Origin of the sequence: Caballeronia sp. INML2, from assembly GCF_023631365.1 — a bacterium.
Lineage (GTDB): Bacteria > Pseudomonadota > Gammaproteobacteria > Burkholderiales > Burkholderiaceae > Caballeronia > Caballeronia turbans.
The window spans coordinates 1-55,195 of sequence record NZ_JALQDH010000027.1 but is presented as its reverse complement, the minus strand read 5'-3'; the positions used below and the strand labels follow the sequence as shown (position 1 = coordinate 55,195).

Here is a 55,195-nt window from a genome sequence, read left to right as displayed (position 1 = left end):
CCTTCATGATCGCGTTGGCCATCTTGTCGCGATAGGCGTCGTCGTTCAGGCGCGTTTCCTCGTCCGGGTTGCTGATGAACGCGGTCTCGACCAGGATCGACGGAATGTCCGGCGCCTTCAGCACGGCGAAACCGGCCTGTTCGACCGAGCCCTTGTGCAACTTGTTGATGCCGCCGATCTCATTCAGCACGAAGCTGCCATAGCGCATCGAGTCGCGGATCTGCGCGGTCGTCGACATGTCGAAGAGCGCGCGGTTGACGCTCGCGTCCTGCGACTTCACGTTGATGCCGCCGACCTGATCCGACGAGTTCTCCTTGGCCGCCATCCAGCGCGCGGCCGCGCTCGACGCGCCATGCTCCGACAACGCGAACACGGACGAGCCGCGGGCGTCCGGTGAGGTGAACGCATCCGCGTGAATCGACACGAACAGGTCGGCAGAGACGCGCTGCGCCTTCTGCACGCGCACGTTGAGCGGCACGAAGAAGTCGGCGTCGCGGGTCATCATCGCGCGCATGTTGGGCTGGGCGTCGATCTTCGCGCGCAGCTTCTTCGCGATGTCGAGCGCAATGTGCTTCTCGTACGTGCCCTGGCCGCCGATCGCGCCGGGGTCCTCGCCGCCGTGACCCGGATCGATCGCGACCGTGAGCAGGCGCGTCGTGCCGGTGCCCTGCTTGGGCGCCGAGAAAGTGTATTGATCGTTGTCGTCGTCCTTCTGGGCTACGACCGGCGGCGACGGAACGCGCGGCTTGGCGGCGGGCTTCGGCGCGGGCGGCGCGAGCGGCGCGGACGGTGCGGTTCCTGCCGGCGCATCGTTCTGCGCGTACTTCTGGAAGAACTCGTCGGTGGAATCGGGCGTCGTCGGTTTCTGCGGCGTGGCCGGGCCGGAGAGCGTGGCGGGCGGCGGCGCGGACGGATTGGGATTCGCGCGGTCGAGCGCCTCCTGCTTGCGCTCGGTCTGGGCGAGCAGTTCCATCAATGGATCGGGCGCGACGGCAGGATACAGGTCGAACACGAGCCGGTATTTATAGCTGCCGATGGGACCCAGGGTGAACACCTGCGGCTTCACCGATCCTTTCAGGTCGAACACCATGCGCACGACATGCGGCTGATACTGCCCGATGCGCACTGCCTGAATCTGCGGATCGTTCGGCGTGATCTTCGAGACGAGATCCCGCAGCGACTGATCGAGGTCGATGCCGGAGAGATCGACGACGAGCCGGTCCGGTCCCTGCAAGAGCTGGTTGGCGTTCTGGAGCGGCTGGTCCGATTCGATCGTCACACGGGTGTAATCGCGCGCGGGCCATACACGCACGCCGAGCACGCTGCTCGCGTGCGCGAGCTTCGGTCCGACGAGCGCGAGCGCGAGCGTCGAGGCGCCTGCGCGCAGCACCTGGCGGCGGCGCCAGTTGTGCGGCGCGTGGGCCGCAGCTTCGATCGAATGAAATGGCTTGATCAACATCTTTCGAGACATGACTTTCCTGTTTCGCTGAACGCCCGCGCGGTCAGCACGCGGCCTTCTTCTTCGTTCGAATTGCACGGCGAGCCGTGCTCGCCCGGCAGCGATAGCTGGAACACGAGGTCCGGCACACCGAGCAGGCCGCCCGCCTGTTGCGGCCACTCGACGAGGCACAGCGCGCCCGCATCGAAATATTCGCGGAAGCCGGCATCGGCCCATTCGGCCGGATCGGCGAAGCGATAGAGATCGAAGTGATAAACGTCGAGCGGGCCGCTTTCGATGACGAGCGAGTACGGTTCGACGAGCGTATAGGTCGGGCTCTTCACGCGGCCGGCGTGGCCGAGCGCGCGCAGTGTGGCGCGCACGAGCGTGGTCTTGCCCGCGCCCAGGTCCCCGATCAACTGGACCTGCAGACCGTGGAATCGTTCAGACGAAGTCCGCGATGCAAAGAGGCGCGTGGTGTCGATGGCGTGCGCGAAGCGTTCTCCGAAAGCGAGCGTCGCGGCTTCGTCGCGCAGGTCGAAGCGGCGTTCGAGAAGCGCGGGAGGAAGGTCTTGCGTCGTTCGTGCGGGGCTTTCGGGCATTGCTCGTAAAATGTCGTGATGAACCGATTGCCGGAACATTCCGTTGAAGTCACGACCGCGTCCTGCGACGCTGCCGCTGAATCTGTTTCAGAGCCTCGCGTTTTCGATATCGATGAAAACGCGCTGGCGGAACTCGCGCAACGCATCAAGGTGTGGGGGCGCGAGCTGGGGTTCGGTGCGGTCGGCATCAGCGATATCGACCTGGCGGATGCCGAGAAAGGCCTCACTGATTGGCTCGAAGCAGGCTATCACGGCGAAATGAATTATATGGCCATACATGGGATGAAACGCGCAAGACCGGCCGAGCTTGTGGCCGGAACGCGACGCGTCATCACCGTGCGCATGGCCTATCTGCCGGCGCAAACGCTCGCGAAAACCGGCGATGAAAGTGTCGCGACAGCCGATGGTCAGAAGAACGACTGGCGCGCGATCGAATGGTCGAGGCTCGCGAAGCCATCGCAAGCGATGGTCTCCATCTATGCGCGCGGCCGCGACTATCACAAGGTCATGCGCAATCGCCTTCAGCAACTGGCCGAGCGCATCGAGAAGGAAATCGGGCCGTTCGGGCATCGTGCGTTCACGGATTCCGCGCCGGTGCTGGAAGTCGCGCTCGCGCAGAAGGCGGGCAACGGCTGGCGCGGCAAGCATACGCTGCTGCTCGATCGCGATGCCGGCTCGCTCTTCTTTCTCGGCGAGATCTTCGTCGATGTCCCGTTGCCCGTCGATCCGCATCCCGAGCGCGAGGGCGCGCATTGCGGGCAGTGCACGCGCTGCATCGGCGCATGTCCGACGGGCGCGATCGTCGCGCCGTATCGCGTGGATGCGCGGCGCTGCATCTCGTATCTGACGATCGAACTGCACGGCAGCATCCCCGAAGACATGCGTCCGCTGATCGGCAATCGCGTCTATGGCTGCGACGACTGCCAGCTCGTGTGTCCGTGGAACAAGTTTGCGCAGGCCGCGCCCGTCGCGGATTTCGACGTCCGGCACGGGCTCGATCGCGCGACGCTCGTCGAACTGTTTGCATGGAGCGCCGCGGATTTCGACACGCGCATGCAGGGCAGCGCGATCCGGCGCATCGGGCATGAGCGCTGGCTGCGCAACATCGCGGTCGCGATGGGCAATGCGTTGCGCGCGTCCGGGCTGGATGCGGGCGAACGCCAGGCAATCGTCGACGCATTGGAGGCGCGTGAGGACGATCCGTCCGAACTCGTCCGCGAACACGTTCGGTGGGCACTGGAGCAATCATGACGAGCATTTCGTTCGATGCCGTGATCGACGCGCCGTTCGGCAAAGTGGGCATTCGCGCCGATGCGCAGTCGGTGCGCGAGATCGTGTATCTGCCCGGCGATGTCGACATCATCGAGCCGCGAACGCCGCTCGCCCAGGAAGCCGCCGCGCAGATCCGCCGCTACTTCGACACGCCGTCGATGCATTTCGACCTGCCGCTCGCGATCCGCGGCACCGTGTTTCAGCAGCGTGTATGGCAGGGCATCGGCGCCATCCCGGCCGGGCATGTCTGGACCTACGGCCAGCTCGCGCGCGAGATCGGCAGCGTGCCTCGCGCGGTAGGGCAGGCGTGCGGCTCCAATCCCCTGCCGATCGTGATACCGTGCCACCGGGTAGTGGCATCGGGCGGGATCGGCGGCTTCGCGCATCATCCCGGCGACGGTTTTTATCGCAACGTGAAGCGCTGGCTGCTGGCGCATGAAGGTGTACGGATCGCATGACGAGCGCAACGACCGAGGCAATACAAAAACCGGAACTGACCGCGAGTCAGGGCGCGATCGATCTCTTTTGCGATGCGCTCTGGCTCGAACACGGGCTCGCGAAAAACTCGCTCGAAGCGTACCGGCGCGATCTCAAGCTGTTCGCCGAATGGCTCGGCACGACGCGCGGCGCATCGATCGATGCCGTCACCGAAGCCGACATGAACGGCTACATGGCCGCGCGCCGCGGCGACAAGGCGACGTCCGCGAACCGGCGCCTGTCCGTCTTTCGACGCTACTACGCGTGGGCGCTGCGCGAGCACCGCGTGTCCTCCGATCCAACGCTGAAGCTCCGTTCGGCCAAGCAGCCTCCGCGCTTTCCTTCGACGCTCAACGAGGCGCAAGTCGAAGCGCTGCTCGGCGCGCCCGACGTCGAGACTCCGCTCGGCCTGCGCGATCGCACGATGCTCGAGCTGATGTACGCGAGCGGTCTGCGCGTGACCGAGCTCGTGACGCTGAAAACGGTCGAGGTCGGCTTGAACGAAGGTGTCGTGCGCGTGATGGGCAAAGGCTCGAAGGAGCGCCTGATCCCGTTCGGCGAGACGGCGCACGCCTGGCTCGAACGCTATCTGCGCGAAGCGCGTGCGGCGCTGCTCGGCGCGCGTTCCGCCGATGCGCTTTTCGTGACCGCGCGCGGCGAAGGCATGACGCGTCAGCAGTTCTGGAACATCATCAAGCGCCATGCGTTGAAGGGCGGTGTGCATGCGCCGCTCTCGCCGCACACGCTGCGTCACGCGTTCGCGACGCATCTGCTCAATCACGGCGCGGATTTGCGCGTCGTGCAATTGCTGCTCGGCCACTCGGACATCTCGACGACGCAGATCTACACGCACGTCGCGCGCGAGCGTTTGCAGAAGCTGCATCGCGAGCATCATCCGCGCGGATAAATCGCTTCATTGTCGAACGATCGTGCCACGGTGGCACGCCGCTAAACACTCGGCCGAATGGCCAATGGTGAGGCGGGAAACACGCCGCTACAATGCGTCCATGTCGAAAGCCAAACATGTGTCCGAAACGCCTGCGACCCAATTTCTGCGCCGTCACAAGGTCGAGTTCGGCGAGCATCCCTACGATTACGTCGAGCACGGCGGCACGGAGGAATCCGCGCGGCAACTGGGCGTGGACGAGCATCGCGTCGTCAAGACGCTCGTGATGGAGGACGAGCACGCGAAGCCGCTCATCGTCCTCATGCACGGCGACCGCACCGTGTCCACGAAGAACCTCGCGCGGCAAACGGGCGCGAAGCGCATCGAGCCGTGCAAGCCGGAAGTGGCGAATCGGCATTCGGGTTTTCTCGTGGGCGGCACGTCGCCGTTCGGCACGAAGAAAGCGATGCCGGTGTACGTCGAATCGAGCATTCTGGAGCTCGACCGGATCTACCTGAACGGCGGGCGGCGCGGCTATCTCGTGAGCCTGAAGCCGTCCGTTCTGACTGAATTGCTCGACGCAAAGCCCGTGCAGTGCGCGAGCGTCGATTAGAATGCGTTCCGCTCTCGCCACAACTGAAAAGACACCATGATTTTTCTGATCGTCGCCGTCGTGTCCTATTTGATCGGCTCGATTTCATTCGCCGTCGTCGTGAGTCACGCGATGGGACTGGCCGATCCTCGCTCGTACGGCTCGGGCAATCCCGGCGCGACCAATGTGCTGCGCACCGGCAACAAGAAGGCCGCGATCCTCACGTTGATCGGCGACGCGTTCAAGGGCTGGCTGCCCGTGTGGATCGTCGCGAACTTCGGCGCGAGCTTCGGCTGGGACAGCGCCGGCATCAACACGGCCACGGCGCTCGCGGCCATTGCGGTCTTCCTCGGGCATCTGTACCCGGTTTTCTTCCGATTTCAGGGCGGCAAGGGCGTCGCGACGGCGGCCGGCGTGCTGCTCGCGATCCATCCGGCGCTCGGTATCGCGACGCTGCTCACCTGGCTGATCATCGCGTTCTTCTTCCGCTATTCGTCGCTGGCGGCGCTCGTCGCGGCCGTGTTCGCGCCGTTCTTTCAGGTATTCCTGTTCGGACCGAGCCGCATCTCGCTCGCCGTCCTCGCAATGAGCCTGCTGCTCATCTGGCGGCATCGCGCCAATATCTCGAAGTTGCTGGCGGGGAAGGAAAGCCGCATCGGCGAAAAGAAGGAAGCGGCGCAAGCGCCCGAATAAAGCAAAAAAGCCGTTCCGGCGCGAACCGGAACGGCTTTTTCACTTCTGAAGCGGCAACGAATCAGTCGCGGAAGTTGTTGAAGTCGAGCGGCGTGTCCGTGACTTCCTTCTTCAGCAGCGCGATGGCGCTTTGCAGGTCGTCGCGCTTCGTGCCTTGCACGCGCACGGCATCGCCCTGAATGCTCGCCTGAACCTTGATCTTGCTGTCCTTCACGATCTTGACGATTTTTTTCGCCAGATCGCCCGACACGCCTTTCTTTACCGTGACGACTTGCTTCAGCTTGTCGCCGCCGATCTTCTCCTGCTTGCCGTAGTCGAGAAAACGCACGTCGACGCCGCGCTTGGCGAGCTTGTTCAGCAGAACGTCCTTCACCTGGCCGAGCTTGAAATCGTCGTCGGCGTAGAGCGTGAGTTCGCGCTCCTTTTGCTCGACGCGTGAATCCGAGCCTTTAAAGTCGAAGCGCGTCGAGATTTCCTTGTTCGACTGCTCGATCGCGTTCTTTACTTCGATCATGTTTGCTTCGCTGACGACGTCAAACGATGGCATCTGTCTTTCTCCTTCATTGAGGCGAGCGCGCTGCGGAAGCGCGGCTCGCGCAATCGCTATAATCACGGACCTGTCGTCATTCTACCGACGCGCCTCGCTCATGTCGCTCCAGCTTCTCTCCGATTTCTCTCTGCTCGCCCACAACACGTTCGGCTTCGATGCGCGCGCGCGTCATGCGATGCACATCGATTCCGTCGACGCGGCCGTCGCGCTCGCCACCGATCCTCGCATCGCGAACATGCCGCAACTCGTGCTCGGCGGCGGCAGCAATATCGTGCTGACGGGCGATTTCGACGGCGTCGCGCTGATCGTCGGCATCACCGGGAAACGCTTGATCGGCGAAGACGACGATGCGTGGCTCGTCGAAGCCGGCGCGGGCGAGAACTGGCATGGGTTCGTCGCCTGGACGCTGGCACACGGCATGCCGGGCCTCGAAAACCTCGCGTTGATTCCGGGCACGGTCGGCGCGGCGCCGATTCAGAACATCGGCGCTTACGGGCTCGAAATGGGCGAGCGCTTCGAGCGGCTCAGCGCGGTCGAACTCGCGACCGGCGAACGTGCGGACTTCGATCGCGCCGCGTGCGCCTTCGGTTATCGCGACAGCTTCTTCAAGCGGGCAGGGCGCGGGCGCTTCATGATCACGTCGGTGGTATTCAGGTTGCCGAAAGCGTGGACGCCGCGCGCCGACTATGCCGATGTCGCTCGCGCGCTCGAAGCCGCGGCGAAACCGGATGCACAGGCTATTTTCGATGCGGTCGTCGCCGTGCGCCGCGCCAAGCTGCCCGATTGGACCGTGCTCGGCAATGCGGGTAGCTTCTTTAAGAATCCCGTCGTGAGCGCGACGGCATTCGAGACGCTGAAACAGCGCGAACCCGGCGTCGTTTCATACAGCCAGGCGGACGGACAAGTGAAACTCGCGGCGGGCTGGCTGATCGACCAATGCGGCTGGAAAGGGCGCGGCATCGGCGGGGCTGCGGTGCATGACCGTCAGGCGCTCGTTCTCGTGAATCGCGGCGGCGCGACGGGCGCGCAAGTGCTGGAACTCGCCGAAGCCATCAAGCGCGATGTGCTCGCGCGCTTCGGCGTCGATCTGGAGATGGAACCGGTCTGCCTTTGATTCCCGATGCGCAGACAAAACCGCCGGACGAAAGTGCGGCGGTTTTTTCACATTCAGCGACCGGCGAATTACGCGCTGCGCTTGTGGCGTGCGCGTTTTCCGCGATGCGCATGTGCAGGGTGTTCAGCTTGATGAAGCCGCCGGCGTCGGCGTCGCGCGCGATTCGAAGGGAAACGCTGTTCGACAAGACCGACCGACACGCTGCGCTTGTAGAGCTTCGAGCGCACCCAGCCGTTGACCTTTTCCTGCGTGTGATCGAAGTGAGCGGAAAAAACGCTCTTTTTTACAGCAAAAACGCCGCGCTTCCGTGATTTTGGGAGTCGCGGCTCATCATCGATGGCGCCAATTTCGCCCGGTATCCGCTCAGTGATTGAGCTTGCCGAGCAGGAGATACTCCATCAGCGCCTTCTGGACGTGAAGACGGTTCTCCGCCTCGTCCCAGACCACGCTCTGCGGGCCGTCGATCACTTCCGCGCTCACTTCCTCGCCGCGATGCGCGGGCAGGCAGTGCATGAAGAGCGCGTCGGGATTGGCTCGCGCCATCATTTCCGCATCGACGCAATAGTCGGCGAACGCCTTCATGCGCGCGTCGTTCTCGGCTTCGAAGCCCATGCTCGTCCAGACGTCCGTCGTGACGAGATCGGCGCCCGCACACGCTTCGTTCGGATCGTCGAACTCTTCGTAGAACGGCTTGCTTTCCTCGGAGACGAGCGCGGGATCGAGCTTGTAGCCCAGTGGCGTCGCGAGGCGCAACTTGAAGCCGAGGATGTGCGCGGCCTCAATCCATGTGTAGAGCATGTTGTTCGCGTCGCCGACCCACGCGACAGTCTTGCCGTGAATCGGACCGCGATGCTCGTAAAACGTGAAGATGTCAGCGAGCACCTGACACGGGTGATATTCGTTCGTCAGCCCGTTGATGACCGGCACCCGCGAGCTTTCGGCGAAGCGCTGGATGATGTCCTGGCCGAACGTGCGGATCATGATGATGTCGACCATGCGCGAGATGACCTGCGCCGAATCCTCGATCGGCTCGCCGCGGCCGAGTTGCGTGTCGCGCGTGTTCATGAAGACAGCGTGGCCGCCGAGCTGGAAAATGCCCGCTTCGAAGGAGAGACGCGTGCGCGTCGAACTCTTCTCGAAGATCATCGCGAGCGTGCGGTCGTGCAGGGGATGATAGGTCTCGTAGTTCTTGAACTTGCGCTTCAGGATGCGCGCGCGTTCGAGCACGTACTCGTAGTCGTCGAGCGAAAAATCCTTGAACTGAAGATAGTGGCGAATTTTCTTGGCGGTCATGAAACGCAAGCGGCGGCTTCGAACCGGCCGCTTCGCTAACAGGCGTCAGGGCCGGACGGCGCCGCCGTCGTGAGTGGTATCGCATTTGAGCATAAAGGATTTTGCGATGTTTGACGAGGCTGGCCAAAAGGACGATGGCGAGCGCGCAAGCCGTACCCGTGACTTCGTAGTGCCCCTAATGGACGCGCCCGATGTCTGTGTGCGCTGCGGAAAAGAGGTCGCTGCTGTATAATTGCGCTCGCTCGTTTCAACAGTTCTGCAACATTCAGCACCGTTTCACGCGCATCTGCGGCGAAGGGTTCCAAGAATCCGGTCGGCGTAACCTTGCGCGTTTCGATTTCGCGGTGGATGGCCCAGTGCTGTCGAGTCCGCCATTCCTGCCGCGGGCGCGGACGGTTCCAACGGAATCGACTCGCGCGAAACCGCCCGGCGTGCTTCCTGCGCCTGCCATTGCGGTTCCCTGCGTCAGGCATGTGCGTCCCGGTGCGCGTCACCGGCCGTCAAAAGGTATTTCTACATGGCTGAAACATCTCCTACCGAATACTTCATACAGGGCATCACCAAGAACGGGAGGAAGTTTCGGCCGAGCGACTGGTCCGAGCGCCTGTGCGGTGTGATGTCGGGATTCGGCCCCAAGGCGAAAGGGCCCAACGCCCGTCTGCAATATTCCATCTACGTGCGTCCGACGATGATCGGCGACATCAAGGTCGTGATCGTCGATTCGCGCCTGCGCGACATCGAGCCGATGGCCTTCGACTTCGTGCTGAACTTCGCAAAGGACAATGACCTGCTCGTGACCGAGGCGTGCGAGCTGCCGCCGCATCACGGCACGCAGACCCAGCAGCAACAGCCCTGAAACATCGAAGAATGAGCAGACGCAAAAAAGCCCGCCGAAGCGGGCTTTTTCGTTACTGCGCAGCGGAAACAGGAAGCTGCTTCGGCGAACGCTCCGTCAACGAAAACGCATGATGACCGGAGAGCGCCCGCCAGAAGCGAGCCGGAATTACTGGGCAGCGGGGGCCTGCAGGCCCTTGATGGCTGCAGCCAGGCGGCTCTTGTGGCGAGCGGCCTTGTTCTTGTGGACGATCTTCTTGTCCGCGATGATGTCCATCGTCTTGACCGACGACTTGAACACTTCGGCGGCCTTGGCCTGATCACCGGCATCGATAGCCTTGCGAACTGCCTTGATGGCCGTGCGGAACTTCGAGCGCAGCGCCGAGTTGTGCGAGTTTGCTTTGGCGGCCTGACGGGCGCGCTTGCGAGCTTGAGCGGAATTTGCCATGACGGTTTCCTTGTCCTGTTTCTGCTGTTACTTGTCCGGCGCGCGCGGCCGACGAAGGCCTTGAAAAGCCCTGACGCGGGCACTCGAGCGCGCTGCCTTTTGATCTGAAATCCCGGGAACGATTGCCCGAGAACCTCTAAAACATCGCCGGCCAGAGCCGGAAAAGACGCGAAGCTACGCAATCCAATAGACTTTTGGAGCCTCGAAACCGGAAATTATAGCAAGGTAATATGAGACGTGACAAGCGCGGCGTGGATTGCGCCGCCGCCGGGCGATTTGATGCAATTGGTCAATCCTTCGCCATTGGACGCCAGCAGCAAGCGCAGTCTGATGGGCGCGCCGCACGTGGCCCGTATAATAAGCGCCCCATGAATCTATTCCGAGCCCTCCTGACGGTCAGCGGCTTCACGCTGCTGTCGCGCGTGACCGGCCTGATCCGCGAAACGCTGATCGCCCGAGCTTTCGGCGCCAGTCTCTATACCGACGCGTTCTATGTCGCGTTCCGCATTCCCAACTTGCTGAGGCGCCTCTCCGCGGAAGGTGCGTTCGCGCAGGCGTTCGTCCCGATCCTTGCCGAGTTCAAGAACAGCAAGGGCCACGATCCGACCAAGGCGCTCGTCGACGCGATGTCGACCGTGCTCACGTGGTTTCTCGTCGTGCTGTCGCTGGCCGGCATGGCGGGCGCGAGCTGGGTCGTCTATGCGGTTGCGTCCGGGCTCCGGCACGAAGGCATCGGATACACGCTTGCCGTCGAGATGACGCGCATCATGTTTCCGTACATCGTCCTCATTTCGATGACGACGCTCGCCTCCGGCGTGCTCAACACGTACAAGCAGTTTTCGCTACCCGCGTTCGCCCCCGTGCTCTTGAACGTCGCGTTTATTTTCGCGGCAGTGTTCGTGGCGCCGCATCTGAAGGTGCCGGTCTACGCGCTCGCCTACGCGGTGATCGTCGGCGGCGTTCTGCAATTGCTCGTGCAACTGCCCGGCCTGAAGAAGATCGACATGACGCCGCGCGTCGGGTTGAACTTCAGGCGCGCGCTCGCGCATCCGGGCGTCAAGCGGGTGCTGCTGAAGATGGTCCCGGCCATGTTCGCGGTGTCGGTCGGGCAGTTGAGCCTCATCATCAACACGAATATCGCGTCGAACATCGGGGCGGGCGCCGTGTCGTGGATCAACTACGCCGACCGCCTGATGGAATTTCCCACCGCGCTGCTGGGCGCGGCGCTGGGCACGATCCTGCTGCCGAGCCTCTCGAAAGCGCACGTCGACGCCGACAACGACGAATACTCCGCGCTGCTCGACTGGGGCCTGCGCATCACGTTCCTGCTGGCCGCGCCGAGCGCGATCGCGCTCTTCTTCTTCGCCGAGCCGCTCACCGCGACGCTCTTTCACTATGGCAAGTTCGACAGCCATTCCGTCGTGATGGTCGGCCGCGCGCTGGCGGCGTACGGGATCGGGCTGATCGGGCTCATCCTCATCAAGATTCTCGCGCCGGGTTTCTATGCGAAGCAGGACATCAAGACGCCGGTGAAGATCGCGGTCTTCGTGCTGATCATGACGCAGGTGAGCAACTACATCTTCGTGCCGATTTTTTCGCATGCGGGTCTGACGCTCTCGATCGGCCTCGGCGCGCTCGCCAACGCGCTCCTGTTGTTCGCGGGCCTGCGCCGCCGCAAGATCTACCAGCCGTCGCCGGGCTGGCTGCGCTTTTTCGTGCAACTGATTGGCGCGTGCCTGATTCTTGCGGGCGCGATGCATTGGGTGACGATCAATTTCGACTGGATCGGCATGCGCGCGACGCCGTTCCTGCGCATCGCGCTGCTCGGCGCGAGTCTCGTCGTGTTCGCCGCGCTATATTTCGGTATTCTGTCCGCGATGGGCTTCAAGTACGCCTATTTCAAGAGACGCACGCTTTGATGACGACAACGCGTATCCTCGACTACTTCTCTTCGCTGATGGCAGATGACGACAGCCTTCCGCTCACGGAAGCGGCTTTGTCGCTCGCGCAGGACGCGTATCCCGATCTCGACATGCAGGCCGCGCTCGCGGAGATCGACGAACTGGTCGTGCGCGCCCGCCGCCGCATGCCCGAGGACGCAAGCGTCAAGCAGAAAGTCGATGCGCTCAATCGATACTTCTTTCGCGAACTGGGTTTTTCCAGCAATCTCAACGATTACTACGATCCCGACAACAGCCATCTGAACGTGGTGCTGCGCCGGCGTCGCGGCATTCCGATTTCGCTCGCGGTGGTCTATCTGGAAATGGCCGAGCAACTCGGATTGCCGGTGCGCGGCGTGTCGTTTCCGGGGCATTTCCTGCTGCGCGTCGCCACGCCGGGCCACGATCTGATGCTCGATCCGACGACCGGTCAGACGCTTTCCGAAGCGCAGATGGTCGAGATGCTGGAGCCGTATGTGCAGCGCGTGGGCGAATCGATCGGCAGCGCGCTGCGCGTGCTGTTGCAACCCGCGACGCGGCGCGAGATCGTCGCGCGCATGCTGCGGAATCTGAAGGGCGTCTACTTGCAGACGGAACGCTGGCAGCGTCTGCTCGCGGTTCAGCAGCGGCTCGTGATCGCATTGCCGAACAGCATCGAGGAAGTACGCGATCGTGGCTTCGCGTATGCGCGTCTGGATTATCTGCGGCCGGCGCTCGAAGATTTGCAGCGTTACATCGAGATGCGCCCGGATGCCGAGGACGCGACGGTCGTCGAAACCGAGCTGCATGAGCTGCGGCAGCGCACGCAGCACAACGGCGACTGAACGCGGACGGCGGACTTCGAAAGAAGCCCGCCGTTTTCACATCCGAAGCGTCATTTCGGCTGCATGCGGATCGCGCCGTCGAGACGGATCACTTCGCCATTGAGCATCGGGTTATCGAAGATCTGCTTGACGAGCATGGCGTATTCGTCCGGCTTTCCGAGACGCGGCGGGAACGGCACCATCGCCCCGAGCGCGTCCTGCACTTCCTTCGGCATGCCGAGCAGCATCGGCGTTTCGAACAGCCCCGGCGCGATCGTCATCACGCGGATGCCGCTCTTGCTCAGATCACGCGCGATCGGCAGCGTCATGCCTGCCACGCCGCTCTTGGACGCCGCATAGGCCGCCTGGCCGATCTGCCCGTCATATGCCGCGACCGACGCCGTGTTCACGATCACGCCGCGCTCGCCCGTATCGTTGGTTTCGTTCTTCGACATCACGGCGGCCGCGAGCCGGATCATGTTGAAGGTGCCGATGAGGTTGACTGCAACGACTTTCGAGAACAGGTCGAGCGCATGCGGACCGTCGCGACCGACCGTCTTCGCCGCCGGCGCGATGCCCGCGCAGTTCACGAGGCCGCGCAACGTGCCGAGGCTCGACGCGGTATCGACGGCGCGCTGACCATCGCTTTCCTGGCTCACGTCGCATTTGACGAACGCGCCGGACAGCTCTTTAGCGAGCGCTTTGCCCGCCGCTTCGTTCATGTCGGCGAGCACGACCTTGCCGCCTTGCGCCGCGATGACCCGCGCCGTTGCCGCGCCGAGTCCCGACGCGCCGCCGGTAATCAGAAAGACATTGCCTTGCATCTCCATGATTCTTCTCCTTTATGTGATTCGTGCGTGCGAGGGCCGGGGTACAGGCCGCTCGCGCCGATGTCGTCCTCGTGGGAAACGCGTCGATTGTAGCGAAGCCGCACGCTGCAAATTCGCACGATGGTCATGCGAATTCATACGCGAGGGCGTAAAAAAACCCGCTCGTCGAGAGCGGGTTTTTCCTGGCGTGATGCCTCGCGCGCTTTACTTTAGCGCCTCGAACACACGCGTGCGGATTTCATCGACGGTGCCGAGACCCGAGATCTTGCGATACGCCGGCGCCTTCAGGCCGTTCGGCGCTTCGCCGGTCTTCGCCCAGTCGTTGTAGTACGCGATCAGCGGCTTGGTCTGCGCGACGTACACCTCGAGACGCTTCTTCACGGTTTCTTCCTTGTCGTCGTCGCGCTGGATCAGTGGCTCGCCGGTGACGTCGTCGGTCATGTCGACTTTCGGCGGATTGAACTTGACGTGATACGTGCGTCCCGATGCCGCATGCACGCGGCGGCCGCTCATGCGGGTGATGATCTCGTCGAAGGGAACATCGATCTCGAGGACGTAGTCGATCGCCACGCCGGCATCCTTCATGGCTTCGGCTTGCGGCAGCGTGCGCGGGAAGCCGTCGAACAGATAGCCGTTCTTGCAGTCGTCCGCCTGCAGGCGTTCCTTCACGAGATTGATGATGAGCGAATCCGGCACCAGTTCGCCCGCGTCCATGTAGCGCTTCGCCTCGACGCCGAGCGGCGAGCCTGCCTTGACGGCTGCGCGCAGCATGTCGCCGGTCGAAATCTGCGGAATGCCAAATTTCTCCTTGATGAAGTTTGCCTGGGTGCCCTTGCCCGCACCGGGTGCGCCCAACAGGATCAAACGCATGGTGATCTCTCCGAATCGTCTATAAACCGCTTCAAGCCGCGAGGCTGATTTGACATCCGGTGCTTGGCTCGTGCGGCGTCGACGACAGGGCGCGCGCCCGAAAGGGAGACGGCGGGCACCTGCGGACAGCGGCGCAACGTTGAGCGTGGCGCTGACCGGAAGGCTCGCGCAATCGCTTGATTATGCCACGGCTCTTTACGATCGCGACCGTAATAACGCGGATAGAAAACGCCACAAACCCCGCCAATTGGGCGTCGGCGGGGTTTACACGGGTTGTGCGGCGGCGCTCAGTCGGCTCTGGAGAAGAGCGCCTGTACGCGCTCGAGATCGGCCGGTGTATCGACGCCGGGCGGCGGCGCGTCTTGCGTCACGCGCACCGCGATGCGCTCGCCGTGCCACAGCGCGCGCAGTTGCTCGAGCGCTTCGGCGGCTTCGATCGGCGCTTGCGCAAGCGTCGGGAAGTCGCGGAGAAATTTCGCGCGATACGCGTAAAGCCCGATGTGGCGCAGCACGTTCTCCGGCACGGAAGGCAGCTTTGCCAGCGCGGCGACATCCGGCCAGTGCGGCTGCCAGACATCGCGCGTCCACGGAATCGGCGCGCGCGAGAAGTAGAGCGCGACGCTCTTCGCATCGAGCACGACCTTCACCACGTTCGGATTGAATACGTCTGCGGGATCGTGGATCGGATGCGCGGCCGTCGCGATCGCACACTCGGGATGCGCCGACAGGTGCGCGGCGACATCGCGCACGAGTTGCGGATCGATGAGCGGCTCGTCGCCCTGCACGTTGACGACGATCGCGTCATCGTCCCAGCCGAGACGCGTCGCCACTTCGGCGAGACGGTCCGTGCCGGTGGGATGATCCGAGCGCGTCATCATCACTTCGATACCGTGATCGCGCACGGCTTCGACCACGCGATCGGAATCGGTGGCGACGAGCACCTGGCTCGCGCCGGATTCGCGCGCGCGCTCGGCGACGCGCACGACCATCGGCTTGCCGCCGATATCGGCGAGCGGTTTGTTCGGCAGGCGGGTGGAAGCAAGACGCGCCGGAATGACCGCGATGAACGGAACGGACATGTCAGCGCACTCAGGCGTCGCCGTTCGGCTTGATCGGCTCGACGGGCGTGCCCTCGACAGTCTGGCGCGCTTCGTCGACGAGCATCACGGGAATGCCGTCGCGGATCGGATAGGCGAGCTTGTCGGCGCTGCAGACGAGTTCCTGCGCCGCGCGATCGTAACTGAGCGGGCCTTTGCAGATCGGGCAAACGAGGATTTCAAGCAGACGTGCGTCCACGGAGTTTCTCCACAACAAGAGCGATGAGGCGCGGTCTCAGCACGGCTTGCACCGGAACGACCCAGATGCGTGCGTCGCGCCAGGCCCCAAATTTTACTGCATCCTTTTCGGTGATCAGGATCGCATCGGCTTCGACGCCCGCGAACGGATTCTCGCGATACGAATAGTGATCGGGGAACGCGCGCGTCGCGGGCGCGATGCCCGCCGCGCGCAACGTCGCGAAGAATCGCTCCGGCGAACCGATGCCCGCCGCGGCGACCACTTTCTCGCCCGCGAATTGATGGAGCGGGCGGCGCTGATGCGGATCGTCGAGCAGCCACGCGTCGCCGGATTCGAGTTCGAGCGCGAACGTGTCCGGCCACGGCGGCAGCGTGCGTTCGTACGGGCTGTTGATGAGCGTGGCGTCCCGGCGGCGCGACATCGGTTCGCGCAGCGGACCCGCGGGCAGCAGAAAGCCGTTGCCGCCGAGACGCGCATCGAACACGACGAGCTCGAACGCGCGAGCGAGGCGGTAGTGCTGCAGGCCGTCGTCGGAGACGAGGACATCGACGTTCGGATGCGCCTCTAGCAGCGCTCGCGCAGCGGCGACGCGATCGGGGCAGACGAACACCGGCGCGTGCGTGCGTCGCGCGATCAGGAGCGGCTCGTCGCCGACCTGGGCGGCGGCGGAGGCCGGCGTGACGCCCGTGGGCTTCGCGACCTTCGCGCCATAGCCGCGCGAGACCACGCCCGGCTGAAACCCTGCGGCGCGCAATGCCTCGACGAGCGCGATGACAGTCGGCGTCTTGCCCGTTCCGCCGACGGTCACGTTGCCCACGACGACCACCGGCACGCCGACATCGACGCGCTTTATCCAGCCGAGTTCGTAGCAGGCGCGCCGCGCGGCTGCGATCGCACCGAAGATGCAGGCGAAGGGCGTCAGCGCCCAGGCGACCGGACCGCGGCGGCGCCATTCGCGGGCGAGGAAGTTCTCGATCGGCGGCTTGAAATCAGACATGGACCGCCTTCGCGCGAAACGCTGGCGGGCGGCAGGTCGGGTACGGCATGGCGTGCAACGGCAGCTCCTCGAATACGGTCGGCGTTGGACGATGCCCGGCGAGTCGCGGCTCGGGACGAATGAGACCCGGCCGCGCCAGCCGGTGCTGGAACCCGGCACTCTAGCGCGCGTGAGCCGTGGGCGCCAGTCGCGCGCACGTATGAGAATTCGGCTCGGCTCGCTCCAGGCGCCTGTGGATAAGTCTGTGAAGAACTTGCGACGCGGCGAGCGCGAAACCGCGTAAGGAAAGAGTTGCTCCGGGAATGAGAGTGTTCACGAAAACAAATCGCTATAAAAACAGATACTTGGTATGCAGTGACGGGCTTTCGGCGACACCGCGGCGCGGCTGGCGGTAAGTATTTCTGTGTGGACACTTGTTACACTTGCGTACCTCGACTGGCGCCGTTTGTCCAACGGACACAGCAGCTGCGGCCCAAGGCATTTTTCTCATCCAGACATGACTCCCGATTCCCTGTCGTCGCAAAGCGGCGATGCCGTCATCCCCGTTTCCGTGCTCAATCGCGCGATCAGCTCGATGCTCGAACGGTCGTTTCCGCTCGTCTGGGTGTCGGGCGAGGTGTCGAACTTCACGCGTGCGGCAAGCGGCCACTGGTACTTTTCGATCAAGGACGCGAACGCGCAGATGCGCTGCGTGATGTTCCGCAGCCGCGCGCAATACGCCGAATTCATGCCGCGCGAGGGTGACAAGATCGAGGTGCGCGCGCTCGTCACGATGTACGAGCCGCGCGGCGAGCTGCAACTCAACGTGGAAGCGGTGCGGCGCACGGGGCAGGGCCGGCTTTATGAGGCGTTCCTGCGGCTGAAGGCGCAACTCGAAAGCGAGGGACTCTTTGCGGCCGAACGCAAGCGGGCGCTGCCCGCGCATCCGCGTGGTATCGGCATCGTGACGTCGTTGCAGGCAGCCGCCTTGCGCGACGTGCTCACGACGCTCGCGCGTCGAGCGCCGCATGTGCCGATCGTCGTCTATCCCGCGCCGGTGCAAGGCGCGGGCGTCGGCGTGAAGCTCGCGGCGATGGTCGAGGCCGCGAACGCGCGTCGCGAAGTCGATGTGCTGATTGTGTGTCGCGGCGGCGGCTCGATCGAGGATCTGTGGGCGTTCAACGAAGAAGTACTCGCCCGCGCGATCGCGGCGAGCGAATTGCCGGTGGTGAGCGGCGTCGGCCATGAAACGGATTTCACCATCGCCGATTTCGCCGCCGATGTGCGCGCCCCGACGCCGACCGCGGCCGCCGAACTCGTCAGCCCGCAGCGCGTGCTGTTGTTGCGCGAGCTGGATCATCGCCATGCGGCGCTCGCGCGCAGCTTCGGCCGGACGATGGAGCGGCGCGCGCAGCAACTCGACTGGCTCGCGCGCAGGCTCGTCAGTCCCGCGGAGCGGCTCGCGCGGCAGCGGGCGCATCTGCGGCAACTGGCGAGCCGTCTCGCAGCGGCAGGCGCGCGACCCGTGCGCGACGCGCGCGCGCATTTCGCGCTGGTGCATTACCGCTGGCAGCGCAAGCGTCCGGACGTATCGACTGAACGCGAGCATCTGCTGCGACTTGCGCAGCGGATCGGCGGCGCACATCAGCGACGCGCGGAGCGGGAGAAAGCGTGCGTCTCGGAACTGGCGGCGCGCTTGCAGGTGCTCAGTCCGCAGCGCACACTGGAACGCGGCTATGCCGCATTGATCGATGCTCAATCCGGGCGCGCCGTGCGTGCGCCCAACGCGTTGAAACCGAGGCGGCCGCTCACGGTGCATCTCGCGCAAGGGTCCGCGGACGTCTTGCTCGCCGACGTTCAGCCGCGTCTGTCGGACGAATTCTGAGCACGACGCGAGACGCAAAATCGGCGTACATTTGACGTGCCTGGAGAGGCTCGTCAGAGCACTTTTTACGCCGCCTGAGGCATATAGAAAGCAATCTTGCTCATAAAGGGCACACGGTTTGCTGGGTTATCCCAACTCGCCTACAATCCATTGCTCCACTGCCTCATCCTCACATTCCCACAATCCACATAGAAAGGAAGCTCGCATCATGGAACATACGCTCCCGCCGCTGCCGTTCGACAAGAACGCGCTCGCTCCGCACATGTCGGAAGAAACGCTCGAGTATCACTATGGCAAGCACCACCAGACCTATGTGACGAACCTGAACAAGCTGATCCCCGGCACCGAATTCGAGAACCTGCCGCTGGAAGAAATCGTGAAGAAGTCGTCGGGCGGCATCTTCAACAACTCGGCGCAGGTGTGGAATCACACGTTCTTTTGGAACAGCCTGTCGCCGAAGGGCGGCGGTGCGCCGACCGGCGCGCTGGCCGATGCGATCAACGCAAAGTACGGTTCCTACGACAAGTTCAAGGAAGAATTCGCGAAGGTCGCGACCGGCACGTTCGGCTCGGGCTGGACCTGGCTCGTGAAGAAGACCGACGGCACGGTGGATATCGTGTCGACGAGCAACGCCGCCACGCCGCTCACGACCGACGCGAAGCCGCTCGTGACCATCGACGTGTGGGAGCATGCTTACTACATCGACTATCGCAATGCCCGTCCGAAGTTCATCGAGGCTTACTGGAACATCGTGAACTGGGATTTCGCCGCCAAGAATTTCGGTGCGTAATCACGCATGGATCCGGTTGCGGCGCTCTTCAATGAATTTTGAAGGCCGCAAGACAAATAAAGCCCTCGCAAGAGGGCTTTTTCATTGGCACCCAAAGCGCGTGCGGACGAACGCCGAGGCGCATTCAGCCGTGCCGTCGCTGCGCGGGTGGGGACACGAGCCTAAAATGGCGGCTTGTCACAATGTTCCGAATCGCATCGCCATCATGAAACGCTTCGCAGGCCTGTGCCTCGCGGCCTGGTCGGCGGCCGCGCTGCTGTATTTCGGCCGCCATTCCGCCGCGCTCATCGTGCTCTCCGGCGTGCTCGTACTCGCCGGCTTCGATCTGCTTCGCCCCGATTCCGGAAACGGCGCGTAGACCTATCGCTGCTTCGCGCCTTCCCAGTTGATGTCCACGCACAGCACCTGCAGTCCGTAAGGCGTCTGCGCGGCGATCGACGCCGTCACGCAAAGATGTGCATCGTTGATGGAGAGATACGGCGCCGTCAGATGCACACGCCCCGGCGCGCGCAGCGCCTCGATGAAATACGGCCGGCGTTCCCAGCTGGCGCCCTCCGAATGCAGCAGCGGGCTGAAGCGCTTCGCGCGCTGCGACGTGCGCACGACCGGCACGACGTTGTCGCCGATCTGACGTCCGGCCTGATCGAGCAGGAAGCAGCGCGCGGTGTCGGCGAGTTGCAGCAACTCGCTCGTCGCGGTGATAAGCGATTCGCCTTCCGTGAGTTTGACGGACGCGCGCTCGAGCCCGCTCACGTAAGGTCCGAGACGCGCAACCTGCGCCCGCTCGCGCGCTGCGACGCGTTCGCGCGACGCCGCCGACAGCGCATCCATGACACCCGCCGCGACTTCGCTGTGCACCGCATCGACGCTCGGTTGCGCGAAATACGCGCCCTGCACGAAGTCCACGTTGCATTCGAGCGCGATCAACGCGTCGCGCTCGGTCGCGAGGCCGCCCATCAACACGAGCTGGCCGGATTCATGGAGCAGCGACACGAGACGCGGCAGCACGCGCTCGATATGCGAATGCTCGGTCGCCTGCTGCAGGATGCAGCGGTCGAGCGTCACGATATCGGGCCGCAGATGCCACACGCGATCGATATTCGAATGCTTCACGCCGAAGCCGTCCAGCGCGATCAGAAAGCCCGACTTGCGCAGCGAATCGACGATTTCGGCAAATCGCGTCGTCTCGCCGCCCGCCTGCTCGGGAACTTCGAGCACGACGCGCTGCGGCGGCAGGCCGACATCCTTCAGCGATGCGAGCAGGGCATCGCCGTAGCTCGTGTCCATCAGCGCAGCGGGATGCAGGCTCAGGAAAAGCCATTCGTCGTGGCTATCGAAGGCGCTGAAGTTGCCCAGATGCAGCGATTCCGCGAGCCGGCCGAGTTCCAGCAGATCGCCGCGACGCGCCGCTTGTGTGAACACCTCGTGAGACGGAATGTGACGATGCGCGTCGTCGCGGGCGCGCAGGGACGCGTGATAGCCGATCGCGCGCCGGTGCGACACGGAAAACACGGGCTGGAACACGCTGAAGACGGTGTACTCGCCGTACAGCACGGTGCGACGCGATCCATCGTCGCCGGCGACGGGCCGAGGCGGCTGGAAGCGGGGAGGGTCGAGATCAACCATGCTCATGGGGTCTGGGCGCAAGGCGGGTGATTTATATCGAGATAGTTTACCGGATCGGCATCTCAGCGTTCGAGCAAAAAGCGTGCGAATCCAATACCCAGGCGGGTCGCAGCGATTACTGGGTGCACCGCGCGGCCTATTCGTGTGCGGATTGGACGCCCGTGCAACAGAGCCGGGAGCGCGCGCCGCGCGATCGTGCGTCCGGGCACCGGGGCGGTGCGCGTTCATGCGCCGTCTCAGTTCGACTCGGAAGGATCGGGCTTGCGGCGTGCCGCGCGCACTTCCGGCGCGAGTTGACCGAAGATCCATGCCGTCGCCGCAGTGATGATCCCGACGCACAGGAACGTCGCGTGGAACGCCGGCAGCGAGTTCGATTCGGTCACTTGCGGCAGAAGCCCCGTGAACGTCGACAGAATCGCGCCCGCCACGGTCACGCCGAGACTCATCGACAGCATCTGCACGAGCGAGAACAGGCTATTGCCGCTGCTCGCGCCGCCCGTGCCGAGATCCTTCAGCGTGAGCGTGTTCATCGCGGTGAACTGCATCGAATTGACGGCGCCGAAGATCGCCAGTTGCACGAGCCGCAGCCATAGCGGCTGATGCGCGCTCGCGAGTCCGAAGCTCGCCATCATCAACCCGACCAGAACCGTGTTCACGACCAGTACGCGCCGATAGCCGTGCTTTTCGATGAGACGCGTGACGACGCGCTTCGACGCCATGCCCGCGGCGGCGACGGGCAGCATCATCATGCCGGCCTGGAACGCCGTGTAGCCGAGGCTCACCTGCAGGAGCAGCGGAATCAGATACGGCATCGCGCCGCTGCCGATGCGCGCGAACAGATTGCCGAGCAGCCCGACACTGAAGGTGTGGATCTTGAAGAGATCGAGCGAAAAGATCGGCTGGGCAGCGCGCGTCGCATGCAGGCCGTAGGCGACGAAGCAGCCGAACGAGAGCACGAGCAGCACGATGACGATCGCATGCTGCAGGCCGAGATCGGCGAGGCCGTCGAGCGAAATCGTCAGCGCGACCATGCCTACGGCGAGCAGCAGATAGCCGGCGAGATCGAAGGGCGCGGTCGCGGGATTGCGGCTGTCGGGCATGTACAGATTCGTCGCGATGCAGCCGATCACGCCCACCGGCACGTTGATGAGAAAGATCCAGTGCCACGACGCGATCTGCACGAGCCAGCCGCCGAGCGTCGGACCGATGAGCGGGCCGATCAGCCCCGGAATCGCGACGAACGCGAGCGCCGAGAGATACCGTTCCGCCGGGAACACGCGCAACACGGCGAGACGCCCGACCGGCAAGAGCATCGCGCCGCCCACGCCCTGCACGACGCGATACGCGACGAGCGCCTGCAACGACTGCGCTTTCGCGCACAACAGCGAGCCGATCGTGAACACGAGGATCGCGCTGAAGAACACGCGCTTCGTGCCGAGCTTGTCGGCGAGCCAGCCGGAGACGGGAATCATCATCGCCATCGTGAGCGAGTAGGCGATCACGACGCCCTGCATGCGCAATGGCGCTTCGCCGAGGCTCTTCGCCATCGCGGGAAGCGCGGTGTTGACGATCGTCGAATCGAGCGTCTGCATGAAGAAGCCCGTGGCGACGAGCCACAGCATGATGGAGAGCGATCGGTCGGACGGCTGGGCTGTGGCAGTGTCGGTCATCGGGCTGGGCTTATTTTCGCAACTCCGCGACGAAATCGTAGTAATCGTTGCGGCAGTAGGTATCGGTGAGTTCGATCGCGCGCTGATCGGCCGTGTAGCCGACGCGTGTGATGAGCAGCAGCGCGTCGTGCGGCGCGATGCCCATTTGCCGCGCGATCTCCTCGCTCGCGTTCACTGCGCGGAAATGCTGAAGCGCGCGCACGATGGAAAGTCCGCGCGCATCGAGATAGCTGTAGAGCGAATCGCCGATGGTCTGCGGATCGGGAATGCACGACGCGGGGAACGTGGAGTTTTCGACGGCCATCACGATGTCATCGGCGAGACGCAGGCGTTTCAGGCGCGTGACGGTGGCGGCGGGCGAGAGGCCGAGCTGAATGACTTCATCGCGATTGGCGGGCTCGATGGTGCGCGAGAGCCACCTGGAGCTCGGCGTGAAGCCGCGCCGCCGCAGCATCTCGGAGAAGCTCGACAGACGCGAGAGCGGATCTTCATAACGCGGCGTGATGAAGCTGCCCGCGCCTTGCTCACGGCGAATCAGCCCTTGTTCGACGAGCAGCGCGATCGCCTTTCTCGATGTGATCCGCGAGACGCCGAGCGCATCGGACAGCACGCGCTCGGAGGGCAGCGCTTCGCCTGCGTTCCAGCGATTGTCGTGGATGGCGTTGGCGAGCTTGCGAGCGAGTTGGAGATAGAGCGGTGTGTCGCTGTCCGGGTCCGGGCGCAAGTCGCGCCAGCGGTCTTCCGAGGTCGGGTTCATAAAGCGGACGCTAATGGGCCAAGCGGGGATTTTAAGACAAACATTGAAGACGAAGGGGCGTCCCGTCTCTTATCTTGACGAGGTGCCCTGCGCTTCAAGCCGCCCGTATCGCATTCTGCAGCTTCGTATCGACCATGGGCCCGAAGCGCGTCTCAAACCGTAGCCGGCCCACCCACTCCGCGCCCTGCGCGCATATAAAGCGCAAACGACAACGCCACCGCCGCAGCCGCCGCCAGCGCGGCGAACAAGAATACCGACCCATACCCGAACTCGCCCGCGACATAGCCCGCGAGCGGTCCGGTCAGCCCAAGCGACAAATCCAGAAACACCGAATAAGCCGACAGCGCCGCGCCCCGGCTCGCCGGCGGCACGAGCCCGACCGCCTCGACACCCAGCGCCGGAAACACCAGCGCGAAGCCGAAGCCGGTCAGCGCGGCGCCCGCGAGCGCGAACGTCGGCTCGGCTGCGAGCCACAGCATCAGCAACCCGGCGCACTCGAACGCAAACGACACGATCGCCACGCGGAACCCGCCGTACGCCTTGATGGTATTGGCGAACAGCAGCCGCGCCCCGATGAACATCGTGCCGAACACCGTGAGCGAAAGCGCCGCGTTCGGCCAGCTGTGCGCGGCGTAATAGAGCGTGATGAACGTCGCGATGGAGCCGAAGCCCGCCGAGCCGAGCGCGAGTCCTAGCCCGTGCGGCAACACGCGGAAGAACACGCTCCGATACGACATGCGCTCGCCATGCACGATCGGCACGCTCGCCATGCGGGTCGCGAGCCAGTAGCCGAAGCCGGCAAGCGCAATCACGATCACCCCGAGCGATGCGAACCCGAGCGAATGATCGATCGCGACGCCGAGCGGCGCGCCGATCGCGAGCGCACCGTATGTCGCGATGCCGTTCCACGAAATCACCTTCGCGTTGTTCGTCACCCCGACGCGCCCGATGCCCCACGTGATCGACCCCGTGCCGACCCAGCTTTCGCCGAAGCCGAGCACGAGCCGCGCAATCACCAGCAGCACGAGGCTCACCGCATGCCATTGCGCCGCGAGCGCCGACGCAAGCAGCAGCACGCCGCTCGCCGCGCACGCCGCGAGGCCGTACAGCACGGTTTTCTTGGGGCCGAGCGTGTCGGCGGTGCGGCCCGCGAGCGGCCTCGACATCAGCGTCGCGAAGTACTGGACGCTGATCGCCGCGCCCGCCATGACCGAGCCGTAGCCCAGATCCGTATGCACGTAACCCGGCAGCACCGCGAGCGGAATACCGATCGTCAGGTAGCAAAGGAATGTGTACAGGACGACGGGCAGAATCCGCAGCGTGACTGCGAAGTCGCCCTGCGGCGCGATGCGAGGCTCGGAGGACATAGGGAAAGTGCGGGGTTGAATTCGGCGCGAAGGCATGATTCTCCCATATGTTGCGGCGCAACGTCGCACGTGTTTTGTAACCAGGTGGGACAAATCGACGGGCAGAACGATCGGACGGCAACTCCGAAAGGCTTGCTGCATAAGGTTAAGGGCACATATCGGACGAAGAATATGTCGTTCATGCAATGCCGCCTATGGGTTGTGGTTTTTGGTGGTGATAGCTTTCGAATCATCGAAGCGACAGGACCCGTCCGAGAAAGTCCCGCGAAGTCGCACATGCCACCGGCTGCGCATCCCGCGCAACCAGCAGAAAAAGCATCGAAGAGCCCCGAGACATCACATGACCCAGCCGATCCGCTTCTATCACCGCAACGCGATCCAGGAAGTGAGCGGCGCGTCGACGACGCGCACTGTCCTGCAATACCTTCGCGAGGACGCGCGCTGCACCGGCACCAAGGAAGGCTGCGCGGAAGGCGACTGCGGCGCGTGCACGGTCGTCATCGGCGAGCCGGACTGCGCGGGCGGCGTCGCATTCAAGGCCGTGAACGCGTGCGTGCAGTTCCTGCCGACGCTCGATGGCCGCGCGCTCTTCACCGTCGAAGACCTGCGCCAGCCGGACGGCACGCTGCATCCGGTGCAGCAGGCGCTGGTCGATTGCCACGGCTCGCAATGCGGTTTCTGCACGCCGGGTTTTGCAATGTCGATGTTCGCGCTCTACGAAAAGCACGGCCATGCGACGACCGGCTGCCCGGGCGCATGCGAGAAGACGAAGCCTTCGCGCCAGGAAATCAGCGACGCGCTGACGGGCAATCTGTGCCGCTGCACGGGTTATCGGCCGATCATCGACGCGGCGGAGCAGATGTTCGATCACGCGCCGCTCGCGCCCCTCGACGTTCCGGCGCTCGCGCGCACGCTCGAAAGCATCCAACGCGACGACACGTTCCACTACGAGCACGCCGGCCGCCGGTTCGAGGCGCCGCGCACCGCCGAGGCGCTCGCTGCGATCAAGGACAAAAATCCGAACGTGCGCATTCTCGCGGGCAGCACCGATGTCGGTTTGTGGGTCACCAAGCAACTGCGCGATCTGGGCGACATCGTCTATATCGGGCAGATCGAATCGTTCAAGCACGTCGAGACGACGCACGACTGGATCGAGATCGGCGCGGGCGTGTCGGTCGAACGCGCGTATGCCGAACTCGTGAAGATCTATCCCGAACTCGGGGAAACGTGCCAGCGCTTCGCGTCGCTGCCCATCCGCAATGCGGGCACGCTCGGCGGCAACGTCGCGAACGGCTCGCCGATCGGCGATTCGATGCCCGGCCTCATCGCGTTGAATGCGCGCGTCGTGCTGCAAAGCGTGGACGGCACGCGCGAGATGCCGCTCGAAGACCTGTACATCGCGTACCAGAAGAAGGACATGCGCGAGAACGAGTTCGTCGCCGCCATTCGCCTGCCGACGCGCGCAGGCAAGCGCGCGACGCTGCAGTTCCGCGCTTACAAGCTGTCGAAGCGCTTCGACTCCGATATTTCCGCCGTGTACGCCGCGTATTCGTTCATCGCCGATGGCGACACGATCCGCGAGCCACGCCTCGTCTACGGCGGCATGGCCGCGACGCCGAAGCGCGCATCGCACGCGGAAGCCGTTCTCGCCGATGCCCACTGGCACGAAGCCACCGTCCAGGCCGCGATGCTCGCGCTCTCCAAGGACTACCAGCCGCTCACCGACATGCGCGCGAGCAGCGACTATCGCCTCGACACCGCGAAGAGCCTGCTGTATCGCTTCTGGCTGGAGACGCGTCCGCACGATCCGCTCGATAAATCGAAGCTGGACGTGCGTGCAATCGAACTGGTCGAAGCGAAGTAAGCGAAAAGGGAGAACAAGACAATGAATCAGCAAGCCGAAGCCTTTCTCGCCGATGCGCAGTCGCTCGCGAACGAAATCGACGCGTTCAAGCAGGTCCACGTGTCGCGTCCGCATGAATCGGCGCATCTGCACGTGAGCGGCCGCGCGAGCTATACCGACGACATCCCGCCCGTCGCGGGCACGCTGCACGCCGCGCTCGGCACGAGCCCGAAGGCGCACGCGAAGATCGTGTCGATGAACTTCGACGCCGTGCGCGCGACGCCGGGCGTCGTCGCCGTCTTTACCGCCGAGGACATTCCCGGCGTCAACGATTGCGGCCCGATCATTCACGACGATCCGGTGCTCGCGCAGGGCATCGTGCAGTTCGTCGGCCAGCCGATGTTCATCGTCGTCGCGACATCGCACGATACGGCGCGTCTTGCCGCACGCCGCGCGACGATCGAGTTCGAAGACCTCGTGCCGATCCTGACGGCGCAGGAGGCGCGCAAGGCCGAATCGTATGTGCTGAATCCGCTGAAGCTGTCGCGCGGCGACGCCGAAGGGCGCATGGCGAAAGCCTCGCACCACGAGCGCGGCGCGATGAAGCTCGGCGGTCAGGAACAGTTCTATCTCGAAGGGCAGATCGCCTATGCCGTGCCGAAGGACGACGATGGCATGCACGTCTACTGCTCGACGCAGCACCCGACGGAAATGCAGCATCTCGTCGCGCACGTGCTCAACGTGCATTCGCACAACGTGCTCGTCGAATGCCGGCGCATGGGCGGCGGGTTCGGCGGCAAGGAATCGCAGTCGGGGATTTTCGCGTGCTGCGCGGCGCTCGCCGCGTGGAAGCTGCTGTGCCCGGTGAAGCTGCGTCCAGATCGCGACGACGACATGATGATCACCGGCAAGCGCCACGACTTCATCTACGACTTCGAAGTCGGCTACGACGACGACGGCAAGATCGAAGGCGTTTCCGTCGACATGACCTCGCGCTGCGGCTTCTCCGCCGACCTGTCCGGTCCCGTGATGACGCGCGCCGTCTGCCACTTCGACAACGCGTACTGGCTGTCGGACGTGAAGATTGAAGGCTATTGCGGCAAGACGAACACGCAGTCGAACACCGCGTTCCGCGGTTTCGGCGGGCCGCAGGGCGCGTTCGCGATCGAGTACATCATGGACAACGTCGCGCGTTCGGTCGGAAAGGATTCTCTCGACGTGCGCCGCGCGAATCTCTACGGCAAGACGGAAAATAACAAGACGCCTTATGGGCAGACGGTCGAAGACAACGTCATCCACGAGTTGATCGCCGAGCTCGAAGAGACGAGCGATTATCGTCGGCGGCGCGCGGCCATCCACGCATTCAATGCGAACAACGAAATCCTGAAGAAAGGCCTTGCACTGACGCCGGTGAAGTTCGGCATCGCGTTCAACGTGACGCATTTCAATCAGGCGGGCGCGCTGGTTCACATCTATACGGATGGCTCGATGCTCGTGAACCACGGCGGCACCGAGATGGGCCAGGGTTTGAACACGAAGGTCGCGCAGGTCGTCGCGCATGAGCTCGGCGTGAACTTCGAGCGCGTGCGCGTGACGGCCACCGACACGAGCAAGGTCGCGAATACATCGGCGACGGCGGCATCGACGGGAACGGATTTGAACGGCAAAGCCGCGCAGGACGCCGCGCGCCAGTTGCGCGAACGGCTCGCGAAATTCGCGGCGGAGAAGTTCGGCGGCGGCACGGTCACGCCGGAGCAGGTGCGCTTCGCGAACGATCGCGTGATCGTCGGCGACGATGCGATTCCGTTTGGCGAAGTCGTGCAGAAGGCGTATCTCGCGCGCGTGCAGTTGTGGTCCGACGGCTTTTACGCGACGCCCAAGCTCTACTGGGATCAGGCGACGATGCAGGGCCGCCCGTTCTTCTACTACTCGTATGGCGCGGCGGTATCGGAAGTGGTGATCGACACGCTGACCGGCGAAATGCGCGTGCTGCGCGCGGATGCGCTGCATGACGTGGGCGCGTCGCTGAACCCGGCGCTCGACAAAGGCCAGGTCGAAGGCGCGTTCGTGCAGGGCATGGGCTGGCTGACGACGGAAGAACTCTGGTGGAACGACAACGGCAAGCTGATGACGCACGCGCCGTCCACCTACAAGATTCCGACGACGAACGACATGCCCGCCGATTTCCGCGTCAATCTCTTCAAGAATCGCAACGCGGAAGACAGCATCCATCGCTCGAAGGCCGTGGGCGAGCCGCCGTTGTTGCTGCCGTTCTCGGTGTTCTTCGCGATCCGCGACGCCGTTTCCGCGGTCGGCGACCACAAGGTGAATCCGCCGTTGAACGCGCCCGCGACGGCGGAAGAGATCCTCAAGGCAGTCAACGCGGTGAGGAGCGCACGGTCATGATGCACGTCGTCCTGTTCGGTGCGGGCCACGTCGGCCACGCGCTCGTGAAGGTGCTCGGCACGCTGCCGTGCGTCGTGCAGTGGGTCGATGCGCGCGACGAACTCTTCCCCGACGAAGTCCCGGCGAACGTGCAGATCGAAGCGACCGATCTGCACGATGCGATCGTCGACGAGGCGCCGGCGGGCGCGTACTTCATCGTGATGACGCACGATCATTCGCTCGACTTCGCGCTCACGCAACGCATCATGCGGCGCGACGACTTCGCCTACTTCGGCCTGATCGGATCGAAGACGAAGCGCGTGAAGTTCGAGCGGCGTTTGATGGAGCGCGGGGTGGCGGCGCAGCGGCTGACGGAGATCACGTGTCCGATCGGCGTGGAAGGGATCGCCGATAAAGCGCCGTGGTCGATCGGGTTGGCGGTCGCGGCGCAGTTGTTGAGGGTGAGGGAGGTGGCGGCGCGAGTGGGGGCCGAAGCGTCACGAACAGTCCGCGCGACCGCGTGAAGCGCACCGTTTCGCTCCTCGTGACTGTCTTTGTCGATCTCGGTGCGATGTCCTCGGAACGGTCGGATAGATCGCTCAAACCTGCTTCCCTAACATGTCGAAATCGACGATTTGTGTAGGGGAAGCAGCGATGGGGTTCGGTTTTCGCGAGAGCATCAAGATATTGCCCGGCGTGCGCGTCAATCTGAGCAAGAGCGGGATCAGCACCTCGATCGGCGTAAAAGGGTTCACCTACAACACGCGCGGCCGCATCACGACGAGCATTCCGGGCACCGGCATCTACCACGTCACCAATCTGAGAACGAAAGGCGCGCGGCAGCCGTCGCGCAGGCAATCGGCATCGCTCGTATTCAGAATGCGCGTGCAGGAGCGCGTCGTGTGCGCGCTGCGCGGCTACTTTCTTTCGCACGGCATCTATGTAAGCGAAGCGAACCTCGGCGACGGAACTCGTCGAGCACGATGCGCCAAGGATCACCACGCGTATTACCGGTCCGATTTCCGCTGACTCAGCCCAACCCGTTCGCCGCCCGAAACCTCCCCGGCGCCACCCCGTAAAGCTCCTTGAAACGCTTCGAAAACGCCGCCTCGGATTGATACCCCACATCCGCCGCGACATCCGCGATGCTCTTTTTCGTATGCGTAAGCATCGTGCTCGCGAGCTGCATGCGCACGTGACTCAGCAAGGCGAGCGGCGAGCTATCGGAGCGCGCCGAGAACGCGCGCATGAACGTCGCGCGCGACATGGCCGCTTCTTTGGCCAGCATTTCGAGTGTCCACGGTTCGGCGGGGCGCTCCAGCATCGCGATGATCGACGCGCCCAGCCGCCGGTTCGCAAGCAGTCCGAGCACGCCCGCGAGCGAGGGCTGCCCGTCGAGCCAGGCGCGCAACACCATCGTGAACAGTGCGGTAGACAGGGCCGTGACGATCGACGGCGCGCCCAGTTGCGCCTCTTCCGCCTCGCGGCGCATCGTCTGGACGAGCGGCGCGAGGTAAGTCGCCGACGCATTCGCGAACGACACATGCACGACATCCGGCAACACGTCGATCAGCAGGGCGCGCGGCGCATAGAGAAATCGACCGCACAGCAAGTCCACGCCCGGAGGCTGCCCGCCGCAATTGCTTTCCACGGTGACCGCGCCGTTGTGGCGCACGTCCATCTCCGTCTTCGCCGCCCCGTTTTCACGAGGCTGAATGCTCAGCACGTGCGCGTCGCCGCGCGGCAAGAAGAAGATGTCGCCTGCCCGCAGTTCGAGCGGCGCATGACCCTTTCGAAGCACCGTGCACGCGCCATCGAGCACGACGTGATACACCGCTTCGCCAGCGGGCGCGGGCGCGTGATCGAGTTCCAGCGGACCGCTCAGCAGGCAGCGCAGATCGAGCGCGCCGGAGAGGTGCGCAAGCTGGATTAGTCTGTCGAGTGCGTCCATGTGAGCGGGCCGGCGAGGTGTCGTTCCGGATAGTACCGAAGTCCCGTCAGGCGTGCGCTACTTTGCGAGTTCGCCCAGTTCGCGGGTCTCGTCTCCCGAGGGCGCCGCGACGGCCTTCTTGCGGGTGAGCGAATCGGACACGGTCGACATCAGCGTGCGCAGCCACGCGACATCCGTCGGCTGATCGGGCTGCGGCACCGAAAGCTGATAGCACTTGATGCGCGGAAACGGCACCGGCGAGTCGAGCACCGCGAGCGGCAGCATCGCCGCATAGTGCTGCGCGAACCGGCGTGGCGCGGTGAAGATGAGGTCCGACTGCAGAAGCACCTGCGGCACGAGTCCGAAGTAGGGAATCGTCGTGACGATGCGCCGCTCGATGCCCGCGCGCGAAAGGCCGACGTCGATCGGATGCCGCCTGCCGCCGCTATACGGCGTCGGCGCGAGATGCGCGGCGAGGGCATAGCGTTCCACCGTCAGCGGCTCGCGCGCGAGCGGATGGTTCGCGCGCATCAGGCAGACGAATACGTCGGTGAACAGATCCTGGCGTTCGAAGCGCGGCTCGGGCTTCGTCCAGTTGGCGACCATCAGATCGATTTCGCCTTCGTCGAGCATGCGCTCGTGGTCGCGCATCGGCGTGAGCGACTCGATCTCCAGACGCGCATTGGGCGCCGCGTCGCGAAAAGCCGCGACGAGCGTCGGCATGAAGAAATCGTTCAGATAATCCGGCGCGGCGACGCGAAAGGTGCGGCGCGAGCTTGCCGGATCGAAATCGCCGTGCGGCGTCGCGACGAATTCCACTTCGCGCAATGCGCGTTGCGCCGGCGCGAGCAGCGATTCGCCGTACTCGGTCGGCACCATGCCCTGCTTGCCGCGCACGAGAATCGGATCGTTCAGGATTTCGCGCAGGCGGCGCAACGCGGTGCTGATCGCCGGCTGCGTCTGGTTCAGCCGTTGCGCGGTCTGCGTCACGCTGCGCTCCAGCAGCAGGGTGCGCAGCACACGGATGAGCCAGATGTCGAGTGAGTCGGCGGGATCGTTCATGGCTTGCGAAACGGTTGAATTCGGGTTGCACGGGCGCGAACTCGCGAACCCTCACCCGAAGTTAAACGCTTATCCGTTTTTGACACCATAGCGAGCGCGCTATGCACGGCATAGGCGCGAGCGCCCACCCGGCCAGCATCAACCGAAATCGGCATCTCGCGGCGCGATCGGCAGCGCGCTGATGCGCTTCACTTCCGCGCCGTCGAGCCAGTTCGGCGAGCGCGCGACATAGAGCACCATCGGCAGCGTGTCCTCGCCCCAGAAGATCTGATCGTTGACGAGGAAGGTCGGCACGCCGAACACGCCCATCGCCACCGCGCGGTCGTTGTTGTCGCGCAGCTTCGCCTTGACGTCCTCGTCCTCGATGCGCGTTTCGCCGTCCGGCATGCCGACGCGCTCGCACAATCGGCGAAAGCCCTCCGGCGTGGAGGGATCGCGCCCCTCGCGCCAGATGTAGCGAAAGATCTCGCGCACGCGGCCGATCTCGCCGTTCGCCAGCACGGCGAGCCGCAGTGCCTTGCTGGGGTCGAACGGATGCGCGGGCGGCATCCTGAACGGAATGCCCAGTTGTTCCGCGCGGAACAGCGCGTGCCGGTAGGTGAAGACGCGTTTGGAGGGAATCGTCGCGGCGTGGGGCTGGCCCCAGCGGTCGAGCAGCTTCATCAACTGGACGGGGACGAGCTCGAACGGCATGTCCGGCCATTTTTCATGCTGTTCGAGCAGCAAGTACGAAAACGGCGAAATGAAGTCGAAGAAAAAGTACGGATGACCAGTACTGGTCGAATGCGGGGCACTCATGTTCCCTTCTCCCTGAGATTCCTTGGCTTTGCTCGCGCAAACGCGCGCCTGAGCCTCATCTGTTCGTTTTTTGTCGTGTCCTGCATGGCGGATGCGACGCGCGGCGTTGCATCCCGTTCTTGCGTTCCTCCAATAGATATTACGTGCTGCCTTGTTCCGTGTCTGCCCGCGAAGCGACAACAGACGCGTCCGGTTGCGCCACGTCGCGCGCGGGGGCTTCGTCGGGCTGCGCGACGGGCACATGCGCGAGGCGCTGCCGCACGAAGCCGATGTGCTCGCGCAGCACGTAGAACTGATCCGCGAACGCGAGCGGCATCTTCATGCGATTCACGGCCGTTTCGATCGCGTCGATGCGGTCGAGCAGGGCATCGCGCTGGGCGGTATCGGGGCCGCTGATCGCTTCCCGCTCTATTGCAATGAGCGCGCCATACCAGCGATAGATTCGCGATTTCACGCGCCAGCGATACAGCCCCGGCACGAGCCGCAAGCCCGGAATCAGCACCACGATGAGCGGCACCAGCACGACGAGCACGCGATCCGCGAGACTCGCGAGCCAGAACGGCAGCGTGCGGTAGAGGAAGCTCTTACCCGATTTGTAATACCGCTCGGCGTTGTCGCTGATGCGAAATTCGTGCACGAGCGGCGCGGGGAATTCGTTGGCCCGCTGCAGCAGATTGGCGCGCCCGTGCACCTCGCGCGCGGCTTCGATCAGCAGGTCGGAGAGCGCCGGATGCAGGCTGTCGCGCGCAACCAGTTCGGCTGTGGGCGCGATCATGTGGACCGGACGCGGCGGCAGGTTGCGGGAGAAGTCGAAGGCGCCCATCGGCAGCTCGATTTCCGTCAGGTACGGAAAGCGGCGCGCGTACGCATCGGCCTGGACGAAATCCATGAAGCGGATGCCCGGCGAGCGCAAGAGTTTCGCCATCGTCGGCGGCTGGGCGGAGTCGCCTGTCAGGAAAACGGCGTCGACGCGGCCGTCTTCGAGCGCTTTCGCGGCGTCGTCGCCGGCGAGCGGCAGCAGCTCCGTGTCGCCGCCCGGTTCGATGCCGTTCGCCTTCAGGAGCGTGAGCGCGAGCACGCGCGTGCCGCTGCCTTCCGCGCCGATCGCGAGCCGCTTGCCCTTCAGCTCCGACAATCGGCTGACGACTGTCGCGCCGCGATAGAACACCGCGAGCGGCACATAGGACACGCTGCCGAGCGATTCCAGGTTGTCGTGCGTCGTGCCCGGCTTGGTCAGGCCACCCTGTACGAAACCCACGTCGACGTTCGATTTCGAATCGTCGAGACGGGTCAGGTTGTCGAGCGAGCCTTGCGTCTCGAGCACGTTGAGCGTCACGCGGTTGCGCGCGAGGATCGCCTTGTATTTTTGCGCGCTGGTCCAGAACGAACTGCCTTTCGGCCCGGCGGCGATGGTCAGCGTGCTCGGCGGCGCGGGCTGGATCAGCCGCACGGCGACATAGAGCGCGGCCGCGCAGACGAGCAGGATCGGGCCGAAGGTGAGCGCGAGGTCGCGCCAGGATATCGCGACGAAGCGTGCGACGATCCGCTGCTGCGGCTTGCGTGCCGGTGGGACGTCCGGATCGGTGCCCGGATTGTTTCCTGAAGGGTGGGTCATCTCGTCGGTAATCGTAAAACTGCGTGCCCGCGAGCTTAACCGATCGCGATGCGCGGTCATTTCCACGAACGGGTTCGGCGTGGCGCGCGAGCGGCGCGTCCGGGCGGCCGGCATGGCGTCGATGGTACAGGAGATGGATCGGCCTCCGGCGGGCCGCGCGGCGCGTGCGGACTGTGACGGACGTGTGTCGGCGCAGGCGGTGCTGTTGCGCGTGCGCGGCTTCGCGGAAGGTCGCATTGTTAAATGCTTTGCGCTAATGGCCGCGCTGGGCTAAATTGACGTTCGCCGCCGCACGACAAGGCTTTTCGCGGGCCGCAGCCCGGAATGTGGGTTCGTGAGCCGCGCCAGTCAGCCGCCATGCGGCAGGTCATATTCGAGCCGACGGGGTTTTTCCGCCCGACCAACCGGCCGCAGTTTGTTTCTTTCGCCAGTCTCTCGCAGCACCGTGAGCCGCATTCGCCGGCTCGCCGCCGTCATGCCCGCGCGCCGTTTCAGGCCCCGGGCGCGCGTGGCCACGGGCAGCCGCTCGATGTCGTAGCCCAGCCGCTGGGAATGCGGTCCGGTTTTGTAGTGCAAAAACGAGCGAAGTAGCAACTGTGCGAAGTCAACAAGCGAAACAAAAGGAGAAATCATGAAAGCAGTCGATCTGTTGAAGGCGCTGGGCGTGGTGGTGTGCGTGGCCGTGGCATCGAGCGCCTATGCCCAATCGAGCGACGCGGCGGCCACGAGCACCGACTCGGCGGCGCAGGCGAAGGCTCAGAAATCCGCGACCAAGAAGACCGACCGCAAGCTCGGCTACGACGTGCGCCGCGCGCTGTCGAAGGCGCAGGGCTTCGATGTGTCGAACGTGTTCGTGCGCGCGCGCAGCGGCGCGGTGACGCTGACGGGCACGGTGCCGGAAGGCGGCCAGATCGCCCAGGCCGAAGAAGTGACAAAGGGCGTGCCGGGTGTGAAGTCGGTCTCCAACAAGCTCACCCTCGGCGTGCAAGGCGGCGGGCAGTAACACGAGTTACAGAAAGCCGGCGACGTCGCACGATGCCGCCGGCTTTCGCTCGTCAAGCGAGCGTTCGAACGGGCTCCGGCTTTGCTGCCGGAGCCCGTTGTCGTTTGGCGCTTTCGCTGCCGCGGCGTGAATTTGGCCAAGACCGCCGGCGGATAAGGCGCGATACTTGCACCAACGGCCGCGCGGCGCGCACGCGAGCCTCGCGGACGTGTTGCCCTCTCAGGTTGCACCACTCATCGGAACGTATGGCGGAGACCCACAATGAAAAGATTCGCGCGTACCCAGAGGTTGCAGACTTTGCAGCACATGCCGCGCACTGTCGCGCTGGCGGCGCTCGCCGCACTGGCGCTCGCCGGATGCCACGGCGGCGATGACGACAACGGCAGCAGCCAGCCGACCAACACCTTGCCGAGCTTCATCTCCGGCTCGGTCAATACGCAGACTTACGACGGCGTCTCGGACGACCTGCTCACGGCCGGTCTCGGCAAGACGGGCCTCGCGTCGGCGACCGCGCCCGCGATCGCCAAGCCGGCGGCGCCGACGGCCGCCGAACTGCGCCGCCTCGCGATCTATTCGAACTACCGCGCGCTCGTCGACATGTCGTCGAACGGCGGCTACGGGCGCTTCTGGGGGCCGAACGTCGATCTGAACGGCAACGACACGCTCGGCGAGGGGAAGATCGCGGGCAAGGAATACATCGCCTACGCGGATGACGGCAGCGGCACGCAGAACGTCAGCCTGCTCGTGCAGATCCCGCAGAGCTTCAACCCGGATCAGCCTTGCATCGTCACGGCGACGTCGTCGGGGTCGCGCGGCGTCTACGGTGCGATTTCGGCGGCAGGCGAGTGGGGCCTGAAGCGCGGCTGCGCGGTGGCCTATAACGACAAGGGCAGCGGCAACGGCGGCCACGAACTGTCGACCAATCTCGTCACGCTGATCGACGGCACGCTCGCGAACGCCGACATTGCCGGGACGAAGGCGATCTTCAAGGCGAACGCGAGCGCGTCGGCGCTGTCATCGTTCAATTCGGCCTTCCCGAACCGCTACGCGTACAAGCACGCGCATTCGCAACAGAACCCGGAAAAGGACTGGGGCAAGAACACGCTGCAGGCGATCCAGTTTGCATACTGGGCGCTCAACGACATGTTCGGCCCGGTCAGCGGCTCGACGCATCAGGTGCGCTACAGCAAAGGCAGCATCACGACGATCGCGGCATCGGTGAGCAACGGCGGCGGCGCATCGCTGGCGGCGGCGGAGCAGGACACCGACGGCTGGATCACGGCGGTCGTCGTCGGCGAGCCGCAGATCAATCTGAATCTGCCGTCGCAAGTCTCGGTGCGGCAGGGGGGCGTGCCGGTCGGCTCGTTCGGGCGCCCGCTCGCGGATTACATGACGCTCGCCAATCTGCTTCAGCCCTGCGCGGCGCTCGCGCCCGCCGCAGCCGGCGCGCCGTATCTGACGACGTTGCCCGTGGCGACCACGAACGCGATCCGCACGGCGCGGTGCGCGACGCTCGCAGCGAGCGGGCTCGTCGCGGGCGGCAATACCGTCGCGCAGGCCACGGACGCGCTCAACCAGTTGCATCAGGCCGGCTACGAGACCGACTCCGACACGCTCCATGCGCCGATGTGGGACTCGCAAGCGGTGCCGGCCGTCGCCGTCACGTATGCCGACGCGTACATGAAGGCGAGCGTGCTCGACAACCTGTGCGACTTCAGCTTCGGCACGACCAACGCGCTAACGGGCGCGGCGGGCGTCGCGCCGCTCGTCTCGCCGATGCCGACGCTCTTCGGCAACGGCAACGGCGTGCCGCCGACGAACGGCATCAACCTGGTGTACAACGCGGGGACGGCGGGCGCGGCCGATCATCGCCTGGCGACGCCCGATGCCAGTTACGCGGGCGCCGCATGCCTGCGCTCGCTGTGGACCAACGGCAATGCGACGATGGTGGGCAACGTCAATGCGATCCGCGTGAACGCGAACCTGCGCGGCAAGCCTGCGATCATCGTGCAGGGCCGCGCCGATGCGCTCGTGCCGATCAACCATGCGTCGCGGCCGTATCTCGGCGCGAATCGGGTGGCTGAGGGCAACAACAGCCAGCTTTCGCTCTATGAAATCACGAACGGCCAGCACTTCGACGCGTTCCTGAGCGTGGCGGGCTTCGACACGCGCTTCATTCCGGTCCACTACTACGACATTCAGGCGCTCAACCTGATGTGGAATCACCTGAAGAACAACGCGCCGCTGCCGCCTTCTCAGGTGGTGCGCACGGTGGCACGCGGCGGCAAGGCGGGATCGGCGCCTGCGCTCACGGCGTCGAATCTGCCGCCGATCGCCGTTGATCCGGGCGCGAACGCCATTACGACGGCGGGCGGCATCGTCAACGTGCCTAACTGACGCGGCGCGCGGCTTATTGAGTCGTGGTGGTTCGCGGCGCCGCTGGCGCTGCGGACGCCGCCGCGGACACATCCGAGCCACCGGCCGCGACTGCATCCGATGCCTGGATCGCCGTTGCAGCGGCGGGCGTCTGCACGACGATCGGTGTCGGCGTGAGTTCGGGCGAGTTGACGATGAGCGACGGCGCGAGCGGCTTGCTCTTCACTTCGTCCGCCGCGACGGGCGCGCTGCGCGGCACGGTGTTCAGATAGTGGCCCATCAGGGAAAAGAAGCGGTCGTAGAACTTGCCGGCGGGCACGGTCTCGCTTGAGATCTTGACCATCGCGTCGCTGTTCGAGCGGATCGGCAGCGACAGCGACCCCAACACGCTCAACCCGACGCTCGCCGACGTATCGCTCTTCTTGAGCGCATAGCCGTCCTGCACGGCGTTCACATACGCGATGCTCTGATTCGTCGCGTTCTCGCCAGGCGTGCACACCACATGGAAAGACACGACGACGTGCGTCTCGGCGCTCGGCTGAAAGTTTTTGGTCGCGTCGACGGTGTCGGGCTGGCCCATCGTCGTGAGAAAGCCTTGCGACAGCAGCGCGCGGCGCGCGGCCTCGCAAGTTTCGTTGACGGTGGCGTCGAAATTGTGCGCGAACGGGCTCGCGCCGGTGCTGAACAGCTCCTGCTGATAGCTCGGCGTGACCGCGCTGCGGCCAGCGCAGGCAGCGAGGGCGAGAAATCCGAGGGAGGCGAAAACGAGGCGCAGGGACGGCATGGGCATGAGGCAGCGGATCCAAAATATGTGTCAACGACAGACACAAATTGTAGTGCCGCCGGACTGGCCGATGAAAAAGGCCGAGTCTGAAAACATCGTCGAATCGACGGATTACAGGGTGATGAAAGGTGGCCGGACGGCCCGAATCATCGGTCTGGAAAGCGCAAAGCCCGGCGCGCGGCCGGGCATTCTTGCGCTAAAAGCGGCTTACGGACGATTGAAGTCGACCGGATTGGCCGCCTCCGGACGGACGATGCGGTCGAGGAAGCTCGACCGGCCCGCATGCCCCGACGCCGATGCGCCTTCGCTTGCACCGCCGAAGGACGACGCAGCGGCGCCTTGCTGCGCATCGACACGGGCTTGTGCTGCCTGGATCTGGGCCGGGTAGGTCGTCTGATCGGCCGCCGGGTTGTAGCCCGCGCGCTCGAGTTGAACCAGTTCGGCGCGCACTTGCGCGCGGGTGACCGGGCCGTCTTCACGCGCCTGGGCGAAACCCGGAACGGCGAGAACGGCAGCGATGGCGATGGCGGGAACGATGGACTTGAACATGATGACCTCCGAATGCTGATTTTGGGGAACGTCGCGGGTGGTGAGGTTTCTCTCCACTGCTTCGTCGTTGAGAGGCAGTGTAGGACGCGGCGTTGTGGGTAAAAACCCTGATTCGCCCAAATCAGTATTCGCGATTTGACATTAATCGTTTCAATCACTATCGGTCCGCCGATTGACGGGAGTCTCCGGGGGTCCAGATGCTATCTTTGAAGTGACTCGATTCCTTCGCCCGGAGATATCGTGGACGTCGCCGTCTGGCTGCGCAGCCTCGGAATGGAACGGTACGAAACGGTGTTCGCCGAGAACGCCATCGACGCCGACGTGCTGCGCAGCCTTACCGCGGACGACCTGAAAGATCTTGGAATCGCTTCGGTCGGGCATCGCCGGAAATTGCTCGATGCGCTGACGGAACTGCGCGCGCGCGCCGGCCCGGCAGACGCGGGCACGAGCCCGAGCGGGGCGAAAGGAGAACGGCGGCAGGTCGCGGTGCTCTTCGCCGATCTGTGCGGCTTCACAAAAATGAGCCGGGAAGCCGATCCGGAAGAAATCGTCGCCGTGCTCGATCGATACTTCGAGACGGCCGATCGCATCGTCGAGCAGCATGGAGGCTACGTCGACAAGCATGTCGGCGACTCGATCATGGCGGTTTTCGGCGCGCCGGTTTCGCACGGCAACGATGTCGAACGCGCCGTGCGGGCGGCGCTCACGATCAGCGACGCGATGCCCGCCCTGTCGCGCGCTCTCACTCGTTCGGTCGCGGTGCATATCGGCATTGCGGGCGGCGAGGTCGTTGCGAGCGGCACGGGCAGCGCCGCGCATCGCGAGTACACCGTGACCGGCGAGACGGTCAATCTCGCCTCGCGTCTCACCGACGCGGCCGGGCCCGCGGAAATTCTGATTTCGGAGGCTGTGCGGCGCGCGCTGGCCGGCCGCGTCGAGTGCGCCGGACGCGGCGCGCTTTCCGTCAAGGGTTTCGCTCAGCCGGTTTCGGCGTGGTGTATCGCGGGTCTCCTGCACAGTGCGCCGGGACGGCCGTTCGTCGGTCGTCTCGACGAACTGCGCCAGCTTCGCGCGATGCTTGAGGCATGTCGCGAGAGCGGCGCCGGTCGCACCGTGCTACTGCGCGGCGAGGCCGGAATCGGCAAGACGCGCCTTCTCGCTGAGCTCAAACGCGAGGCGCGCGACGCGGGCTTTCTCTGCCACGGCGGCCTCGTGCTCGATTTCGGCGCCGCCACCGGACGGGGCGCGATGCAGTCTCTCGTGCGCGGGCTTCTGGCGCTCGACGACGCGAGTGACGCGCAGGCCGGCGTGAGCGGCGTCGAGCACGCGATCGGCGACGGCCTGATCGATCGCGGCGACGCGCTTTTTCTGAAGGATCTCGCCGATGTGCCGATGTCACTCGAAGATCGCGCAATCTACGAAGCGATGGACAACGCGACGCGCGCCGGCGGGCGGCGCCATGTCGTGAGCCGGCTGGTCGAGCGCGCGAGCCGCCGGCAACCTCGACTATTGTCCGTCGAGGACATGCACTGGTCGGATGGATCGACGCTCAATGACCTTGCCGGGCTGTCGGCGACCGTGGCGCAGTGTCCGGCAGTGCTGGTGCTGACCGCTCGTCCCGCCGGCCACGCGTTCGATGAATCGTGGCGCGCGGCGGCCGGCGCGCCGTACGCGCTCGTCGATCTCCTTGCGCTCAGCGTCAGCGAGGCGCACGCGATGGCCGCATCGTTTCCCGGTGCGGCGGCGGACCTCGCGTCGCGCTGCATCGCGCGGGCGGCGGGCAATCCGCTGTTTCTCGAGCAGCTGCTGGGCAACGCGGAGGATAGCGACGAAACCGGCGAAACCGGCGTGCCGGCCACGGTGCGCAGTCTCGTGCAGGCGCGGATGGATCGGCTCCACGCCGTCGACAGGACAGTCTTGCAGGCCGCCTCGGTACTCGGTCAACTCTTCGAGAAGGACGCGCTCGAGTATCTCGTCGATGGCGCCGGCGCCGCACTGGAGCCGCTCGTGACGAGTCTTTTGCTGCGGCGTCAGGGTGCCGGGTTCCTGTTCCATCACGCACTCATTCGCGACGCCGTCTATGACGGCTTGCTGAAAAGCCGGCGTCGCGAGCTGCATCGTCGGGCCGCGCAGTGGTATGCGGAACGTGACCCGCTGCTGCGAGCCGAACATCTCGATCGGGCAATGGACAGCGAGGCGGCGCGCGCCTATTGCGACGCGGCGCGCTCGCAGGCGAGGGCGCATCGCCATGAATCCGCGCTCCGGCTCGTCGAACGGGGGCTTCAGCTTGCGAACGAGAGCGGCGAGCGCGTCGCGCTCGAGTGCCTTCGCGGCGATATCCTGCACGACGTCGGCGACATGCGATCGGCGCTCGCGGCATTCGAAGCCGCACTCGAGGTCGCGGTGTGCGACGCGCAGCGCTGCCAGGCGTGGATCGGGCGCGCCACGGTCAAGCGCGTCACGGACGATCTCGACGGCGCATGGGCCGATCTCCATCTCGCCGCCGGCGTCGCTGCCGCACAGGGCTTTCAGCGCGAGGCGGCGCGCATTCACTTCCTGCGCGGCAATCTCTGCTTTCCGCGCGGCGATATCGAGGGCTGCCTGCGCGAACATGGACGCAGTCTCGCACTCGCGCGCGAGGCGCACGACGCCGAACAGGAAGCGGCAGCGCTGGGCGGGCTTGGCGATGCCGAGTACATGCGCGGACGGATGATCAGTGCTCACGACGCCTTCAGCCGCTGCATCGAACTCTGCGAAGGCCACGGGTTCGGACGTATCGCTGTCGCCAATCTTCCCATGCGCGCCATCACGGCGTGGTTCGCAGGCAAGACACAGGCCGGACTGGAAGCCGCGCTCGCGAGTGTCGCCGCGGCCGAGAAGGTGAGGCATCTTCGGGCGCTCGCCGTTGCTCATCACGCGGCCTGGCACTGCCTGCACGATCTCGCCGAATGGGATCGTGCGTGGGAGCACGTCGAACCTGCGCTGCGATGCGCGCGCGAACTGAAGTCGAAAAGATTCGAAGGCGAAGCGCTCGCGCTTCGTGCGGAGCTGCATCGGATCGCGGGGCGCGGGCGCGAAGCGCTTGACGATATCGCGGAGGCCTTGTCGATCAGCCGGGAGACGGGCATGGCCTACTTGGGCGCGCATTACCTGGGCGTCCTTGCGCGCGTGACAGACGACATCGATGTATTCGAAAGCGCGCTTGCGGAAGCGCAGGCGCTGCTCACGGCCGGCGCGGTGAGCCACAATCACTTTCTCTTTCGACGTGACGCGATCGAAGCGTGCATCGATCGGCGCCGCTGGGATGCGGCCGAGCATCATGCCGCGGCGCTGGAGGAATACGCTCGCCGGGAGCCATCGCTCTTTTCAGCGTTCTACGTGGGGCGCGCACGCGCGCTTGTCTCGTACGGAAGGGGTGATCGGAACGCTGCCTTGATGAAGGAACTTCAGCGAATCAGGCAAGAAGGCCGGAAGTCCGGTTTCATTTACGCGCTCGAAGCAATAGATCGCGCGCTCGTAAGCCAGTCGAATCTCATCGACGAATGAGAAGGGGTGTCGATCATGTCGAGCGAGTTGAAGCGGCGGGTTAGATTATTCGTTCAGCGTTTCTGGCAGCCGACCAGCGCGTGCATGACCTGCATGCCGGGCAGCTGGAGCAATATCGCGAGCATGGCTCACTGGACCGTAGCGTTCAAGACCGGACTTTTCACCGGACTTCTGGCGGTGCTTCTGACTTTCACGCCCGCCGCGAAGCTCTACGAAAACCGGTACGGCAATGCAGCGATCGTCGGCTTGCTGACTGCAATCGGCGATGCGTATGCGCACGCGAGCCGTTACCGTCTGCCCTATGTCGAGCACGTGCTGACGGGCGTCGTCTCCGGACTTCTGGCGCTGCTCGCTTCGTATCTTCTCGAAGATCGCGGGCGTCGCATTCGGGCGGCATGGGCACGCGTCGTCGGATAGAGGTCGCACTACCAGCGCAGAAATCGCGGGCCTGTCCACGCACCGATGAGCGCGGGCAACAGCATGCCGATCGCATACCACACGCCCCAGAATGCGGGGCTCATTTCGGGGCAGTGCAGGCAATAGACGATCGTCGCCGTCGAGCTTGCCAGCAAGCCGACGACGGCGCCTGCAAGCCGCAGTCGCGTCGGCGCGAGCGATCGCATAGCCCACATCGCAGCGGGAAAGGTCGGCATCGAAAGAAGCAGGATATTGAATGGGCAGGTGCGCCACGTCTGACCGAGCACCAATGCGGCACGCGCGTTCGGGCCCGCGTTGTCGACGATCATCCAGCCCGCGATCCAGACCGCCGCGAACGGCAAGGCCACGAGCGCCCACGCATATCCCGCACGAGCGCCGGGCCGGCCGATCCGGGCGATGACGAGCAGCGCGCCGATGGCGACCGCCAGCGGAAAGGCCAGCTTCGCCCAGAAGATGCCCGTACCGGCGACGCTGCCGAGATCGTGACGAACGCCGAACACGATGCTCATCAGGACCAGCGAGCCCGCTGCGCCGATCAGCAGCGCCTGAATGAACCGGCGTGCGATGGCCCTACGGTCGACCTGCGTCACCTGGTTCGAAAGGAGGGAGATGAGTTCGTCGGTGTTCATCGCAATCCCCGGATTTTAGCCGCGAGCGCCTTGAGTCCGCGATGCACGCCCACCTTGACGGCCGACTCGGAAAGACCGGTGAGCCGCGCGGTTTCCGTCACCGACAGCCCTTCGAGTTTCATGTGAACGATCGGCAGACGTTGCTTGTCCGGCAGATGCTCGAGCAGCTTGCCGATGTCGTGCCGCGCCTGCGCGGGTTCGTCGTCGGCGGCGGCGAGCAGTTCCTCATGATCGTCGAGCGGGACGTTCAGCGACTCACGGCGTGCGTGGGAGCGGAAGAAGTCCATCAGCTTGTAGCGCGCGATCGCGTGCAGCCACGCCGTCAACGGCTCATCGGACCGATAGGTGTGTCGCGCGTTATGTACCGCCAGCAGAATTTCCTGGACCAGGTCTTCGACGTCGTCGAGACGATGCGGAATGCGCTTTCGCAGATAGCCGCGCAGATGCCGTGTGAGAGCCTGCAGAAAGCTGTGATACGCGTTCTGATCGCCTGCAAGTCCGCTGATGAACAACGCTTTCAGCCGGCTTTCCGCGTCGTGCGACATGGTTCCTGTAGGGGCGGGACAACGGGACGAAATTTCGCACGCCGCTGCGCAAGCGAGCGGCGTGCTGCGTTTTGCATCGGTCGCTACACAGTATCCGAAGCCGTGATGCGCTGCAATGACGCCGTCCTGGTTCATGTTCGTCGTTTCCCCTCGTGCCTTTCGTTAGTTCGTTCTTTTCCCTCCACGCGTTACAGCATGGCCTGCCTGTTTCGCGGGTTTCTGCCGAATCGATCACAAAAAGATGCCGGTTCATTCGCGCGCTGTAACCAGCGACGCCCAGGCGACGAATTAACCGGTAACCAAGCTTCAGTTCGACTTTCGAGGTAACCCATATGAAAGCGATGAGACCGCCACTTTCGCCAGTGCGCGAAAGCTCGCCTCCCGATGCACCGATCCATCCGTTCTGGTTGCGCGTCACGCACTGGCTCAATGCGATCGCGGCGCTGATCATGATGTTCTCCGGGTGGCGCATTTACGACGCGTCGCCGGTGTTCCGCGGCATCGTCATTCCCCCGTCGATCACGCTCGGCGGATGGCTCGGCGGCGCCTTGCAGTGGCATTTCGCGGCGATGTGGCTGCTGGTGTTCAACGGCATCGTCTATGTCGCGCTCAATGTCGCGAGCGGCCGATTCTTCTCGAAGTTTTTCCCTTTATCGCCGCGCGCCGTGCTGCGCGATCTCATCGCCGCATTGAGCGGCAAGCTCGCGCACGCCGATCTGCGCCAGTACAACGCGGTGCAGAAGCTCGCTTACCTCGCGGTCATCGTCGATCTGATCGTGCTCGTGCTCTCGGGGCTCGCGATCTGGAAGTCCGTGCAGTTTCCGCTCTTGCGCGAACTGATGGGCGGTTATGACAACGCGCGCGTCGTGCACTTCTGCGCGATGGCATTGATGGCGGCGTTCGTCGTCGTGCACGTGACGATGGTCGCGCTCGTGCCGCGCTCGCTCGTGACGATGCTGCGCGGCCGCTGATGCATTTGAGGAACACGCCATGAAATCCAACGACAAGCGAATCATCACGGTCGATTGTGCTTCCGTGCTGGCGGATGCGCGCCGCGAACTCGATATGCCGTCGCGGCGTTTGTTCGGCAAGCGCATGCTGACCTTGGGCGGGCTCGCTCTGCTGACCGGCTGCTCGATCACCGACGACGACTCCGTCAACACGTTCCTCACCGCCGTATCGCGTCTGAACGATCGTGCGCAGGCCTTGCTCTTCGATCCGAAGCGGCTCGCGCCGACTTACACCGAAGCGCAACTCACGCGGCCGTTTCCATTCAACGCCTTCTATGGGATCGATGACGTACCCGAAGTGAACGGCAGCGACTATCGCCTGAAGGTGAGCGGGCTCGTGACGGGACAACGCGTCTGGACGTTGCCGGAGTTATACGCGCTGCCTCACGAAGAGCAGATTACGCGGCACATCTGCGTCGAAGGCTGGAGCGCCATCGGGCGCTGGGGCGGCACGCCGTTCGCCGAGTTCCTGCGGCGCGTGGGCGCGGACACGACGGCGAAGTACGTCGGCTTCCGCTGCGCCGACGACTACTACGAAAGCATCGACATGCCGACGGCGCTGCATCGGCAGACGCTTCTCACGTTCGAATACGACGGGCAGCGCCTTCCGGCGAAATACGGCTATCCGATGAAGCTGCGCATGCCGACCAAGCTCGGCTACAAGAATCCGAAGCACATCGTCGAGATATTCGTGACCAACACCTATCCGGGCGGCTATTGGGTCGACCAGGGATACAACTGGTTCGGCGGATCCTGAGCGCCGAACCATCCACCGGTTCCGGATCGTCCGGATGCCATGTTTGACTCACCAAGGAGAGAAGCTATGAAGCGATTGATGACGGCCGTACTCGCAGCGGCGCTGGCCATGGGCACATCGGCCGTGTTCGCACAGGCAAGCGGCACGATGTCCAACGACGCGATGTCGCACGACGCGATGAAGAAAGACAGCATGTCCAACGACAAGATGTCTCACGACAAGATGAGCAAGAGCGACAAGATGAAGAAGCATGACGCGATGGGCATGGACCATCCCGCATCGGGCGCGATGTCGCAGTAAGGCGAAGCGGGCGTGACGGCACGCCCGCGTTTCCAGGACTGGGTATGATCCGCGAACACGAATGACGAAATCCGATGCGCGTTGTCGGATCGTCGTGTCAATGTCGAATCAGGGTCGCCCATGTCATCGAGCACGAAACAGAAAGCCGCAGTTCCTCACAAGCACGATCTGGAAGCGATGTCCCTCTTCCGTTACGAGCTACGCAAATTCCTGCGTGTGTCGGAAGAGATCTCCAATGCGGCCGGGATCACCACGCTTCAATATCAGTTGCTCCTGCACGTTCGCGGATTCCCCGAGCGCAAGTGGGCCACCGTCGGCGAACTCGCGGAGCGATTGCAGGCCGCGCCCAACGGAACGGCTGCATTGGTGTCGCGATGCGAGACTGCGGGCCTCGTCACGCGCAAGATCGACAAGACGGATCGTCGACAGGTGCAGGTGCATCTGACAGCCAAAGGCGAGCGATGTCTGCTCAGGCTGGCAGCGGAACACAAATCGCACTATGGGTCGTTCGGCTGGGTCTTCGACGATAGGCGAGAGTGAGCCGATAACACACGAGCCGGGTCGCATCGAAGGAAGAATCGAATTTATGTCACAATGTGCCTTAAATTCGAGTTATCCATTTTCCGATGCGCATCCCCGGATTCATCGACCGACGCACGATATTGCGCGGCAGGCGGCTATGGCTGCACTACGGCGTGTTCTGGCTCGGCGCGGTCGCGACGGGGCTCGTCGCGGTCATGTACGCGCGGCTCATCGACTTCGGATACGACACCTTTCTACGCTTCACAGCCGTCTGCTGGTGGTTGCCTCTGGTGATCACGCCGGCCATCGGCGCATTCGGCGTCTGGGTGACGCGCCGCTTCTTTCCCGGGTCGGAAGGCAGTGGCATCCCGCAGGTCATCGCGACGCTGCATGACGGGCGGGAGCTCGGGCCGCGGCTGCTCACCATCTGGATTCTCGTCGGCAAGATCGCCTTGTCGTTCCTGTCGATTCTCGCGGGCTTCACCATCGGGCGGGAAGGGCCGACCATTCACGTCGGCGCGGCGCTCATGTATAGCCTTCGTCGCTTCTATCCGTTGCGCTTGCGCAGCATTCGCGGCGGCGCAATGGAGCGCAAGCTGGCGCTCGCGGGCGCGGCCGCCGGATTGTCGGCTGCGTTCAATGCGCCGCTCGCGGGCGTAGTGTTCGCTATCGAAGAACTCACGCGCAGCTTCGAGCAGCGCACCAGCGGCGTGCTGATCACGGCGATCATCTTTGCCGGTATCGTGTCGCTCGCGCTACAAGGCAACTACACCTATTTCGGCACCATTCAACTGGACGGGCATTTTCCCGAATCGCTCGCGCTCGCAGTCGTTCTGCTTGGCGCGGTAACGGGCATCGCTGGCGGGATGTTCTGCTGGCTATTGCTGAACACGCAGCGCTGGATGCCGGCGCGTGTGGTCGGCTGGCGCCAGTCGCATCCCGTGGCTTTCGGCGCCATGTGCGGCCTGTTCATCGCCGTGATCGGGGTGGCAGCGGGCGGTCATACGTTCGGCAGCGGCTATGCGGAAGCGCGCGGTATGCTCGAAGGTAATTCGCGGCTCGGCGCGAGCTATCCGCTACTGAAAATGGCGTCGATGGTCGGTTCGTATCTTCCCGGCGCGCCCGGCGGACTTTTCGCGCCATCGCTCGCGATCGGAGCGGGCATCGGCAACGCGCTTCACCAGATTTTCGGCGGCATGCAATTGCCGATGCTGATCGCGCTGGGCATGGTGGGCTATCTCGCCGCAGTCACGCAGAGTCCGATTACAGCATTCGTGATCGTCATCGAGATGATCAATGGTCACGCGCTCGTGCTGTCGCTGATGGCCACGGCGCTGATTTCGAGCCAGGTGTCGAGGCTCTTCGCTCCGCCGCTGTATGAGGCGTTGGCGCAGAAATACCTTCTTTAGTCGCTTTAGCCCCGGCGACCGCCGCGTGCACGCCAGCAGGTAGCTTTCCACGCCGAAAGCGCAAAGTTGCCCATCGAAGACGACGGCGGCAGTATGCGTTTTCCCGTATCAACGCCGAATAAATTTCCTCCGTCGAAATTCATAAAGGCGAGGAATGTCCGATGGAGTCCCCCTCGTGCCGTGCGCCCGGGGGCAAGCCAGGACGTTGCACTCGAATAAACGACGTTCAAAGCCGCGAAATCTCGCTGCTGCTACTGTCGAGATTCGCCTAAGTCTGAACTGTTCACGGTGCCCGGATCAGACGTTCCAAGCTCTATGCTCGGCCAGTTCTGAACTCTTGGTTCGTTTAACTGAACGTTCGGCGGTGTGGTTCACTTAACTCTGAACTTTCAGAGTTACCGCCTTGGTGCAGTTCGCGGAGCAATAACTTGCACCGAGATCCGGTGAAGAAAACGGTCTTCCTCCAACGTTAAGGGCCGTACGATGTAAATGATTGAAGCCCTGCAGCTTTTGATACGCGCGCGGGATGGCTACTCGTTACGGCGCTTCAGGGCGGATGCGATGCGTTTTTCGGCCATTCGCGGCTTGCGGCGGCGGAAGACAGTTGACTTGACGATTTGAAAATCGGCTCTTCGAACCACGAGGCCGATGCTGAGCCTCACGCGAGGTCGCCTCAAAGGAAGAACGGCCGTCGGCCACTCCGTTCCTCCGGCAGATCGTCGGCCATAGCGATGGTTCGGCGGTTGGCCGTGCTGAGGCTGCTGTACTCCGCCTTCCAGCCATCCGCAGCTCTCCGGCCGCGAATGGCGAGTTACACCGGTGCCAATGCGTACTTGCGGCCATCAGCGGTCGGTCGAGGTCACCCTCCAATTTGAGTATCCAAGGCCTCGTCCTCCCACGCTCAATGGACGGTCTCCGGCGAGCGAATCGCGGGCGGCACTACCTCGACCCGGACACGAGCGGACGTTCAATTGGCGGGTTCAAATCCACGACAATCGCGCCCCCGAAGAATCGCCCGTGTCCGTCCGCTCATCGCACCGGTCATACCCCCGGCCGGCTCAAATCCACTGGTCGTTTGCGACAGTACGCTCGCTTGTCGCGCCGTCGCCCGTGTTCACCACACCTCGCGGTTCGATAAGCAGCAGCTTAACTTCTCCGTTTGCACAGGGCTTGTGCTCGACGCCCTTCGGAACTACTCCCAGCTGTCCGGCACGTAATACGATCGAACCATCGCCTGAAGGCCCTGCCCGAAAATCGATACGCAGCTCGCCATCAAGGACGATGAACGCTTCGTCGGTATCGGCATGTCGGTGCCACTCGAAGTCGTCTTCGACTTTGACGACCTTGAATTGATAGTCGTTCATTTCAGCGACAACGCGCGGTTGCCAGTGATCGTTAATCTGCGCGATCTTGCCCATCAGATCGATGGTGTGGCACTGGCCGCGGGTGACCGGCGCGGTGGGTTGGTTCGAGGATTGGGGCATCGTTCTCTCCGTTCAAAGGTTGATGCGTTGAGGATACGCATACTCCTTTCGGTCGTATTGAACGATCGTGGTGTTTTTAGCCGCGCAAAACGCCGCCCGCGACTTGTAACCAGCGCCCCGGCGTCAGTCCAAATGTCTTCGAAAAGTGTCGCGTCATATGACTCTGATCAGCAAAACCCGCGGCTGCAGCAGCGCAAGCGAGCGAGGTGCCATCGAGCAGCATGTGGCGCACTGCGTCGAGGCGCCGCATCGTCAGATACCGATACGGGCTCGTGCCGTAGAACCTGCGAAAATCGTGCGACAGGCTCCAGCGATCGCGGCCCGTCACCGCTTCAAGTTCGTCGAGCGTGACAACGCGCGAGCAGTTCGCGTGCAGATAGTCGCGTGCGCGCCGCGCAGCGAGGAAGTCCCCTTTGGCTGTTCGTGTAGGCGTACCGGTGACGGCGGCCAGGGCATTCGCCAATTCGGCAAGCGCATCGCTCTGTTCAAGCGGCTCAAGCGTATAGCCGACATGCTGCAGCAACGCTGCGGTCGCAACCGCAAGGCGCGGATCGGTAGTCACGCCACCTTCGAGGAACGGCAGCGCTCGTCCGCCGAGCACTTCCTGAAAGAGAGCGGGTTCTACGTAGACCATCCGGTATTGGAACCCCTCATCGGTGCCCGCTTGGCCATCGTGAGCCTCATCGGGATGCAGCACGAGCGTGTTGCCCGGCAGGCTGTTCCTCTGGCTGCGCCGATAGTTGAAACTCTGGACGCCAGCGAGCGTGCGGCCAATCGCGTAGGTGTCGTGGCGGTGCATCGAATACGCGCTGCCGTGAAACCACGCTTCGATGCGCTCGACGCCTTCTATCGACTCGGCACGCCTTACCCAGTCGGGGGGCAAGACCGGTGTTTGCAGGTTCATGATATATGGCCCCGGATGGCCCGACCTGTGCCGATGCGGTGCAGACGCTCAAGGGCGGTGCGCGCGCAGGCGAAAACGAAATTGTCGCACGTGCGACGACGCGCTACGGTCATCCACGCCGCAATATCGTAGAGAAATGTCCGAGGTACGCTTTGGAGCGAACAGATCTGACTTAGCCGGCCGCTCCATGGGGTATGGACCGATAATGGAAAGTCTTTGCAAAATGCAAAGACTTTCCATTACACTGCGAACACGGCGAGCCAGTCGTCGCGCAATCCTCGAGGCCGAGCCAATGAGCGCAGTCGCTGAACGTATCCTTCGCGTGCTGGAAGAGCTCGCCAGTGCGCCGGAAGGCAAGACACTGTCGGAGCTGTCGATAAAGCTTGACCTGCCGGTCAGTGCTACGCATCGATTGCTCGCCGATCTGATGGAACAGGATTACGTGCGCAAGGACGAACGGCGCGGCGAATTCACCCTGACCATGAAAATGCCGTCGCTTGGATTGCGCTTCCTGAGCGCGGGCGGCGTCGTCGATATCGCGCAGCCGATCCTCGAGCGCCTCGCGTCGACGTCCGGCGAACTGGTGCGGCTCGCGATCGTCGACGGCGAGCAGTTGATCTACGTCGCCAAGGCCCAAGGCGCGCGGCAGGGCATCCGCTACGACCCCGAGATGGGCCGCCCGGTCACGCTGTCTTGCAGTGCCGCGGGTATGATCTGGCTCGCCGGCAAAAGCGACGAAGACATAATGCGGCTGGTATCGAAGCAAGGCTTTGGCACGCCGACGGACTTCGGGCCGCGGGCGCCGACGACGTTCAAAACGCTTCTACCCTTGATCGAGATTGCGCGCGCTGACGGATACGCGACGACTCAGGACATGTTCCTGCCGTCGATGAGTTCGATGGCCACGACCGTGCGCGCGACGAACGGCGAGGTCCGCGCGATTCTGATCATCGCGGGCCCGATGTCGAGGCTGAACGATGAGCGCATGAAGGCACTCGTGTCTCCGTTGATGTCGACGGCCGCCGAATTGTCCGAGGCGAGCGGCGTGTCGCCGATGCTCCGACGAGCCATGCAAGGTCCTAACTTCGCGGTAAGCATCACCAACTAGGAGACGAATCGCCTTCAATGCGCCCTATGGCGAGGATGTTTTCAGGCCACAGTAATTAGCACATCTAATTTACAGAAGAAGCCCGCTTCTTCAAATCCACGGAGGAGACAATTCAATGGAAGCAAATCACGCTACAGGTTCGACGCGCTCGATGGCACAGCGCGCGGTCAGCGCCGCGACGCTCGGAACGGCGCTCGAATGGTTCGACTTCACGCTATACGGCTCGGTGGCCGCAACCGTGCTGCCCAAGCTGTTCTTTCCAGCGATGGAGCCGAGTTCTGCGCTGCTTGCATCGCTCGCGACATTCAGCGTCGGTCTCGCGGCGCGCCCGCTGGGCGCGATCATCTGCGGCTACTTTGGCGACAAGATCGGTCGGCGCAATCTGATGCTCGGCACCGTTTCCGTCATGGGCATCACCTCGGTATTGATGGGCCTGCTTCCTACATACGCCCAGATCGGCATGCTGGCTCCCGTTCTTCTCGTGCTTTTGCGCATCATCCAGGGATTCGCGCTCGGCGGAGAATCGACCGGCGGCCAACTAATGGCGCTCGAACACGCACCTTCGAACCGGCGCGGAAAGTACTCCGGGCTCATCGGCATGTGTGCGCCGTTGAGCCAGATCCTTGCAAACGCGGTATTGCTCCTCCTCTCGGCCACGATGACCGCTGATGCATTCCTGAGCTACGGCTGGCGTATCCCCTTCGTCATGAGTTTTCTTCTGGTGCTGGTCGGCATCTATATTCGACTTCGCGTGTCGGAAACACCCGCGTTCGTGCAGATGAAGCAGTCCGCCGTCGCGAGCCTGGGCAGTCCGCTACGCGACGCGTTCCGGCTGCACTGGAAGACGATCGTCCGCATGATGTTGTTCTTCTGCGGACCCACGGCACTCTTTTATCTCGCCGTCGTGTTCACGCTAGGTTATCTGACCAACTCGCTCGGCGTCCCGAAGCAGACTGGCTTCACGCTGCTGATGATCGCGAATGCTTGCGCGGTTGTGGGCTCGATCGTCGGCGGCCTTCTCAGCGACAAGATCGGACGCAAGCGCACGCTGTTGATGGCGTCCGCGGCCACCTTCATCATTATGATGATCTACTTTCCGATGCTCGGTACGCGAAGCTTCGCAATGATGGCGCTAGCGATGGGACTGTTTATGGGCTTCACGCAGGTTCAGACCGGCATTCAGCCGGTGGCATTTGCGGAGGTTTTTCCCACCAACGTCCGTTACTCCGGATCCGCGCTGGCCTTCACGGGTGCGAGCCTCTTCGCAGGTGGGCCGATTCCAGTCGTCGCGACTTGGCTGCTGAACCTGAGTCACGGCTCTCCCTGGCCACTCGTGGCTCTCGTCGCCGCGCTCAACGTGCTCTCGTTCTGCATGATCGCGATCGGCCCCGAGACCGCCGGCATCGACATGAATCGTCTCGATTCCACGGATGACGTCATCGGCAACCATGCCACGAACGTAGGTCGGGCGACGCTGTGAAAGTGAGCGCGCAACCTATCGGGATGCGCTGCCAACCAACTATGAAGCGAGGAATAGATGAACAATCAATCAGACGGCCTGCTTGCAATCTGGAGCACGATCGCGACAGAGACGGAAGTGGACTATCTCCATTGGCTGACCCGCGAGCACATCTTCGAGCGCGTCGGCGTTCCAGGTTTCCTTTCGGGCCGTGTATTCAAGCGTAGCGACTGTTCACCTTCCGAATATCTGATGTTGTACGAACTGGCGAGCGCGGATGTCATGTCCAGCGATGGCTATCTCGCACGACTCAACGCGCCTTCACCGTGGACCCAAAAAATCATGCCCGCGTTGATGCAATTTAGGCGAGGCGGCGGCGTCGTGACGCACAAGGCTGACCATGGCCGCGCGTACGGCACGCATATCGCGGTCGCGAGGTTCGAGGATTCGATGCCCGAGGCCTTGGTGGGTTCCGCCGGTCAAAAACTGCTCGACGAGGTGGTGCGATTGGACTGGATCGTTGCAGCGCGTACGATGGCAGTAAAGACGGATGCGACTTCCATCGCGACGCGGGAAAAGTCGATGCGAAGCGGTCAAGAAGGCGCCTTCTCGGGACTTCTCGCCATCGAAGCGCTCAGTCACCCTTCATTGAACGGCGTTGAGAGTCTTCTATCGCAAGCCGTCCCTGGTGGCTGCGTCTTCCAACGCTACGACACAATTTTCTCGCACCACCGCATCACGGATATCTCGTGAACCCGTGCGATGACGCGAGCCGTTTCAGTGGCTGAGCGTCTGCCAATCAACTGGAGAAGGTCCATGGAATCATCACTGTTCAAAGACAAAGCGGTTTTGGTCGTCGGCGGCAGTGCCGGTCTGGGCGCGGCGACGGCGAGGTCGTTCGCTGCTCGAGGGGCACGAGTAACCATTGCATCCCGCAGTGCGGCCAAGCTCGACGCGTGCGCCCAACAGATCGCAGCAGACGTCAGCGCGAAAGTCGCTACAACCGTCCTTGACATCACTGACGACACGTCTGTCGAAACATATTTTGCCGACGCCCCGATCTACGATCATGTGGTGGTGACAGCGGGCGAAACACCTATGGGTCCCGCCCGTTCGCTCCCACTCAGCGATGCATACATCGCCATGAACAGTAAGTTTTGGGGCGCCTATCGTGTTGCGCGAGCGGTGCAAATCCGGGAAGGCGGCTCTCTAACACTGGTATCAGGGTTCCTGAGTGTGAGGCCACGAAAGACTTCGGTGCTCCAAGGTGCGATCAACGCCGCACTCGAGGCGCTAGCGAGAGGCCTCGCCTTGGAATTGTCGCCGGTGCGCGTCAATACCGTGTCGCCCGGTTTGATCGCAACGTCCTTGTGGTCGAATCTTGACGAGGATGCCCGAACGCGCATGTACGCGGATGCCGAGGCCCGGCTGCCGGTTCGACGCGTGGGTCAAGCGGAAGACGTGACGAACGCGATTCTGTATCTCGCATCCACCGGTTACGCCACGGGTTCGACCGTGCTGCTTGATGGCGGCGCCGCACTAGCTTAGCGTCAAATGCGAGGGGCTATTCTGCGTTCTGGCTACGCACACCATGCGCCATGCGTCCCGATCGGTCGAGGGCCGAATTCGGCCATCTCCGGACGTCAAGTCCGACCCTTCACCGGGAATCAAGTGTCGGCTCCGCACCAGACAGCGGTCCTTCGTGCGCAGAACATTTCAGTCGCGCTTCC

At 63.8% G+C, this 55,195-nt stretch carries 55 protein-coding genes (1 of these 55 cut by a window edge); 30 read left to right on the top strand and 25 right to left on the bottom strand.

Features of this window, described 5'->3' with window-relative positions; translation table 11 throughout:
* Both NCT32_RS11190 and tsaE read right to left on the bottom strand, forming a co-directional pair.
* Window positions 1–1,471 carry the 5' portion of an N-acetylmuramoyl-L-alanine amidase gene (locus NCT32_RS11190; protein WP_250490284.1) on the bottom strand. Its footprint begins 56 nt before the window's first position, so only the first 1,471 of its 1,527 coding nucleotides appear in the window; the start codon lies at window positions 1,469–1,471; the stop codon falls past the left edge of the window.
* A complete protein-coding gene (tsaE, locus tag NCT32_RS11185; protein ID WP_061119402.1) occupies window positions 1,453–2,040 on the bottom strand; it encodes a tRNA (adenosine(37)-N6)-threonylcarbamoyltransferase complex ATPase subunit type 1 TsaE in 588 nt (195 codons plus the stop codon). Before tsaE ends, NCT32_RS11190 begins: the two co-directional genes overlap by 19 nt.
* An 18-nt stretch (window positions 2,041–2,058) precedes the next feature.
* Between tsaE and queG the strand changes: the two genes are divergently transcribed.
* The 5 genes from queG to plsY all read left to right on the top strand — a co-directional run bounded on the left by queG (window position 2,059) and on the right by plsY (window position 5,960).
* Window positions 2,059–3,291 (top strand): tRNA epoxyqueuosine(34) reductase QueG, encoded by a 1,233-nt coding sequence (gene queG, locus NCT32_RS11180; RefSeq protein ID WP_250477042.1) that lies wholly within the window; start codon window positions 2,059–2,061, stop codon window positions 3,289–3,291.
* A complete protein-coding gene (locus NCT32_RS11175) occupies window positions 3,288–3,770 on the top strand; it encodes a methylated-DNA--[protein]-cysteine S-methyltransferase (protein WP_250490283.1) in 483 nt (160 codons plus the stop codon). The genes queG and NCT32_RS11175 overlap by 4 nt, the downstream gene beginning before the upstream one ends.
* Window positions 3,767–4,696, top strand: a complete 930-nt coding sequence (xerD, locus tag NCT32_RS11170) for a site-specific tyrosine recombinase XerD (protein WP_061119399.1) — start codon at window positions 3,767–3,769, stop codon at window positions 4,694–4,696. The genes NCT32_RS11175 and xerD overlap by 4 nt, the downstream gene beginning before the upstream one ends.
* Window positions 4,697–4,796: 100 nt before the next feature.
* A complete protein-coding gene (ybaK, locus tag NCT32_RS11165) occupies window positions 4,797–5,288 on the top strand; it encodes a Cys-tRNA(Pro) deacylase (RefSeq protein WP_250490282.1) in 492 nt (163 codons plus the stop codon).
* A gap of 36 nt (window positions 5,289–5,324) precedes the next feature.
* On the top strand, window positions 5,325–5,960 hold the full coding sequence (plsY, locus tag NCT32_RS11160) for a glycerol-3-phosphate 1-O-acyltransferase PlsY (protein ID WP_061119397.1): 636 nt from the start codon (window positions 5,325–5,327) through the stop codon (window positions 5,958–5,960).
* A gap of 61 nt (window positions 5,961–6,021) precedes the next feature.
* Here plsY and NCT32_RS11155 read toward each other — a convergent pair whose 3' ends face one another.
* Window positions 6,022–6,507, bottom strand: coding sequence for a YajQ family cyclic di-GMP-binding protein (locus tag NCT32_RS11155; protein ID WP_061119396.1), 486 nt, complete (start codon window positions 6,505–6,507; stop codon window positions 6,022–6,024).
* A 100-nt stretch (window positions 6,508–6,607) separates the two neighbouring features.
* Between NCT32_RS11155 and murB the strand changes: the two genes are divergently transcribed.
* Together murB and NCT32_RS11145 are read left to right on the top strand one after the other, a co-directional pair.
* Window positions 6,608–7,624, top strand: coding sequence for a UDP-N-acetylmuramate dehydrogenase (gene murB, locus NCT32_RS11150; RefSeq protein WP_250490281.1), 1,017 nt, complete (start codon window positions 6,608–6,610; stop codon window positions 7,622–7,624).
* Window positions 7,621–7,935: a hypothetical protein gene (locus tag NCT32_RS11145; RefSeq protein ID WP_250490280.1), complete on the top strand. Its 315-nt coding sequence runs from the start codon at window positions 7,621–7,623 to the stop codon at window positions 7,933–7,935. Before murB ends, NCT32_RS11145 begins: the two co-directional genes overlap by 4 nt.
* A 52-nt stretch (window positions 7,936–7,987) precedes the next feature.
* Here NCT32_RS11145 and argF read toward each other — a convergent pair whose 3' ends face one another.
* Complete coding sequence (argF, locus tag NCT32_RS11140; protein ID WP_250490279.1) at window positions 7,988–8,917, bottom strand: ornithine carbamoyltransferase; 930 nt, start codon at window positions 8,915–8,917, stop codon at window positions 7,988–7,990.
* 517 nt (window positions 8,918–9,434) lie between these two features.
* Between argF and NCT32_RS11135 the strand changes: the two genes are divergently transcribed.
* Window positions 9,435–9,773, top strand: coding sequence for a DUF3579 domain-containing protein (locus NCT32_RS11135; protein WP_061119393.1), 339 nt, complete (start codon window positions 9,435–9,437; stop codon window positions 9,771–9,773).
* A 147-nt stretch (window positions 9,774–9,920) separates the two neighbouring features.
* Here NCT32_RS11135 and rpsT read toward each other — a convergent pair whose 3' ends face one another.
* Window positions 9,921–10,199 carry a 30S ribosomal protein S20 gene (rpsT, locus tag NCT32_RS11130; RefSeq protein WP_061119392.1) on the bottom strand — a complete coding sequence of 93 codons (279 nt, stop codon included), beginning with the start codon at window positions 10,197–10,199 and terminating at the stop codon, window positions 9,921–9,923.
* Window positions 10,200–10,567: 368 nt separating this feature from the next.
* Between rpsT and murJ the strand changes: the two genes are divergently transcribed.
* Window positions 10,568–12,118 carry a murein biosynthesis integral membrane protein MurJ gene (gene murJ / locus NCT32_RS11125; protein WP_061119391.1) on the top strand — a complete coding sequence of 517 codons (1,551 nt, stop codon included), beginning with the start codon at window positions 10,568–10,570 and terminating at the stop codon, window positions 12,116–12,118.
* On the top strand, window positions 12,118–12,963 hold the full coding sequence (locus tag NCT32_RS11120; protein ID WP_061119390.1) for a SirB1 family protein: 846 nt from the start codon (window positions 12,118–12,120) through the stop codon (window positions 12,961–12,963). Before murJ ends, NCT32_RS11120 begins: the two co-directional genes overlap by 1 nt.
* A 50-nt stretch (window positions 12,964–13,013) precedes the next feature.
* On the opposite strand, the gene NCT32_RS11115 is transcribed toward NCT32_RS11120, so the two are convergent.
* The 5 genes from NCT32_RS11115 to lpxK form a co-directional block, all read right to left on the bottom strand.
* On the bottom strand, window positions 13,014–13,772 hold the full coding sequence (locus NCT32_RS11115; protein ID WP_250490278.1) for a 3-hydroxyacyl-CoA dehydrogenase: 759 nt from the start codon (window positions 13,770–13,772) through the stop codon (window positions 13,014–13,016).
* A gap of 204 nt (window positions 13,773–13,976) precedes the next feature.
* Complete coding sequence (adk, locus tag NCT32_RS11110) at window positions 13,977–14,642, bottom strand: adenylate kinase (protein WP_250490277.1); 666 nt, start codon at window positions 14,640–14,642, stop codon at window positions 13,977–13,979.
* Window positions 14,643–14,929: 287 nt separating this feature from the next.
* Window positions 14,930–15,721 (bottom strand): 3-deoxy-manno-octulosonate cytidylyltransferase, encoded by a 792-nt coding sequence (kdsB, locus tag NCT32_RS11105; RefSeq protein ID WP_250490276.1) that lies wholly within the window; start codon window positions 15,719–15,721, stop codon window positions 14,930–14,932.
* A gap of 10 nt (window positions 15,722–15,731) precedes the next feature.
* On the bottom strand, window positions 15,732–15,938 hold the full coding sequence (locus tag NCT32_RS11100) for a Trm112 family protein (protein ID WP_061119386.1): 207 nt from the start codon (window positions 15,936–15,938) through the stop codon (window positions 15,732–15,734).
* On the bottom strand, window positions 15,919–16,935 hold the full coding sequence (lpxK, locus tag NCT32_RS11095; protein ID WP_250490275.1) for a tetraacyldisaccharide 4'-kinase: 1,017 nt from the start codon (window positions 16,933–16,935) through the stop codon (window positions 15,919–15,921). Before lpxK ends, NCT32_RS11100 begins: the two co-directional genes overlap by 20 nt.
* A gap of 496 nt (window positions 16,936–17,431) precedes the next feature.
* Between lpxK and xseA the strand changes: the two genes are divergently transcribed.
* From xseA to NCT32_RS11080, 3 genes are all read left to right on the top strand, one after another.
* Entirely contained in the window at window positions 17,432–18,799 is a 1,368-nt protein-coding gene (gene xseA, locus NCT32_RS11090) for an exodeoxyribonuclease VII large subunit (RefSeq protein ID WP_250490274.1), read from the top strand.
* Window positions 18,800–19,007: 208 nt separating this feature from the next.
* A complete protein-coding gene (locus NCT32_RS11085) occupies window positions 19,008–19,589 on the top strand; it encodes a superoxide dismutase (RefSeq protein ID WP_250490273.1) in 582 nt (193 codons plus the stop codon).
* A 205-nt stretch (window positions 19,590–19,794) separates the two neighbouring features.
* Entirely contained in the window at window positions 19,795–19,947 is a 153-nt protein-coding gene (locus NCT32_RS11080) for a hypothetical protein (RefSeq protein WP_035500807.1), read from the top strand.
* Between the two features lie 2 nt (window positions 19,948–19,949).
* Here the strand turns inward: NCT32_RS11080 and NCT32_RS11075 are convergent, their stop codons facing one another.
* From NCT32_RS11075 to NCT32_RS11060, 4 genes are all read right to left on the bottom strand, one after another.
* Entirely contained in the window at window positions 19,950–21,221 is a 1,272-nt protein-coding gene (locus NCT32_RS11075) for an EAL domain-containing protein (protein WP_250490272.1), read from the bottom strand.
* Window positions 21,222–21,451: 230 nt separating this feature from the next.
* Complete coding sequence (gene mdtD, locus NCT32_RS11070; RefSeq protein ID WP_061119381.1) at window positions 21,452–22,885, bottom strand: multidrug transporter subunit MdtD; 1,434 nt, start codon at window positions 22,883–22,885, stop codon at window positions 21,452–21,454.
* Window positions 22,886–22,895: 10 nt separating this feature from the next.
* Window positions 22,896–23,642 (bottom strand): GntR family transcriptional regulator, encoded by a 747-nt coding sequence (locus tag NCT32_RS11065; protein WP_061119380.1) that lies wholly within the window; start codon window positions 23,640–23,642, stop codon window positions 22,896–22,898.
* A 152-nt stretch (window positions 23,643–23,794) separates the two neighbouring features.
* Window positions 23,795–25,009 carry an MFS transporter gene (locus tag NCT32_RS11060; protein ID WP_250490271.1) on the bottom strand — a complete coding sequence of 405 codons (1,215 nt, stop codon included), beginning with the start codon at window positions 25,007–25,009 and terminating at the stop codon, window positions 23,795–23,797.
* Window positions 25,010–25,349: 340 nt separating this feature from the next.
* Here NCT32_RS11060 and xdhA point away from each other — a divergent pair, with 340 nt between their 5' ends.
* The 4 genes from xdhA to NCT32_RS11040 all read left to right on the top strand — a co-directional run bounded on the left by xdhA (window position 25,350) and on the right by NCT32_RS11040 (window position 30,266).
* Window positions 25,350–26,873 (top strand): xanthine dehydrogenase small subunit, encoded by a 1,524-nt coding sequence (xdhA, locus tag NCT32_RS11055; protein WP_250490270.1) that lies wholly within the window; start codon window positions 25,350–25,352, stop codon window positions 26,871–26,873.
* Window positions 26,874–26,894: 21 nt separating this feature from the next.
* A complete protein-coding gene (gene xdhB, locus NCT32_RS11050; protein ID WP_250490269.1) occupies window positions 26,895–29,258 on the top strand; it encodes a xanthine dehydrogenase molybdopterin binding subunit in 2,364 nt (787 codons plus the stop codon).
* Entirely contained in the window at window positions 29,255–29,761 is a 507-nt protein-coding gene (xdhC, locus tag NCT32_RS11045) for a xanthine dehydrogenase accessory protein XdhC (protein WP_061119376.1), read from the top strand. Before xdhB ends, xdhC begins: the two co-directional genes overlap by 4 nt.
* Before the next feature lie 130 nt (window positions 29,762–29,891).
* Window positions 29,892–30,266, top strand: coding sequence for a DUF4236 domain-containing protein (locus NCT32_RS11040; RefSeq protein ID WP_250490268.1), 375 nt, complete (start codon window positions 29,892–29,894; stop codon window positions 30,264–30,266).
* 1 nt (window position 30,267) lies between these two features.
* On the opposite strand, the gene NCT32_RS11035 is transcribed toward NCT32_RS11040, so the two are convergent.
* The 5 genes from NCT32_RS11035 to NCT32_RS11015 all read right to left on the bottom strand — a co-directional run bounded on the left by NCT32_RS11035 (window position 30,268) and on the right by NCT32_RS11015 (window position 35,275).
* Window positions 30,268–31,188, bottom strand: coding sequence for an AraC family transcriptional regulator (locus tag NCT32_RS11035; protein WP_250490267.1), 921 nt, complete (start codon window positions 31,186–31,188; stop codon window positions 30,268–30,270).
* A gap of 57 nt (window positions 31,189–31,245) precedes the next feature.
* Window positions 31,246–32,229, bottom strand: a complete 984-nt coding sequence (locus NCT32_RS11030) for a LysR family transcriptional regulator (protein ID WP_250477029.1) — start codon at window positions 32,227–32,229, stop codon at window positions 31,246–31,248.
* Between the two features lie 138 nt (window positions 32,230–32,367).
* Window positions 32,368–33,027: a 2-hydroxychromene-2-carboxylate isomerase gene (locus NCT32_RS11025; RefSeq protein WP_250490266.1), complete on the bottom strand. Its 660-nt coding sequence runs from the start codon at window positions 33,025–33,027 to the stop codon at window positions 32,368–32,370.
* A gap of 139 nt (window positions 33,028–33,166) precedes the next feature.
* A complete protein-coding gene (locus NCT32_RS11020) occupies window positions 33,167–34,642 on the bottom strand; it encodes a TAXI family TRAP transporter solute-binding subunit (RefSeq protein WP_250490265.1) in 1,476 nt (491 codons plus the stop codon).
* 348 nt (window positions 34,643–34,990) lie between these two features.
* On the bottom strand, window positions 34,991–35,275 hold the full coding sequence (locus NCT32_RS11015; RefSeq protein ID WP_061119369.1) for a hypothetical protein: 285 nt from the start codon (window positions 35,273–35,275) through the stop codon (window positions 34,991–34,993).
* Here NCT32_RS11015 and NCT32_RS11010 point away from each other — a divergent pair.
* Window positions 35,274–35,645, top strand: a complete 372-nt coding sequence (locus NCT32_RS11010) for a BON domain-containing protein (RefSeq protein WP_061119368.1) — start codon at window positions 35,274–35,276, stop codon at window positions 35,643–35,645. The two genes, NCT32_RS11015 and NCT32_RS11010, sit on opposite strands and share 2 nt — an antisense overlap.
* A 306-nt stretch (window positions 35,646–35,951) precedes the next feature.
* Entirely contained in the window at window positions 35,952–38,042 is a 2,091-nt protein-coding gene (locus tag NCT32_RS11005) for a D-(-)-3-hydroxybutyrate oligomer hydrolase (RefSeq protein WP_250490296.1), read from the top strand.
* Between the two features lie 13 nt (window positions 38,043–38,055).
* Here the strand turns inward: NCT32_RS11005 and NCT32_RS11000 are convergent, their stop codons facing one another.
* Both NCT32_RS11000 and NCT32_RS10995 read right to left on the bottom strand, forming a co-directional pair.
* Complete coding sequence (locus tag NCT32_RS11000) at window positions 38,056–38,811, bottom strand: DUF2242 domain-containing protein (protein WP_250490264.1); 756 nt, start codon at window positions 38,809–38,811, stop codon at window positions 38,056–38,058.
* Window positions 38,812–39,012: 201 nt separating this feature from the next.
* Window positions 39,013–39,354, bottom strand: a complete 342-nt coding sequence (locus tag NCT32_RS10995; protein ID WP_250477026.1) for a DUF4148 domain-containing protein — start codon at window positions 39,352–39,354, stop codon at window positions 39,013–39,015.
* Window positions 39,355–39,594: 240 nt separating this feature from the next.
* Between NCT32_RS10995 and NCT32_RS10990 the strand changes: the two genes are divergently transcribed.
* Together NCT32_RS10990 and NCT32_RS10985 are read left to right on the top strand one after the other, a co-directional pair.
* The gene (locus NCT32_RS10990) at window positions 39,595–42,900 is read left to right on the top strand and encodes an adenylate/guanylate cyclase domain-containing protein (RefSeq protein WP_250490263.1); all 3,306 of its coding nucleotides are present in this window, start codon (window positions 39,595–39,597) and stop codon (window positions 42,898–42,900) included.
* A gap of 15 nt (window positions 42,901–42,915) precedes the next feature.
* Window positions 42,916–43,317, top strand: coding sequence for a hypothetical protein (locus NCT32_RS10985; protein ID WP_250490262.1), 402 nt, complete (start codon window positions 42,916–42,918; stop codon window positions 43,315–43,317).
* A gap of 8 nt (window positions 43,318–43,325) precedes the next feature.
* On the opposite strand, the gene NCT32_RS10980 is transcribed toward NCT32_RS10985, so the two are convergent.
* A complete protein-coding gene (locus tag NCT32_RS10980) occupies window positions 43,326–43,967 on the bottom strand; it encodes a DUF1109 domain-containing protein (protein ID WP_250490261.1) in 642 nt (213 codons plus the stop codon).
* Window positions 43,964–44,512, bottom strand: a complete 549-nt coding sequence (locus NCT32_RS10975) for a sigma-70 family RNA polymerase sigma factor (RefSeq protein WP_250490260.1) — start codon at window positions 44,510–44,512, stop codon at window positions 43,964–43,966. The genes NCT32_RS10980 and NCT32_RS10975 overlap by 4 nt, the downstream gene beginning before the upstream one ends.
* A 332-nt stretch (window positions 44,513–44,844) precedes the next feature.
* Between NCT32_RS10975 and NCT32_RS10970 the strand changes: the two genes are divergently transcribed.
* The 5 genes from NCT32_RS10970 to NCT32_RS10950 all read left to right on the top strand — a co-directional run bounded on the left by NCT32_RS10970 (window position 44,845) and on the right by NCT32_RS10950 (window position 48,510).
* Window positions 44,845–45,483, top strand: a complete 639-nt coding sequence (locus tag NCT32_RS10970; RefSeq protein ID WP_250490259.1) for a cytochrome b/b6 domain-containing protein — start codon at window positions 44,845–44,847, stop codon at window positions 45,481–45,483.
* A 19-nt stretch (window positions 45,484–45,502) separates the two neighbouring features.
* Entirely contained in the window at window positions 45,503–46,279 is a 777-nt protein-coding gene (locus NCT32_RS10965) for a molybdopterin-dependent oxidoreductase (RefSeq protein WP_250490258.1), read from the top strand.
* A 66-nt stretch (window positions 46,280–46,345) separates the two neighbouring features.
* Complete coding sequence (locus NCT32_RS10960; RefSeq protein WP_061119359.1) at window positions 46,346–46,579, top strand: pentapeptide MXKDX repeat protein; 234 nt, start codon at window positions 46,346–46,348, stop codon at window positions 46,577–46,579.
* A gap of 120 nt (window positions 46,580–46,699) precedes the next feature.
* Window positions 46,700–47,119 carry a MarR family winged helix-turn-helix transcriptional regulator gene (locus NCT32_RS10955; protein ID WP_061119358.1) on the top strand — a complete coding sequence of 140 codons (420 nt, stop codon included), beginning with the start codon at window positions 46,700–46,702 and terminating at the stop codon, window positions 47,117–47,119.
* An 86-nt stretch (window positions 47,120–47,205) separates the two neighbouring features.
* On the top strand, window positions 47,206–48,510 hold the full coding sequence (locus NCT32_RS10950) for a chloride channel protein (RefSeq protein WP_250490257.1): 1,305 nt from the start codon (window positions 47,206–47,208) through the stop codon (window positions 48,508–48,510).
* A 1,058-nt stretch (window positions 48,511–49,568) separates the two neighbouring features.
* On the opposite strand, the gene NCT32_RS10945 is transcribed toward NCT32_RS10950, so the two are convergent.
* Both NCT32_RS10945 and NCT32_RS10940 read right to left on the bottom strand, forming a co-directional pair.
* Window positions 49,569–49,994 (bottom strand): cupin domain-containing protein, encoded by a 426-nt coding sequence (locus NCT32_RS10945; protein ID WP_250490256.1) that lies wholly within the window; start codon window positions 49,992–49,994, stop codon window positions 49,569–49,571.
* Window positions 49,995–50,070: 76 nt separating this feature from the next.
* Window positions 50,071–50,898 (bottom strand): AraC family transcriptional regulator, encoded by an 828-nt coding sequence (locus tag NCT32_RS10940; protein ID WP_250490255.1) that lies wholly within the window; start codon window positions 50,896–50,898, stop codon window positions 50,071–50,073.
* 136 nt (window positions 50,899–51,034) lie between these two features.
* Between NCT32_RS10940 and NCT32_RS10935 the strand changes: the two genes are divergently transcribed.
* From NCT32_RS10935 to NCT32_RS10920, 4 genes are all read left to right on the top strand, one after another.
* Window positions 51,035–52,006 (top strand): IclR family transcriptional regulator, encoded by a 972-nt coding sequence (locus NCT32_RS10935; RefSeq protein WP_311768192.1) that lies wholly within the window; start codon window positions 51,035–51,037, stop codon window positions 52,004–52,006.
* Window positions 52,007–52,121: 115 nt separating this feature from the next.
* Entirely contained in the window at window positions 52,122–53,486 is a 1,365-nt protein-coding gene (locus NCT32_RS10930) for an MFS transporter (RefSeq protein ID WP_250490254.1), read from the top strand.
* A 57-nt stretch (window positions 53,487–53,543) separates the two neighbouring features.
* Entirely contained in the window at window positions 53,544–54,218 is a 675-nt protein-coding gene (locus tag NCT32_RS10925) for a DUF4286 family protein (RefSeq protein ID WP_250490253.1), read from the top strand.
* A gap of 63 nt (window positions 54,219–54,281) precedes the next feature.
* Complete coding sequence (locus NCT32_RS10920) at window positions 54,282–55,013, top strand: SDR family oxidoreductase (RefSeq protein WP_061121789.1); 732 nt, start codon at window positions 54,282–54,284, stop codon at window positions 55,011–55,013.
* The last annotated feature ends 182 nt before the right edge of the window (window positions 55,014–55,195 follow it).

Coding starts and splice junctions, on each gene's coding strand:
- tsaE (WP_061119402.1), bottom strand. CDS start 2,040: ATGCCCGAAAGCCCCGCACGAACGACGCAAGACCTTCCTCCCGCGCTT.
- queG (WP_250477042.1), top strand. CDS start 2,059: ATGAACCGATTGCCGGAACATTCCGTTGAAGTCACGACCGCGTCCTGC.
- NCT32_RS11175 (WP_250490283.1), top strand. CDS start 3,288: ATGACGAGCATTTCGTTCGATGCCGTGATCGACGCGCCGTTCGGCAAA.
- xerD (WP_061119399.1), top strand. CDS start 3,767: ATGACGAGCGCAACGACCGAGGCAATACAAAAACCGGAACTGACCGCG.
- ybaK (WP_250490282.1), top strand. CDS start 4,797: ATGTCGAAAGCCAAACATGTGTCCGAAACGCCTGCGACCCAATTTCTG.
- plsY (WP_061119397.1), top strand. CDS start 5,325: ATGATTTTTCTGATCGTCGCCGTCGTGTCCTATTTGATCGGCTCGATT.
- NCT32_RS11155 (WP_061119396.1), bottom strand. CDS start 6,507: ATGCCATCGTTTGACGTCGTCAGCGAAGCAAACATGATCGAAGTAAAG.
- murB (WP_250490281.1), top strand. CDS start 6,608: ATGTCGCTCCAGCTTCTCTCCGATTTCTCTCTGCTCGCCCACAACACG.
- argF (WP_250490279.1), bottom strand. CDS start 8,917: ATGACCGCCAAGAAAATTCGCCACTATCTTCAGTTCAAGGATTTTTCG.
- NCT32_RS11135 (WP_061119393.1), top strand. CDS start 9,435: ATGGCTGAAACATCTCCTACCGAATACTTCATACAGGGCATCACCAAG.
- rpsT (WP_061119392.1), bottom strand. CDS start 10,199: ATGGCAAATTCCGCTCAAGCTCGCAAGCGCGCCCGTCAGGCCGCCAAA.
- murJ (WP_061119391.1), top strand. CDS start 10,568: ATGAATCTATTCCGAGCCCTCCTGACGGTCAGCGGCTTCACGCTGCTG.
- NCT32_RS11120 (WP_061119390.1), top strand. CDS start 12,118: ATGACGACAACGCGTATCCTCGACTACTTCTCTTCGCTGATGGCAGAT.
- NCT32_RS11115 (WP_250490278.1), bottom strand. CDS start 13,772: ATGGAGATGCAAGGCAATGTCTTTCTGATTACCGGCGGCGCGTCGGGA.
- adk (WP_250490277.1), bottom strand. CDS start 14,642: ATGCGTTTGATCCTGTTGGGCGCACCCGGTGCGGGCAAGGGCACCCAG.
- kdsB (WP_250490276.1), bottom strand. CDS start 15,721: ATGTCCGTTCCGTTCATCGCGGTCATTCCGGCGCGTCTTGCTTCCACC.
- lpxK (WP_250490275.1), bottom strand. CDS start 16,935: ATGTCTGATTTCAAGCCGCCGATCGAGAACTTCCTCGCCCGCGAATGG.
- xseA (WP_250490274.1), top strand. CDS start 17,432: ATGACTCCCGATTCCCTGTCGTCGCAAAGCGGCGATGCCGTCATCCCC.
- NCT32_RS11085 (WP_250490273.1), top strand. CDS start 19,008: ATGGAACATACGCTCCCGCCGCTGCCGTTCGACAAGAACGCGCTCGCT.
- NCT32_RS11080 (WP_035500807.1), top strand. CDS start 19,795: ATGAAACGCTTCGCAGGCCTGTGCCTCGCGGCCTGGTCGGCGGCCGCG.
- NCT32_RS11075 (WP_250490272.1), bottom strand. CDS start 21,221: ATGAGCATGGTTGATCTCGACCCTCCCCGCTTCCAGCCGCCTCGGCCC.
- mdtD (WP_061119381.1), bottom strand. CDS start 22,885: ATGACCGACACTGCCACAGCCCAGCCGTCCGACCGATCGCTCTCCATC.
- NCT32_RS11065 (WP_061119380.1), bottom strand. CDS start 23,642: ATGAACCCGACCTCGGAAGACCGCTGGCGCGACTTGCGCCCGGACCCG.
- NCT32_RS11060 (WP_250490271.1), bottom strand. CDS start 25,009: ATGTCCTCCGAGCCTCGCATCGCGCCGCAGGGCGACTTCGCAGTCACG.
- xdhA (WP_250490270.1), top strand. CDS start 25,350: ATGACCCAGCCGATCCGCTTCTATCACCGCAACGCGATCCAGGAAGTG.
- xdhB (WP_250490269.1), top strand. CDS start 26,895: ATGAATCAGCAAGCCGAAGCCTTTCTCGCCGATGCGCAGTCGCTCGCG.
- xdhC (WP_061119376.1), top strand. CDS start 29,255: ATGATGCACGTCGTCCTGTTCGGTGCGGGCCACGTCGGCCACGCGCTC.
- NCT32_RS11040 (WP_250490268.1), top strand. CDS start 29,892: ATGGGGTTCGGTTTTCGCGAGAGCATCAAGATATTGCCCGGCGTGCGC.
- NCT32_RS11035 (WP_250490267.1), bottom strand. CDS start 31,188: ATGGACGCACTCGACAGACTAATCCAGCTTGCGCACCTCTCCGGCGCG.
- NCT32_RS11030 (WP_250477029.1), bottom strand. CDS start 32,229: ATGAACGATCCCGCCGACTCACTCGACATCTGGCTCATCCGTGTGCTG.
- NCT32_RS11025 (WP_250490266.1), bottom strand. CDS start 33,027: ATGAGTGCCCCGCATTCGACCAGTACTGGTCATCCGTACTTTTTCTTC.
- NCT32_RS11020 (WP_250490265.1), bottom strand. CDS start 34,642: ATGACCCACCCTTCAGGAAACAATCCGGGCACCGATCCGGACGTCCCA.
- NCT32_RS11010 (WP_061119368.1), top strand. CDS start 35,274: ATGAAAGCAGTCGATCTGTTGAAGGCGCTGGGCGTGGTGGTGTGCGTG.
- NCT32_RS11015 (WP_061119369.1), bottom strand. CDS start 35,275: ATGATTTCTCCTTTTGTTTCGCTTGTTGACTTCGCACAGTTGCTACTT.
- NCT32_RS11005 (WP_250490296.1), top strand. CDS start 35,952: ATGCCGCGCACTGTCGCGCTGGCGGCGCTCGCCGCACTGGCGCTCGCC.
- NCT32_RS11000 (WP_250490264.1), bottom strand. CDS start 38,811: ATGCCCATGCCGTCCCTGCGCCTCGTTTTCGCCTCCCTCGGATTTCTC.
- NCT32_RS10995 (WP_250477026.1), bottom strand. CDS start 39,354: ATGTTCAAGTCCATCGTTCCCGCCATCGCCATCGCTGCCGTTCTCGCC.
- NCT32_RS10985 (WP_250490262.1), top strand. CDS start 42,916: ATGTCGAGCGAGTTGAAGCGGCGGGTTAGATTATTCGTTCAGCGTTTC.
- NCT32_RS10980 (WP_250490261.1), bottom strand. CDS start 43,967: ATGAACACCGACGAACTCATCTCCCTCCTTTCGAACCAGGTGACGCAG.
- NCT32_RS10975 (WP_250490260.1), bottom strand. CDS start 44,512: ATGTCGCACGACGCGGAAAGCCGGCTGAAAGCGTTGTTCATCAGCGGA.
- NCT32_RS10970 (WP_250490259.1), top strand. CDS start 44,845: ATGAAAGCGATGAGACCGCCACTTTCGCCAGTGCGCGAAAGCTCGCCT.
- NCT32_RS10965 (WP_250490258.1), top strand. CDS start 45,503: ATGAAATCCAACGACAAGCGAATCATCACGGTCGATTGTGCTTCCGTG.
- NCT32_RS10960 (WP_061119359.1), top strand. CDS start 46,346: ATGAAGCGATTGATGACGGCCGTACTCGCAGCGGCGCTGGCCATGGGC.
- NCT32_RS10955 (WP_061119358.1), top strand. CDS start 46,700: ATGTCATCGAGCACGAAACAGAAAGCCGCAGTTCCTCACAAGCACGAT.
- NCT32_RS10950 (WP_250490257.1), top strand. CDS start 47,206: ATGCGCATCCCCGGATTCATCGACCGACGCACGATATTGCGCGGCAGG.
- NCT32_RS10945 (WP_250490256.1), bottom strand. CDS start 49,994: ATGCCCCAATCCTCGAACCAACCCACCGCGCCGGTCACCCGCGGCCAG.
- NCT32_RS10940 (WP_250490255.1), bottom strand. CDS start 50,898: ATGAACCTGCAAACACCGGTCTTGCCCCCCGACTGGGTAAGGCGTGCC.
- NCT32_RS10935 (WP_311768192.1), top strand. CDS start 51,035: ATGTCCGAGGTACGCTTTGGAGCGAACAGATCTGACTTAGCCGGCCGC.
- NCT32_RS10930 (WP_250490254.1), top strand. CDS start 52,122: ATGGAAGCAAATCACGCTACAGGTTCGACGCGCTCGATGGCACAGCGC.
- NCT32_RS10925 (WP_250490253.1), top strand. CDS start 53,544: ATGAACAATCAATCAGACGGCCTGCTTGCAATCTGGAGCACGATCGCG.
- NCT32_RS10920 (WP_061121789.1), top strand. CDS start 54,282: ATGGAATCATCACTGTTCAAAGACAAAGCGGTTTTGGTCGTCGGCGGC.